Source organism: Microcoleus sp. A003_D6 (genome assembly GCF_036702825.1).
Taxonomy (GTDB): Bacteria; Cyanobacteriota; Cyanobacteriia; order Cyanobacteriales; family Microcoleaceae; genus Microcoleus.
The window spans coordinates 1-57,671 of the sequence record NZ_JAUBWA010000024.1 but is presented as its reverse complement, the minus strand read 5'-3'; the positions used below and the strand labels follow the sequence as shown (position 1 = coordinate 57,671).

Here is a 57,671-nt window from a genome sequence, read left to right as displayed (position 1 = left end):
ATCCAGGCTTCCACAAATAGCAATGACCGTGAGGAATAAAATAATTAGAAAACATCTCATGAACCATTTGCATCAAATCAACCCTAATTATTTGCTAGTATTTTTCAGAGGGGGGTTACAGTAGGATTAAAAAAACTGCTCCCACACAAAGAAGAATTAGGCTTTTGGACTTAATACTTGTGATGAGCAGATGCAGAGCTCTAAATAAACAATTTTAATTATATTAGCATCAATTGACTAAGCTTTAGCAGCGTCAACTGTCACATTTTTAATTGTGACTTCACGACCAATTGTGACATCTACATGACATTTTTACTGACGAATGCCAAAAGCTGAGCGCTGAGGCAGCTCCGTTTCAAGTAGAAGCGCCAGCGGCTTGAAATTGGGTCATAGCGCTCAGCGACCAGTAAGGTAGCGGAGTAACTACAAGATTTAACGGATTTGACCTGATTACCCCCTGAGAAATCTCTCTTCAGGATCGCATCGCCATCGAAGACGCGATCGCTCTCAGCTTTACAGTCTCTCAAAAGTGATAATATCAACGATACACTTAGAGGGAATTGGAAATTATGACGATAGATGAGGTACTACAGCTAACTCGTGCCCGATCGCAAAAAGATTTACATCCCGTACAAGAAATCATACTCCGCCAAGTTTGGGAAGGAAAGACTTATGCAAGTATCGCATCGGCCTCTCATTACGGAGAACATTACCTGAGAAACATCGCCTCCGGTTTGTGGCAATCCCTCTCTGAAATCTTACAGATACCTATTAACAAATCAAATTTTCGCTCCTCTCTAGAATCGCGTTTACTGACGGTAGAGGAACGAGAATTAATTCAAGAATTCCTCCGCAGCCAATGCCTAGCAACACCTTTAGAATTTCCCGGCTCTCCCGTACCCCTCGATTCGCCATTTTATATCAATCACCCGCTAATTGAAGAACTCGCGTATCGAGAAATTACCAAACCTGGAAGTGTTCTGCGGATTAAAGCTCCCAGGAAAATGGGTAAAAGTTCCCTCCTGCTAAGGATTTTAGATCGTGCTAACTCTCTTGGCTACCGAACTGTAAGTTTGGATTTTCAGCAAGCCGAGGAAGCTATTTTAGACAACCTCAATAAATTCTTGCGCTGGTTTTGTGCCAACATCAGCCGTAACCTAGATTTGCCACCCATGTTAGATGATTATTGGGATGAAGATATGGGTAGCAAAGTAAGCTGCACCATCTATTTGCAACAATATGTATTAGCAGAAATAAATAGCCCGCTTGTCTTAGCTTTAAATGAAGTCAATAGGATTTTCGAGTATCCAAAAATTGCCCGAGAATTTTTGCCGCTGTTGCGAAGCTGGCATGAAGAAGCAAAGCGGATTGAAACCCTAAAAAAACTGCGGTTAATCGTTCTTCACTCCACAGAAATTTATATTCCTTTAAAGCTCAATGAATCGCCTTTTAATGTCGGTTTGCCGCTGCAATTGCCCTATTTTACAGAAGAGCAGATACTTGCTTTAGCGCAGCGTCACGGACTGGACTGGACAGATAGCCCCGATGGCGATCGACTGATGGCAATGGTGGGGGGGCATCCTTATCTGGTGCGGCTCGCTCTTTACTACCTCTGTCAAAGCAGTGTAACGCTAGATATGCTACTACAAGAAGCTCCCACAATGGTGGGAATTTATAAAGATTACTTGCGGAGTTTTTGGGTGACATTGCAAGAGTATCCCGAACTCGCATTTGCACTTAAACAAGTGGTAAAATCTGAGCGTGGCGTGGAATTAGATCCGATAATAGCTTCTAAATTAGTTAGTATGGGGCTGATTCATATCGATAACAACCGCTGTACGCTAAGCTGCGAGTTGTACCGCCTGTATTTTGGTTCGCAAAACTTTATTTAGATTAGACCTCTTGCAAAAATCCTTTCATCAATTGATGGAACGGGCCGGAGAGCCCGTTCCACAAGAGTTATTTTTTCTTGTGGAACGGGCCGGAGAGCCCGTTCTAATTATTTTTGCAAGAGGTCTATTATTGCCCCACATGAAAAATATTTTCAGCAGTTAAATTTAAGTCAGGAAAGGCAAGCGATCGCACCACCTCATCACCTCTAAACTGATTAACTACATACTCACCGTCAACCAATTGGTTGACGGCAATAGTTGGTTGCTTGGGGTTGCCAATATATCTTCTGCCGCCTAACCCTAAATAATCGACAATCCAGTATTCAGGAATTGCCAGTTTTTCATATTCTGCTAACTTCACCAAGTAGTCATCTTGCCAATTCGTACTGACAACTTCGATGACTAAACGGATAGTTTCACCTCGGGTAATAGTCGAGCGCTTTTTCCACATCGGTTCCGTTTCGATTTGTTGCCAATCTAACACCATCACATCTGCAATGTAGCCTGACTTATCAGAATCAACAGCCTTAATAATTCCTTGGCGGGGAATGAAATAAGCTAAAGCCAAACGTTCAATCTGAACTCCCAGTTCAAGCGCGAGGAAACCCCCCACCTGTTCGTGAGTTCCAGTTGCTTGCATTTCGATAACGGCTCCATCATGTAGTTCAAAGCGACCATAGCCGTCTGGGTACCAGTCCAGAAACTCGTCTAGGGTCATTTGTTTAGACTGGGCTTGTTGTTCTTGAACGAGCATATTAATTATTTGTTTTAATTTAGTCTATCATAAATCACAGCTAATTTTCTGTCAATATCTTTCGCAAATAGGACTTACGCATAACGGTAAATTCTAATTAATCAACTAAACTTGATATAAGTATGGGCGACTCGTTCGGCAAGCTCTCCGGCTCATTTTCTCTCCTCCGATCGCGGCGTTTAAACTCATCAAAAAACTTAAAAAATTGCTCAAAACCAGTCTTTTCATCGTGACAGTAAAGCATAATCATCTTTGCCCAAGAACTAACCGTCATAATTCCGAGTTTCTTTTGCAACCAAGGCTGAAACTCCCCATAAAAATCATCTTCATCCTCACTCAGTTCAATCCCCCACTCATTGCGAGCGCATTCATATCCCACTAAAAACATGAACAAATTACTCACCGACGGCTGACCTAAATACATCCCCGGTTTACTTCTAATTTTTTCTAAAATTTTAAATAGTCCACTCATTTGTTGCTCCTGATTGAAAGAAATTAAACTCTCTTGTAACTATTTTAGCTCTTCTATGATAAATCCCCCACTCCGACAAGAAAAATCGTTGCAACAATATTGCCAATCTCTTGATAATTCTTTCTGGCGATAACTGACTCATATCTTCCCTGCACTCGAATTTAACTTGTGTATAAAAAAAGATCGCAAACTTTTATGATATCATCATGAATTACAACTGCACCTTTATATGTGAAAATTGAAACCATCAATGATTGGATGAATAACCATGATTGATATTAAATACCAAATTGGCGGTAGTCTTGCCAGTGATGCGCCTACATACGTGGTGCGGCAAGCAGATTCCGAACTCTATGAAGCTTTAAAAGCTGGGGAATTTTGTTACATCCTCAACTCCCGACAAATGGGCAAATCTTCTCTCTTAGTCCGTACCCTGCACCGATTGCAAGCAGAAGGTTTTCAATGTAGCACGATCGACATGACCCGCATCGGCAGCGAAAACATCACCCCTTTACAGTGGTATAAAGGAATGGTCGCCGATTTGTGGCGCGGGTTCAATCTTTTGGGGCAAGTTAATTTAAAAACCTGGTGGCGCGACGAAGAAGATGTCTCATTTCTACAAAGATTGAGTCATTTTATTGAAGATATCTTGCTGGTCAAATTTCCCGAACATCGCATCTTTATATTTATCGATGAAATCGATAGCATTCTCAGTTTAGATTTCGCTGTCGATGATTTTTTTGCCTTAATCAGGTTTTGCTACAATCAGCGAGCGATTAATCCAGAATATAATCGCATTAGTTTTGCAATCTTTGGAGTAGCTACGCCGAGCGATTTAATTGCTGACAAAAAAAGAACTCCTTTTAATATCGGTCGTGCTATAGATTTGCGGGGTTTTGAACGGCAGGAAGCCCAACTATTAGTTAAAGGATTAGAGGGTGCCGTAAGTAATCCTGATGCGGTTCTCAAACAAATATTAGTTTGGACTTCAGGACAGCCATTTCTCACCCATAAACTTTGCTATTTGGCGTACAGAGCTAGCCTTGAGACGGTGGGACAATTAGTAAATATTCCCCCTGGAACAGAGGGATTTTGGGTGGATAGTTTGGTGCGATCGCGCATCATCGATAAATGGGAATCCCTAGACGAACCGGAGCATTTAAAAACGATACGCGATCGCATTCTCCGTGACGAACAACGCGCCGGAAGATTGCTAGGCATTTATCAGCAAATCTTACAATCAGAACCCCCCCTAACCCCCCCTTATCAAGGGGGGGGACAATCAGAACCCCCCTTAACTCCCCCTTATCCAGGGGGGGGACAATCAGAACCCCCCTTATTAAGGCTAGGGGGGATCTGTGCCGACGACAGCCGCGAACAAATCGAACTGGTGCTATCTGGATTAGTCGAAAAAAAAGCAGGATTACTCAAAGTTAAAAACCGCATTTATGCAGAAGTCTTTAACCTCGAATGGGTAGAAAAACAATTAGGAAAACTACGTCCCTACTCCCAAACTTTTGAAACTTGGATTGCAGCCAAACAAACAGATTCTTCCCGACTGCTGCGAGGACAAGCTTTGAAAGAGGCTCAAGCTTGGGCGCTAGGCAAAAGTTTGAGCGATTTGGACTATCACTTTTTAGCTGCTTCTAGTGAATTAGACAAGCTGGAAATGCAGCAAGCACTGGAAGCAGAAAGAGTTAAAGAAGTCGAAGCGCGACTCGCAGAAGAACGCAAGCGCGTAGCTTATGAAAGAAAGACAGCACAGCGACAGCGGAAGTTTATTGCAGCGTTGAGTGGGTTGCTGATAGTGGCGATCGCATCCGCCATTTTCGCCCTCTGGCAATATTACCGCGCCGCCACCAGCGAAATTCAAGCCCTCACCTCCTTATCCTCCGGGCAATTCGCCTCCCAACAGCGATTAGACAGCCTCGTGACTGCCATCAAAGCCAGACGCAGGCTCGGCATTCTCGCTAATTCGGGCCCCCAGTTGCGATCGCAAGTTCAACAAGTGCTGCAACAAGCCATCTACGGAACGGCAGAATTCAATCGCTTGTCGGGGCATTCCAGCCCGGTTCTGGCAGTTGATGTCAGCCCAGACGGTCAACTGATCGCCACCGGAGGCGGCGACCAAACAGCCAAGATATGGCAACGGGATGGCACCTTGCTGCATACTCTCCAACACACGATCAGCAGCGTCTACGCCCTTCGTTTTAGTCCCGACAGCCAGCGCCTGGTAACATCCAGCGTGGACGGCAACATTTATCTGTGGAGTCGGGAAGGCAAACTGCTCAAAACCTTTCAGGGACACAAGGCTGCGATCTGGGCGATCGCCCTGAGTCCAGACGGTGAGCGCATCGCCTCCGCCAGCGAAGACAGCACCATTCGCCTGTGGAGTGCCGATGGCAAACCGCTCAAAACCCTTAGCGGACATCAAGGTGCAGTTTGGGGTATTGCCTTTAGCCCGGATGGAAACCTGCTCGCATCTAGCAGCACAGATAATACGATCGAGGTTTGGACTCTAGATGGCGAACTCGTGAGAACCCTGGAAGGTCATAGCGCCACCGTTTGGGACGTTAAGTTCGCTTTACTTGCAGACAATAGCGGTGTAAAACGTCCCGCCATTATCTCTGCCAGCGCTGACAACACTGTCAAAATCTGGACACCCGACGGAACGCTGCTACAAACTCTTAGCGGTCACAGTTCGGAAGTGTTTGAAGTCGCCGTCAGCACAGCAGGCGATGTCATTGCTTCCGCCAGCGCCGACGGAACCATCAATCTCTGGAAGCCGGACGGGACGCTGTTGAAAGTCCTCAAAGGGCATCAATCGGGAATTCGAGGCATTACCTTTATTCCCAATAGTCAAATGGTTGTCTCCGCCAGCGACGACAATACCGCCCGACTGTGGAACCCGACAAACCCCTTCTCGAAAGTTCTGCACGGACATGGCGGCACGATTTGGGATGTAGATTTCAGCCCAGACGGTCAGATGCTAGCTTCCGCCAGTTCCGATCGCAGTTTTAAACTGTGGGCGCGAGAGGGCACGTTGCTGAAGTCTTTTGCCGGAAATAAGACTGCCGTTCGATCGGTTGCTTTCCTCTCTGGTGCCAGCTTTGCCAATCCTGCTAATACACCCATCCTTGCTACCGCCAGTGAAGATAAAACGATTAAATTCTGGCAGTTCGACGGGACGTTGCTGAAAACTATAACAGGGCATGAAGCAGGAGTTTGGGATATCTCCCCAAGTCCAGATGGTCGGCTACTGGCTTCTGCTAGCAACGATAAAACCGTGAAACTGTGGAACAAGGACGGCATTTTGCTGAAAACTTTCACAGGGCATCGGGCTAGGGTTTACGATGTGGACTTTACCCCTGACGGACAGAGGCTGCTTTCAGCTAGTAGCGACAGCACTGCTCGGTTGTGGAGTCTTGACGGTAGGCTTTCCAAGACTCTAGAGGGTCATCGCAGCCCGATTTGGAAAGTTGCCATTAGTCCAGACGGTCGCACTTTGGCAACTGCCAGCAGGGATGACACGATTAAACTCTGGACGAGCGATGGCAGGTTGCTCAAAACCCTCAAGGGAAATACTAGAGGCATGATGGCGGTTGATTTCAGTCCAGACGGTCAAATACTGGTGGGGGGTGGCGCAACTGGCGCACTGAAACTTTGGAAGATAGACGGTACAGAAATAACGACGCTAACGGGACATGAAGGGAACGTTTGGGGGGTGGCGTTTAGTCCCGACGGTAAACAGATTGCTTCTGCTGGGGACGATCGCACTATTATTTTGTGGGATGTGGAGGGCATTCTCAAACTAGATGAACTGGGTTATGCGTGCGATCGCGTCCGAGATTACCTGCGAACCAATGCCGATGTGAAGGAGGAAGACAGACATTTGTGCGATCGAGCGGGCGATCGTTAAATTATCCGAAACCATGAACTATCAATTATGAAAGATTACTCTTACCAAATTGGCGGCAGTCTCACAACCGATGCGCCTACCTATGTCCAACGACAAGCAGATATCGAACTTTATCAAGCCTTAAAACGAGGCGAGTTTTGCTACGTTCTCAATTCCCGGCAAATGGGCAAATCTTCCCTTCTCGTTCGCACCCTGCACCGACTGCAAGCAGAAGGATTTCAATGCAGCACGATCGACATGACCCGCATCGGTAGCGAAAATATCACTCCCTTGCAGTGGTATAAAGGAATTGTTGGCGATTTGTGGCGCAGTTTCAACCTGTTAGGACAAGTTAATTTAAAAACTTGGTGGAAAGAACAAGAAGAAGTTTCTCTCCTGCAAAGATTGAGTCAATTTATTGAAGATATTTTATTGGCGAGATTTCCGGAAGAGCGAATTTTTATATTTGTCGATGAAATTGATAGTATTTTAAGCTTAGATTTCCCCGTCGATGACTTTTTTGCATTAATTCGTTATTGTTACAACCAACGATCCATTAATCCAGAATACAACCGGATTACATTCGCCATTTTTGGAGTAGCTACACCAAGCGATTTAATCGCCGATAAAAATCGGACACCTTTTAATATCGGACAATCGATCGATTTGTCAGGATTTAGCTTAGAAGAAGCGCAACCATTAGCGAAAGGGTTAGAAAATGTCATAGCGAATCCGCAAGCAGTTCTCAAAGAAATCTTAGCTTGGACGGCAGGGCAGCCATTCTTAACTCAAAAAATATGTGAATTAGTGGTAAGAATAGCGGGTGCATCCCACAGCAGGGATTTAAAAATCCCACCGGGAACCGAGGAATTTTTTGTGGAATCGGTGGTGAGAGAAAACATCATCAATAAATGGGAATCGCAAGATGAACCTGAGCATTTAAAGACAATCCGCGATCGCATCTTGCGAAACGAGCAACGCATGGGTAGATGGCTGGGAATTTACCAGAAAATTTGGCAAGGCGTGCCAGTGCCAACCGATGACAGTCGAGAACAAATAGAATTGCTACTCAGTGGCTTGGTAGAAAAAAAACAAGGTTTCCTGAAAGTAAAAAATCGAATTTATCAAAAAATTTTTGACAGCGAATGGATCGAAACCAAATTAGGATTACTACGTCCTTACTCGCAAAACTTAGATGCGTGGGGTGCGGCAAAACAACAAGATAAATCGCGCCTATTGCGGGGACAAGCATTGATTGATGCTCAAAATTGGGCGCGAGGTAAAAGTTTAAGCGACCTAGATTATCAGTTTTTATCCCAAAGTGAAGAATTAGACCGAATCGAAGTGCAACAAGCACTAGAAGCAGCACGAATAACAGAAGTTGAAGCGCGACTGTTCGAGCAGAAAAAAAATGCCAAACGACAAAAACACTTTATAGTAACACTGAGTATGGCATTAATCTTAGCTTTAGGATTGGGAGCGATCGCCTTTTCACAATATCATCAAGCCACTCAAAGCCAACGCAACGAAAAAATCGGTAAAATTCAAAGCATAACGCGGTATTCCGAAGCCCTCTTTGCCTTAGATAAGCGGTTAGATGCCTTCATAGAAGCCCTCAAAGCCAGAAAAGAATTACAACTATTAAACGGCACAGATAGCCCGACAAATAGCATGGTTGAATCGGCGCTACGTCGAGCAATTTATGGAGCAATTGAATATAACCGTTTTTCAAGCAATAGTGGTTGGATGAATGCCTTAGCCATTAGTCCTGATGATGAGATTGTCGCTGTGGGGACAAGCGACGGAGACGTGCAAATTTGGCATCAAGATGGCAGGTTAATTCGCACTTTCAAAGCACATATAGCACCCGTTCTAGGAATTGCGATCGATCCCGATCGTCAGCTTATCGTTTCTGGGAGTGGAGACTTAACAATTAAACTCTGGCAGCTTAACAATAGCACAGATAAAGCAGCACTACCTTTACACACTCTCACAGGACATAAAGCTCCAATTTACAGCGTCAAGTTTAGCCCCGATGGAGAATTAATTGTCTCAGCTTCCCAAGATAGTACGGTGAAACTTTGGCGGCGCAATGGCACATTATTCAAGACATTAACAGGGCATCTTGGCGTAGTCAGAAAAGCAGTTTTTAGCCCAGATGGAAAGTTAATTGCCTCCGCTTCTGAAGATAGCACCGTGAAAATCTGGCGGCGCGATGGCACCTTGCTGAAAACGCTTTCACCCAATCAATCTCCAGTCTTATCCATCGCCTTTAGTCCTGATGGTAATACCCTGGCTGCGGGCACTGGAGACGGTACTATTAAACTCTGGAACCGTGACGGCACTTTGTTAAGAACAATTGCCGCCCATGAGGCAGGAATTCAGGCATTAGCTTTTAGTCCCGATGGAGAGACTATCGCCTCTGGTTCTGATAACCAAATACTCAAACTCTGGAACATTGACGGCACCTTACTCACCGCCCTAAAAGCACATGACAGCGCAATTAGCGATCTTTCATTTAGTCGCAATGGCGAATATCTAGCCTCGACATCTTTTGATGACACAGCTAAACTTTGGAAATTAAGCAACTCCTTGCTGACAATTCTGCGGAGACATACTGCTGGCGTTTGGGGAGTAGCTTTAAGCAAAAATCAAGGATTAGTTGTTTCATCAAGTGGAAACGAGGTTTTCCTTTGGCACAGAAACGGTAAGTTACTGAGGCGATTTGAGGGGCGTAACTCTGCGTTTAGTGGTGTTGCTATCAGTCCCGATAACAAGATTATTGCTGTAGCTAGTGCAGACAAATCAGTTAAACTTTGGAGTGCTGATGGCACTTTATTGAAGACTCTCCCAGAACGAGTTGATATGAGGAGAGTTGTTTTTAGTCCTGACGGCAAAATCATTGCTTCTTCAAGTGGGGATAAGACTGTCAAACTTTGGCGGTTAGACGGAACCGAATTGACTACCCTCAGAGGACATAAAGCTGGGGTTTGGGGGGTAGCTTTTAGTCCTGACGGGGAGGTTATTGCTTCAACCAGTGGAGATAAGACTGTTAAGCTTTGGCGGCGGCTTGATGGTACGTTAATTAAGACCATTCAAGGTCACAGTAGTTTAGTTTTTGGTGTAGCTTTTAGCCCTGATGGTGAGGTGATTGTTTCGGCGAGTGATGACAAAACGGCTAAACTTTGGAGTCGTGATGGTAAGTTGCTACACACTCTCAAGGGACATACCTCTGGAATTTGGAGTGTTGCTTTTAGTCCTGACAATAAAACGATCGCTACAGGGGGTAGTGACGGTACGATTAAACTTTGGCAACGTGACGGCAATGAGATTACTACTTTAATTGGACATAACGGACGGGTGGGGTCTTTAGCTTTTAGTTCTGATGGCAAAACTCTTGCTTCTGCTTCAGAGGATAAAACAGTAATTCTCTGGAATTTAGAGCAGAGTGTAGAGTTAGATCGGGTACTAGCCTCTGGATGCGATCGCGTCCGAGATTATCTGCGAACAAATGCCGATGTGAAGGAGGAAGACAGACATTTGTGCGATCGAGCGGGCGATCGTTAAATAATCATCAACTATTAACTCAAAATGATGAACTCTTATCAATACCAAATCGGCGGTAGTCTCGCCAACAATGCGCCTACATACGTAGTGCGACAAGCAGATTCCGAACTCTATGAAGCCTTAAAAGCTGGCGAATTTTGTTACATCCTCAACTCGCGGCAAATGGGCAAATCTTCCCTCTTAGTTCGCACTTTGCACCGACTACAAGCCGAAGGATTTGAATGCAGTACCATCGATATGACTCGCATTGGTAGCGAAAATATCACTCCTTTACAGTGGTATAAAGGCACGATTGGGGAACTATGGCGCGGCTTCAATCTTTTAGGACAAGTTAACTTAAAAACCTGGTGGCGAGATGAAGAAGATGTCTCATTTTTGCAAAGATTAAGCCACTTTATTGAAGATGTTTTGTTAGTCAGATTTCCAGCCGATAGAATTATTATATTTATTGATGAAATTGACAGCATTCTCAGTTTAGATTTCCCCGTCGATGATTTTTTTGCCCTAATTAGATTTTGCTATAATCAACGAGCGATTAATCCAGAGTATAATCGGATTACCTTTGCAATTTTTGGAGTAGCCACACCCAGCGATTTAATTAATGATAAAAAACGGACACCGTTTAATATCGGTAGAGCCATAAATTTACGAGGATTTGAACTGGAAGAAGCCCAACCATTAGCGGCAGGATTAGCAAGTGTAGTCAGTAATTATCAACTTATTCTCAAACAGATATTAGCTTGGACTTCCGGGCAGCCATTTTTAACACAAAAGCTGTGCTATTTGGCATATCTAGCAACTCAATCTACCCCGAATAAATTGGTGACAATTCCAGCGGGAACCGAGGAGTTTTGGGTCGATCGTTTAGTGCGAGAAAAGATTATTGATAAGTGGGAATCTCAGGATGAGCCTGAGCATTTAAAGACCATAAAAGATCGGATTATTCGCAACGAACAACGTGCAGGCAGATTACTCGGTATCTATCAACAAATATTACAATCTACATCCTCCCTAACTCCCCACGATCCTGGGGGGAAATCAGATTGTCCGCCCCCCTTGGGGATACACTCAGAATCACCCTTTTCAATCGGGCTAGCAGGAATCTCAACCGATGACTCTCCCGAGCAAATCGAGCTATTATTATCGGGATTAGTTGTTAAAGAAAATGGTTGTTTGCAAGTAAGGAACTGGATTTATGCTGAAGTTTTCAACCTGGAATGGGTAGAGAAACAATTAGGAAAACTGCGCCCCTACTCCCAAACCTTCGATGCTTGGATTGTTTCACAACAAACAGATTCTTCCCGACTTTTGCGGGGACAAGCCTTAAAAGATGGTCAAATCTGGGCGCAGGAAAAAAGCTTGAGCAACCTAGACTATCAGTTTTTAGCTGCTAGTGCTGAACTAGACAGGCGAGAAGTTCAACAAGCTTTAGAAGCAGAACGCACTAAAGAAGTTGAAGCACGACTAACAGAGCAACATAAGCGATTAATTCAAGAAAAAAAATCAGCCCAACGACAGAGAACATTACTATTTGCCGTCAGTATTGCACTGCTGCTTGCCTGCGGTTTAGGAGTAACAAGTTATTTTCAGTATCGCCGAGCGGCTATTAGCGAACGCGAAGCTCGGATTAGCGAAATTCAAGCGCTGGTTTCTTCTTCTGACGGACTGTTTGCCTCTAATCGCCGATTGGATGCACTAATAGAAGCAATTAAAGCTCAAGGCCGATTGCAAAAGTTAGGCAATACAGACACAAATATTGAACATCAAGTTATCAATGTATTGCGGCAAGCAGTTTATGAAGGCGATGAATACAACCGTTTATCGGGGCATAAAGCGGCGGTGATGACTGTCGATATTAGTCCTGATAGTAAGTTAATTGCCTCTGGAAGTGTAGATAAAACTATCAAACTGTGGGGGAGGGATGGTACAGAAGTGGCAACGCTCAAAGGTCATCAGGCGATGGTTCGGTCAGTCAAATTTAGCCCTGACGGTCAGTTAATTGCTTCTGGAAGTGATGATGGTACTGTGAAATTATGGCGTAAGGACGGCACTTTGTTGAAAACTTTTCAGGGTCACAGTGCGGGCATTTGGGTAGTAGCATTTAGCCCCGACGGTCAAACTATTGCCTCTGCTAGTGTGGACACAACTGTAAAACTTTGGGACAAAGACGGCAGTTTGCTGAAAACTTTCCAAGGTCATACTGCTGGGGTATCCTCAGTAGCATTTAGTCCCGACGGTCAAACTATTGCCTCTGCCAGTGGAGACAAAACGGTAAAACTTTGGAGCAAAAACGGCATTTTGCTAAGAACTATTCAGGGTCATGCTGCTGTGGTATCCTCAGTGGCGTTTAGTCCTGACGGTCAAATTATTGCCTCTGCCAGTGGAGACAAAACGGTGAAACTTTGGAACAAAAACGGCATTTTGCTAAGAACTATTCAGGGTCATACTGCTGTAATATCCGCAATTGTGTTTAGTCATGACGGTCAAACTATTGCCTCAGCAAGTCGAGATAAAACGGTAAAACTTTGGAATATTGACGGCACAGAATTGACAACATTTAGAGGTCATAGTGCTGGGATTTGGGGGATAGCTTGGAGTGCCGACGGCAGCTTTATAGCTTCGGCGGGTGCAGAAAACAGCGTCAGACTGTGGCAAAGTCAAAATCCATTGCGAACGATCGTTACTGCACATAAAGCCGGGATTTGGGCTTTAGATGTCAGTGCTGATAGTTCTAAAATTGCAACAGGTAGCGAGGATGGCGCGACTAAGCTTTGGAGTCGGCAAGGCAAATTGCTGGCGACTTTGAGGGAACAAGACGCGGCGATTTATGCAGTTGCCCTGAGTCGCGACGATCGCTTAATCGCTTTTGCCAAAAACGATAATATTGTCAACGTCTGGGATCTCAAAGGCGCTTCTATCGCAACTTTCGTCGGTCATAGCGCTAGAGTGACTGGATTAGCTTTCAGTCCTGACGGTCAAACGATCGCTTCGGCAAGTCAAGATAACACGGTTAAGCTTTGGCGGCCGGGCGACACTTTTACGGGCGAAACATCCGCCGCAAAATCTCTAGGTAACACCAATGGATACTCCCCCCCGAAGATCCTAATAGGACATCATGCTCCTATTTGGCAGGTAGTATTTAGCCCCGACGGTCAACTAATTGCCTCAGCAGGGGGAGATGGTACTGTAAAGTTGTGGAAGCTTGATGGTACCTTAGCGAGAACTTTCCGAGGTCATACTGCTGCGGTATGGAGAGTGGCCTTTAGTCCTGACGGCAAGATGGTTGCTTCTGGCAGTGGCGATAATACGATTAAGCTTTGGACAATTGAGGGCAAGTTACTGAGAACTCTTGAAGGTCATCATGCTGCGGTGTGGGGAGTGGCATTTAGCCCGGATGGTCAAATGATTGCTTCTGGCAGTGTGGACAATACAGTAAAGTTTTGGAAGCTTGACGGCACCCAATTAACGACTCTCAGAGGTCACAGTGCGGCGATTAGGGGAGTGGCGTATAGTTCTGATGGGACGTTTGTCGCTTCCGTCAGCGAGGATAACACGCTGATTTTGTGGAATGTGCAGCGAATTCTGAGTCTGGATTTATTGGGTTATGGTTGCGATCGCGTGCGGGATTATTTGCGGGTGAATGCGGAGGTGGAGAAGGGCGATCGCCTGTTGTGCGATTAAAAAGATCCCCGACTTCTGGGGCGAAGTCGAAGATCCCTAGTTAATCCAACGATTTTATACCATTTCCCAAAAGTTGTGCGATCGGTTTCAACCGCAGAACGATCGAGGGTATAGCCAAACCGGATTTAATTATCAAAAACTACAGAGTAATGAAATCGCTAGCAGTGAGAATACCGGGGGTAATATTGTTAAGCTTCGCCAACAATTGATTGGTATCCGTCACAGTAATCAAAGTTTGATTGTTGCTAGAAGTAATAGTGAGTTGATTGAAACCCAAATCAGAATTCAAGCCAATTAAATCCTCGCCCTTGCGGAAATCATTAATGATGTCGCTACCCAAACTTTGATTTAGGAAAAACACATCATTTCCCGAACCGCCTGTCAAAGTATCGTCCCCAACATCGCCGGAAAGGAAATCGTCCCCAGCACCGCCGCTGAGAATATCATTACCCTTGCCGCCGTAAAGCGTATCGTTACCGATGTCGCCGCAGAGCACATCGTTTTCATTGCCGCCCAACAGCAAGTCGTTGCCCTCACTGCCATCGAGACTGTCGTTGTCTTTGCCGGCGTAAAGCGTGTCATTTCCAGCTTTACCAAAAATTAGGTCTGCACCTTCATTGCCAAACACAGTATCGTTGCCGTTTCCAGCATTAATTGTGTCATTTCCTAGGTTGCCTAAAATGTAGTCGTCGTCATCTTCACCGAACAAGAGATCGTCATCTTTGCCTCCGAAAATGGTGTCGTTGCCCAGGCCGCCGGCAACAGTATCGCTGCCGAAATCTCCCCTCAAAAAGTCGTCGTCATCTCCGCCAACAACAGTGTCATTATCTTTGCCAGCGTAGATGGTATCGGTGCCAGAGTCACCTTGAATGAAATCGGTGCCTTCATTGCCGTAGATTAAGTCGCTATCGGCACCGCCATCAATGTTGTCACTGCCGCCCATACCGTAGAGAGTGTCATTCCGATCGAACCCATTAATTAACTCATTTTGGCTGCACCCCATGATGAAATCAGTACCGTTACCGCCGTTGATAGTTTGCTCTACAGAGTTGGGAGTAATGGTGGCAAAGTTGAATTCCGGAGCAGTGACTTCATCGAATAGGCAATCATCTGCGCCCGGTGTAGGAGTTGGAGTCGGCGCGGGTGTCGGAGTCGGTGCAGGTGTTGGAGTTGGAGTTGGAGTTGGCGCGGGAGTCGGTGTGGGTGCAGGTGTAGGAGTTGGAGTGGGCGCAGGCGCGGGAGTCGGTGTGGGTGCAGGTGTGGGTGTCGGTGTGGGTGTCGGTGTCGGCGTGGGTGTCGGCGTGACAGTACCGTTAAATTCGTAAGCGCCGATATCAACGATCGAACTTCCGTTACCATCACCATCAGCCGGGCGTGTCGCACCGCGCTGATCCGCAGCCGGCGCCCCCGCACCAGTACCGGTATCAATTGCCGGACTTCCTACTAGCAACGGCAAAACGAAAGCACCGTTGATATTTTCCAAAGGGCCGAGTTTCGGATCTGCGATCGTAATACTTGCCGTCGCATTATTGTCATTAGGATCGCCCGTCGTCAGTTTAGCAGGAAATTGCAGATTATTTCCCCCGTCAATTAGTGCCCTTCCAGTTTGGTATTTAACTTTAAAAGGATTGCCAGCCGTATTGCTATCAAAAATCGAATTCTTGACAGTAATTGGCTGATTCCCAAAAGTCGCAATACCGCCAGAATACTCTCCAGCAGTGTTCTTGGCTAAAGTCGAATTGACGATGTTAGTGGAAAAGGAATCTCTGTTGCCGACAACTATTCCCCCGCCCTGTTTAGCAGCAGTATTGCCGGAAAACGTACTGTTTACAATGCTGACATTTCCATCTTCTCCCAACCACAAACCGCCGCCGTTATCATCGGCTGTATTGTTAGCAAAAGTCGTATTTGTCACTGTCAAATCGACATTTCCGTGGCGGACTCCACCTCCCGAACCTCCACTTCCTGATGAATTTTTTACAGCTTTATTGTTAATAAAAGTGCTGTTTTCCAAAGCCACTTTATCTTGGAAATAACCAAATAAAAAGGCTCCTCCTCCTTCTCCTGTCCCGATATTGCCATCAAAAACGCTGTTGCGGATGACAATATTTCCGGCAACAGGGCCGGGCGTTGCATTGGCGCCGGAAGCATTAGCACCATCGACGTAAACTGCTCCACCAGGGCCTTTGTCTGTGCGGTTGCCGGTGAATTTAGAGTTTTCGATCGTCATGCTGCCCAACAGGTTATTAACAGCTCCGCCGTAGCTGCCTTTGTTGTTGGTAAATTCGCTATCTCTGATAGTCAGAGAACCGCCGCTTTTAGTTGCGATCGCGCCGCCACCGCGTTCGGTATTGTTAGCCAAAGAACCGTCATTGCCGCTAAACTTGCTGTTAATTACAGTTGTCGTGCTGCGGAAACCCGTGTAAATGCCGCCACCAAAACCGGCAACATTATTGTTGACTTCGCAATTTTCTAAAGTTAAAGTGCTGTTACCTCCCGTTTGAATGCCACCGCCGCTGCTAGTCGCCTCATTATTCGGATCGGTTCCAGAAACTTTGCCGTTGGCAACAATCAGGTTTTTTAGAGTAACATTGGTTGAACCTTCTGTGGAGATTACCCGCGAAGTGTTGTTGCCACTAATGGTTAAATTGCTAGCACCAGTTGCATCAATTGTCAAGTTTTTGTTGATGACAAGTTGACCGGAAGTGAGAGTAATTGTTTGGCTGGCAAGACTGGAGGCAAATTGAATGGTATCGCCGGCTGCTGCGGAGGCGATCGCACTTCTCAAGGAACCAGCCCCGCTATCATTACTGTTGGTAACGGTAATAGTTGCTAAAGTCCCTCGGTAATCTGCCATTACCTGTGGATTCAGAGCTAAGGGCGCTTCAATATCCCCTTTGGCAAACTCCAAATTCCAGTTACCACCGCGGCCAGTGCGATCGGTAGATGCAGCAATATCAGCCCCGGTTAACTCGCCCAGGCGATCGACAAAATCACTACCCGAACCCGCAGCAACATCGCAACCGTAAAGCACGATATCAGCTTTTTCGCTCAGTGCATTTCGCCAACCTTGCAACTGACTTTCATATTGTGGCAAATTATCCGAATTCAACGTCGCAGAACCAAGCTGCAAGCTGCCAGAATTGCCGTGAGAAAAAATGTGAACTTGGTCTAAACTTCCGCCCGCCGCAGCGATTGTTTGCAGTTTGGCCGTAATTTGCTCGACTCCGTTGCCATTTTTATCTAAAATGATTGTCTCTGCACCGGGAAGCACGCCGCTGGCAAGACTTTGATAGTCATCTAAGTCTGAGTCAATGAATACAATTGATTTAGGACGAGAATTGCGGATAACCGATTGCGAATCTATACTGGCAAAATTTGAACTCATTTCGCATACCCTATGAAAATGTTTGCTGTTTGCTGTAGATTCACCTTGAAAGCAGAAGGTGAGAGATGCTGAAGGCAGCACGCAGAATGAAGAACTCACCGATAAATCTGGGGATTTCAATTAAGGAGAAAAGTTGGTTGTCCTCCATGATTGAAATCCGGTAATTGTATCCGTATGCAAGTTTTGGTCTGTTGCGGCTGCGAGTTTTATAGCAATTAACCGCAGAGGATGTAATGCAAACACTCCTGGACGCAGAACCTCTATATTGCAGGTTTGCAATGTGCACCTCACCGATATAAGTAGGGAATCAAACCATTCATTTTTTTACCCTTAGTTTGGATAAATTCAGAAAAGATATCTGCGGTTGCGAATTCCTTAGAATTGCTTTAACTCGTACCTTATACCACAATACGCTTGGGTCAAGGAAAATTGTAGCAAAAATGTTGGGCGGAGTGAAACGGAGGGTTTGTTCCAATGGCCCAACCTACGCACGACCAGGTTTTTTAGCACTAACTGAACCGTATTGTTTTATACAATAAAATTCGCATTAAATGCTTGGTTAATTTAACCTGTTTACCCGATCGCAAAAAGTTCCTAAAAATCAGAAATTGAGTTTTTGAGAAAGCTTGCTTTATTCGGGCCGTGCGCGTTGTGAATCCTACGCGATGTTCCCCCAGTAGTAAGGTGCGCAACCCGCACCCTACCAGAGGCAGTTAGATTGTTACCTGAGTGAAATCGCTAGCGGTGAGAGTACCGGGCGCAACATCGTTAAGATTCGCTAACAATTGATTAGTACCAGTGACGCTAATCAAAGTTTGATTGTTGCTAGAAGTGATGCTGAGTTGATTGAAACTCAAACCTGCATTCAACCCAATTAAATCCTCACCCTTGCGGAAATCAGTAATCGTATCGCTGCCCAGATTTCGGGTTAGGAAAAACACGTCATTACCAGAACCGCCAGTCAAAGTATCGTCCCCAACATCGCCGCTGAGGAAATCGGAACCAGCACCGCCGGTGAGGATATCATTACTCTTACCGCCGTAAAGCGTATCGTTATCGGTGTCGCCGAACAGCGCATCGTTTTCATTGCCGCCGAACAGCAAGTCGTTGCCCTCACCGCCATCGAGACTGTCGTTTTCTTTGCCGCCGTAAAGCGTGTCATTTCCCAACAACCCAAAAATCTGGTCTGCACCTTCATTGCCAAACGCAATATCGCTGCCGTTCCCCGCATTAATTGTGTCATTTCCTAGGTTGCCGAAAATGTAGTCGTCCCCATCTTCGCCGAACAAAATATCGTCATCTTTGCCGCCGAAAATGGTATCGCTGCCAAGGCCGCCGGCAACAGTATCGCTGCCGAAATCTCCCCTCAAAAAGTCGTCGCCATCTCCGCCAACAATAGTGTCATTATCTTTGCCACCGTAGATGGTATCGCTGCCAGCACCGCCTTGGGCAAAATCGGTGCCTTCATTGCCGAAAATGGTATCGTTCCCAGTACCGCCGTCAATGTTGTCGTTGCCGCCCAAGCCGTAGAGGCTGTCATTTCCCCCAAGTCCGTTGATGGCTTCGTTAATGCGGCCGCCCATGATTAAATCGTCTGTATCACCACCGTTGAGGGTTTGGTCAACGGGGTTGGGAGTGACGGCTGCAAGGTTAAATTCGGGGGCGCTGATAGGTGCAGGCGTCGGCGTTGGCGCCGGTGTGGGTGTGGGAGTAGGAGTCTCAGTCGGAGTAGGAGTTGGCGCCGGTGTGGGTGTGGGAGTAGGAGTCTCAGTCGGTGTGGGTGTTGGCGCTGGTGTGGGAGTAGGAGTAGGAGTCTCAGTCGGAGTAGGAGTTGGCGCCGGTGTGGGAGTTGGCGCCGGTGTGGGTGTGGGAGTAGGAGTTGGCGCCGGTGTGGGTGTGGGAATAGGAGTTGGCGCTGGAGTAGGAGTTGGCGCCGGTGTGGGTGTGGGAGTCTCAGTCGGTGTGGGTGTTGGAGTTGGCGCCGGTGTGGGTGTGGGTGTGGGAGTCTCAGTCGGTGTGGGTGTCGGAGTCTCAGTCGGAGTAGGAGTTGGTGTGGGTGCCGGAGTTGGAGTCGGTGTCGGGAGGACAGTACCTCCGAATTCAAAAGAACCGCTGTCGGCGATCGCACCTGGAATGCTATCACCATCTTGAGGGCGAGTCACGCCGCGCTGATCCGTAGCGGGTGCGCCGGTGGCAATCCCTGTATCAATTGCCGGACTTCCTGTCAGCAGGGGCCTGACTAAAGCGCCGTTGATGTTTTCCAAAGGGCCGAGTAAGGGGTCTGCGATCGTCACACTTGCCGTCGCATTGACATCGCTTCCGTCATTGGGGTTTTTGGGCGGCCACTGAAAATTCCCTCCTAGATCGCTATATTGCGCGGTGACGTGTTGCTGAATTCCCCAAGGGTTTCCTCCGTTAGCCGCTGTATTGTTGGAAAAAATCGTGTTTTTGAGGCTGACATTATTGGCATCGGCGAAGATACCTCCACCAACCCAGCCGGCAGAATTATCGGCGATCGTCGTGTTGACAATAGTCGTGGGTGCACCAAGACTCATTGCACCGCCGAGTTTGTTGAAATCACCAGCAGCAAACGCCGTGGAGTTGCCAGAAAATGTACTGTTGGTAATCGTAGCAGGGGCATTGCGTGTCCACAGGCCGCCACCTTGATTGCCGGCTTTGTTGCCCGCAAAGGTGGTGTTGGTAATGGTCAATCCCTGGTTGGTGCTGTCGCTCAAAATCGTTACCGCACCACCGTTTCCATCATTTCCACCGTTGGGTAGCGGCAGAATTTCGTTATTTTGGAAGGTGGTGTTTTCCAAAATTACGTTGTCTTGGCTGCCGGTGAACAGATAAGCTGCGCCTCCTTCACCTCGACCTTTATTGTCTTGAAATACGCTATTGGTAATCTTAATTGTCCCGGAAGGCTCGTCAGTAGAACTGGCTCTGTCTGTGTAAATTGCTCCGCCAAAACCCCTTAAAAATGGATTATCTTGGTCTGTTGCGTAAGAGGCTGCGGTGGTGTCGTTGCCGATGAATCGCGAGTTGTCAATCGTTAGCTTGCCGTTTAAGCTGTTAATTGCTCCGCCGTTAATTCCTAAGTTGTTGGTGAAGTCGCTGTTGGTGACAGTAAAAGCTTTGGAGCTCAAAAAGCCGATCGCACCTGCACCGCGTTCATCGTTAGCGGCGGTGGCGACGTTGCCGTTGAATTTACTGTTGGTAACAGTCAGGGTATTGTTGAAATTGCCGAAAATTGCGCCACCGCCTTTATCGGCAACGTTGTTGTTGAACTGAACATTGTCTACTGTGAGGCTTACTTCGTCGGTTGTGCCGATCGCGCCACCTGTATCGGTGGTTTTGCCGTTGGTAACAGTGAGATTTTTGATAGCAAAACTCGTAGCAGTCGCAACGTTTGCATTGACAAAAAAGGCGCGGGATGCGTTGTTGCCGCTGATCGTTAAACCGGCTGCGTCGGCACCGTCAACGGTGATGTTTTTGCCAACGGCAATATCGAGTTGACCGCTGGTGAGCGTGATGGTTTGGTTGGCCAAACCGGGTGCGAAGGTAATTGTATCGCCGGCAACAGCAGATGCGATCGCAGCTCTTAAAGAACCGGGCCCGCTATCGCTATTGTTGGCTACGACGATCGTAGCTAAATCACCTCGGTAATTTGCCATCGCCTCCGGGCCCAAGGCTAAGTCCGATTCAATTTGACCCTTAGCAAATTCTAAATTCCAGTCGCCGTCTCGGCCGGTGATGTTGGTAGATGCGGCAACGTCAGCCCCCGTTAATTGACTGAATTTATCAACGAAATTAGCGCCTGTACCGGCTGCTACATCGCAGCCGTACAGCATGATGTCTGCTTGTGGAGCTAGTGAAGTTTGCCACTTTTCCAACTGGCTTTTGTATTGCTCTATGTTATCTGAACCCAGAGCGGCATTGCCCAGTTGCAGGCTGCCAGAACTGCCGTGAGAAATGATGTGAACCGAGTCGATCGCCCCGTTGGTAGAGGCGTATTTTTCAATTTCAGAGGTGATCTGTTCGATGCCGTTTTTGGTGCGATCGAGTATTACTACCTGCTGGCCCGGCAGCACTCCCGCTGCAATTGACTCGTAATCTTCCACGCCGGAATCAATGAAGACTAATGAACGCGGGGGCAGTTTTTCCAAAGAAGATTCTGAGTTGAGTTGAGCGAACGTAGAACTCATATTTTAGACTCCATTAATGGCATTACTGGTAGATACAGCCCCGGAGTAATCTCATCAGCTTTATTTGATTACATCTTAACACCTAATTTGGCGCGTGTGTCATTTTAATAAATATTTTTTTTATCCCGATCGACCTGCTGGCGCTTGTAGTGGCTGGGATTTTTTGCCGCAAGCGCTGGAGAATAGATAAAAAAAATTAGCGGGAACATTCAAATAAATTCCGCTTCTACCAGCCGATTTTTTTGCGGCTTTATGTGGCTAAATCTAGCATTATTTCAGCCGTTATAAAATGAGTCTAGGGTAATTAATCTGTTACGCATTTAAACCACTAACTAGGCCTGTAGGGTGCGTCAGCTAGAACGCTTACTATACATGGGAAACGCTTCTTTACTGACGCACCCTACTATCCTCCTTTAAATGCCGAACAGCTTAACCCCTCTTAATTATATGTAAAGCACTTATGTATAACCTCTATATGTAGGCTACGCAGGGCGCACTTTACCCATTTAAAACCGAGTTATATACATTTTGAATAATTAGATAGACAGCGAACATATTTCGTGTTCCAAAAGGGTGTAAATTGGTAGATGGCCCCCTGGAGTCAGACCGTCATTCGATTTTAGATTTTAGATTTTAGATTTTAGATTTTAGATTGACCTCACGGATAAATTCGGGGGCTTGAGGATTTTAGATTTTAGATTTTGGATTGATTCCACGGATAAATCACGTTGCCGGTACCATCAAGAAATTTTTGGTCATAAACTGACAGCCACTTTGTTTGTTTCGCTTATTCCTATTCAACCCACCTATCAGTTTCGCCTATTTCTGGGGCACTGCCATCCGCGATCGCACGGAATTTATATTCTGTATGTTTTCCCCCACAGCCCCAACTGCCCGTAATTACCGATCGATCCTGTATCCTGTAGGGTGACAGTAAAAAAAATTCAACTTTAGGCCCGTGCTTCAAACCCCCAATACTCATCAGTCATTCCCATCTAAAATCTAAAATCTAAAATCTAAAATCTAGAATGGTATGACAGTTGGTCGATCTGCCCGCAACTGCGCGACTCAAGATTCTGTAGCAGATGGCGGTTTCTTCCCTGCATTGCGGATATTAATAATCTTGCTGAGCGCCTCGAACCAAAAACTAGCTCCCATAGAAATAGCTACGCCGCTCAATATCCAACCAAACAATTTTGACATCAAAGCCGGCAAAAATAAATTCCCCTGCGTGTCTAGTTTTAACCTGTTCGGTTCGCTCCATCCCAAAGGCAGAGCTACATTATCCAAAGCTCGATCGACCTGATTTTGAACTTTTGTCAGACTTGTTACATTATCTAACTTCGTGCTAGCATTTTTTTCCACCAACTGCTTAGCGTACAAATTAACAGTCGATCGCAGCATCGAATCCTTCGACAACCGATTAATAATATTAATGCTATCAGCATTAGCAGCGACAGCGATCGCAGTTCCGAGCAAAATCGCCACCCCTCTGGCATTCCGCTTGTAAACGCCAGAAGCACGCTCCATCGATTGGTCAAACCAAATTTCAATTTCTTTCTGAAACCGCTGCAACTGCACTTGAGTATCTCCGCCGCCGCCTTCAGCGCGCTGCGCTAAAATATAAAGGCTGCGTTTCAAAGATTCTGGCATACCGTCCAAGGTTTCTTGAATTTGTTTGTAAATCGGACTGTCCTCTTTGTCCTCCATAATTTCTGCTACCGTACCCTGAGTTTTCCTAACTTTCCTAACGGTATTTAACAGATTGCTCAAACTCGGTTGCAGTTGCGATCGCAGCGCCTCCCGCTCAAATTCGCTATCAAAACTCGCCTTAACAAATGCCATTTGCCTCTGAAATTCTCTCCCTCCCAGCTCGGTTTCTGGTAGATAAACCTGAGAATCATTAATATAAAATCCTAGCTTCTCAGACATCCGATCCAAGCTGTTGTTCAAACTACCCAAATCGTTTTTATAATCTTCAACAACGCGATTAAATTCCGCCGTCAGCCAGCCAAATTCTTGCTCGATAATCGGTTTAGTAGACTCCGGCAGATTCAGACCCTCTCCAATGATTTGAATTTGTGCCAACTGTAAATCTTTAAATCTTTCCAATCGCGTTTTAGAGAGCGAGCGCATCAAAATAGAAATCTTTAAAGTATCTAAAAGGCTAGCAGAAAAACTCTCTGCGGGAATATAAGAAGGCCCACTTGATTTATTGCCGAAAACATTCTTAATGCCAGTAAGTCGGCGGCAAAAATCCCCCAAGCGGTGGGTCACAGAGCGGAATCCCTCTGAGAAAATCCCTTTCGCTGCCTGATTCAAATCTTTGATAATCGGATTGGTGTAAATCTCATTGGCTAAATATTCCACCCGCTCAAATTGCACCGAATCTTTTGCGCCTTCGCTGCCGCCAGAAATCAGCACTTCGATCGACTTTTTTAAATGTTCTGCCCGCCACTGCAAAACAGTAGCAATCAGTTCCTGAATTTCCGAAGCTAGCAAGCTTAACGTCAGGTAGATAAACACTAAGCCAATGATAATATCTATAATTACAGGCAAGTTCATGGTATTTTCCTGGTCGCAAATAACTGCTGTCTAAGTTTACCTTTAGTTTGGGACGCTAAAAACTCTATTAATTTATGTCAGAAATCTTTCCATTCCCGGGCCGCAAACCGAAAACTCGTTTGAATGACAGCTTTACAGACAAACTGTGGATGCTGGCTTTTCTGTTCGCTGCGGTGCTGATTTTCGGGCTGAATCTCGGCGGCGCGGCGTTGCGGGATTGGGATGAAGGCATTGCCGCGGAGGTAAGCCGCGAAATTTGGCGCGGCAACTTAAATTGGCTGTATCCGACGATCGGCTCAATGCCTTATTTGAACAAGCCGCCGCTGGTACACTGGCTGATGGGGCTGTGTTTTGCCGCCGGCGGGGTCAGCGAATTGACGGCGAGGTTGGTACCGGCGATGTTGACGGCCGCTTCAGTGCCGCTTCTTTACGCCATTGGCAGGGAGTTGTTTCCCAGACGGTCGATCGCCATTTTTTCGACTTTGGTTTACCTGACGCTGTTACCGGTGGTGCGGCACGGACGTTTGGCGATGTTGGATGGGGCGGTTTTGTGTTTTTTGCTCGCCTCCGTGTGGTGTTTGCTGCGATCGCGCCGCGACTTGCGCTACGCTTTGGGGGCGGGGATTGGGTTCGGACTCATTTGCCTGACTAAGGGCCTCATGTTGGGGCTGCTGCTGGGCGCGATCGGCTGTATTTTCCTGGTTTGGGATACCCCGCGACTCCTCACTTCTGGGTATCTTTGGGGCGGATTGGCGATCGGAACTTTCCCGGTAGCTGCTTGGTATTTTGCCCAGTGGCTGCACTACGGTCAAGATTTCATCAACGCTAATTTAGTTAACCAATCTTTCCGGCGCATTTTGGAACCTGTGGGCGATCACAAAGGCCCGCCCTGGTATTATCTTTTAGAAATTTTAGAATCAGCTTGGCCGTGGCAGTTATTTTATCTGCAAGGGCTGTATTTTAGTTGGGAAAATCGCAATTTTCCCGGGCCCAAATTAGTATTGGTTTGGACTGGAGTATATCTGCTGGCTATTTCTGTGATGAATACTAAATTGCCTTGGTATGTTTTGCCAGTTTATCCAGCTTTTGCTCTAGCGGTTGGCAGTTATCTCGCTGAAGTTTGGGAGCAAATGTCGCTGCCGCCAGAGCCGGTAAAAGATGAAGCCGAAGAACATTTTGATGCTATTTCTTTTTTGCCTCATCCCGCGATTTTGGCAGTGCTGGCTCTAGTTGCTGTCGTCGGCTGCGCGTATTTCAGTGGCTGGGTACGGATCGGGGGACAAGTTGCGCCTCCCCAGCGAGATTTGCAGTTAATTCTGATGTTTGTAGCTTTGACAATGACAGTGGCGGCAGTGTTGCTGCACCGCAAAGATCGGCAGTTTCTATTAGTTTTAATTTGGGGAACTTACGTCACGCTGTTAGTATTTGTCGCTTCCGATCACTGGGTTTGGGAACTGGCAGAGGATTATCCGGTTAAGCCGATCGCCGAAATTGTCCGCCAAGGAACCCCAGTCGGTCAGGAAGTCTTCACATCTCACCGCTTGCCGCGTCCGTCGCTGAATTTTTACAGCCAGAGGCAAGTTATTGTCGCCGACGGGCCGACGCTCAAACAGAAATGGCAATCTCTCCCTCAACCTTATTTTCTGTTGGAAAAACCGGTTCTCAAACATCTAGCTTTGGATAACGCTGAGGTTGTCAAAACTGTTGATGATTGGGTTTTGGTCACTCGAAAATAAGCGATCGCGTGTGTCCAAATTATCGTAGATACTGTCTGGTGCGTCGCTATCAACAATCTACTTGCCTGCGCTGGAAAATTTCGCAGCGACGCAGCTTGCAAGATGAATCTAGTCCGCTAGTTGCCTCGATAGGGACACAACAATGTTGTGTCCTGTGTTGGCCAATGGAGAATTGCTATATGTTTGCGGTATCAATCGAAATTCCGTGCAATACAGAACCTCAGTAGGGACACAAAACACAACAATGTTGTGTCCTGTGTTGTCGGCAATTGAGAATTGCTAGATACAGCACTTTCTTTAGTAAGTGAAGTACAGAGAAACCGGGTTTCTTGAACAAAACCGATTTCTGGCGAAAAATCCAGAAGAAACCCGGTTTCTGGGGTGTACTTCATAAACCTGGAATCCGCTGTATTTGTGCAATACAGCACCTCGATAGGGACACAATAATGTTGTGTCCTGTGTTGTCGGCCATTGAGAATTGCTATATTTATCCTATTGACACTCTCAGGTCTAAAGACGCTGAGATTCTTGATTCATAGAAGCGATTTGCTGATACAGGATTTCTCCAACATCAGTAGAGATCGCTTCTCCACAAGCGTTACCTAGATTTAGTCTAGAGGTTTCGGTCTGCCCGACCGTACCCAATCCTCGACTTAAGATATTTCTAGCTGCATTGAAATCCCTATCAAGACTACAACCACACTGACAAACGTGAGTTCTTGTCGATAGCGTTTTCCTGACAATTGCACCGCAGTTAGAGCATTCTTGGCTAGTGTATTGCGGATTTACCGCAACCGTTACTTTCTCAAATACTTTGGCAAAGTATTCAATCCAGACACGAAACTGATACCAAGATGCGTCGTTAATCGACTTAGCTAGACAGTGATTCTTCACCATGTTCTTAATCCTCAAATCTTCGTAGGCTATCAAGTCGTTAGACTGAACTACGCACCGTGCTAATTTCACAGCATGGTCTTTACGTTGTCTACTTATTTTGAGGTGGCGCTTGCTGAGAATCTGTCTAGATTTGCCTCTGTTTCTTGAACCCTTAACACGCTTTGACAAGCATTTCTGGGCTTTCTTAAGCCTGCGCTCTCCTTTTCTGAGGAAACGCGGGTTTTCAACAGAAATGCCATTCGAGTCTGTGTAGAACTCTTTTAGTCCCACATCTAATCCAATGGCATTTTGGTTTTTTTTTACAACTTCACAACGGTCAACATCAATACAAAACTGAACATAATAGCCACCTGCACGTTTGACCAATCTCACCCGTTTGATTTGGTTGAATTGATAAAAGTGTAAATTTCTTGTTCCTTTTAACTTCAGTTTCCCAATTCCGTTTTTGTCTGAAAAAGTGATTGATTTTCGATTATCTGCAAGTTTCCATCCAGTTGTTTTGTACTCAACAGAGCGGTTATTTTTCTGAAACTGTGGGAACCCTTTTTTCCTGACAACCTTCTTTTTGCAGTTGCTTGTGCTGAGCGAAGTCGAAGTATCGTAAAAGCGTGAAATAGCAATCCATGCTCGTTCTGCACTAGCTTGACGAGCTTGGCTATTTAGTTTATTGCAGAACGGAAATTCTTTCGCTAAAACTGCACAATATTTACTCAGCTCGTTTTTGCCGATTTTTACATTGTCCATCCACAAACGAATGCTTTTGTTTCGGATGAATTGTACAGTCCGTAACGCTTCATCAACAGCATTAAATTGTTGTGAATTTCCGTATGCTTTAAACTCAAAAACTAACATGATTGCGACCTAATCACGATTTACTTATTTTACATCTTGGGATTTGAGTTGTCAATTGTTTTACGCTTGATTGATAAACTCTTAATAAGAAAGACACGGGGACTAAAGTCCCGCGTGCCACTTTCATCTCAGGACTAAAGTCTCTGAGCTTTCCGCTTTCCGTTCGTTTTTTTGTAACTGGTTAACGTTTGGGTTTCTTCACATCAATAATTTTCGGTTTCACCGCCGGAGTGCGCGGATAAAACTTAAACTTATTGAGCGCAGCACTTGCCGATTTGGCCACACCGCTATCTGTATCTCGCAAAGCTTTTTGCAACAGCGGAATCACTTTTTCTGACTTAATCATTGCTAGTGCTTCCACAGCAGCTTCGCGCACCTCCGGGTGAAAATCTCGAGCTAATTTTCCCAAGGTTTCTATTGCTCGCTGACCTTCGGCTCTCAGAGCATTAGCAGCAGCCATTTTACCTAAAGCAGACGCTGCAAACTTGCGGGTTTCTGTGTCCTGACTTTGAACGCATCCCATCAACTGCGCCAGCGAATAGCTTGGTCTGGCAATTGGAAGCTGTTGTGCTGCTTCGGGTTGATGTAAATCAATTGATTGTGGTTGCGAATAATCTGTGTAATTTAACTCTTGTTCAATTTCTGTTTGATTTAACTCCCTTGACTGTTCCTGCCAAACTTCTTGTGGTTGTAAATCTTCTCCAAATTCTGTGGGATTTAACTGACTGAACTGCTGCTCCGGCACTTCTTGTTGTTGTACATTACTCTCGTATTGCTCTTGCAAAGACCTGATAGTAGCTTGCATTTGAGCTTCGTGAGCTTTCAACTGCTCGTTAGCCGCTTGCAACTGACTCTCGTATTGCTGTTGCAAAGCCTCCACAGTTAACTGCATCTCAACCTCGCGGTTCTCATATTGCTCGGCAGTTTGCCTCAATCGAATTTCGTGATCGTTTTGCAGGCTTTGCAAATGTTGCTCGATCTGAGATTGATAATTTTGATGCAATTCGTCAGCAACTCTGAGTAAATGATGTTCGTGTTCTGCTTGCAAAGATTGGATACTTTGCTGTAGCTTAGCATTGTTAGCGGCTTCTAATTCCTCGCTGATTTGTCGCAGCTCGTGCTGGTGTGCGCCAGCAACTTGTTGGAGCTGAATGTCGCGTTCTGCCTGAACTTGTTTGAGCTGATTTTCGTATTGAGCTGCAACTTGTTTGAGCTGATTTTCGTATTGGGTAGTAACTTGTCTGAGTAAATTTTCGTGTTCGACAGTAGCTTTTCTAAGCTGATTTTCCCGTTCTTCTTGCTGAGATTCGACAGCTTGTTGCACCCGAGACATCTGAGCTAATTCTATTTCCTCAGTAATTCTGTGAGTTTGCTGCAAGTATTCTTGCTTTTGCTTGTTTAACCGCTTTTCCAACAACCAGTAAGCAACTGCTATCCCTGCCAAAAAACCTACGATCGCTCCTATAATACCCACTACTGAGATCCTCCCGACAAAATGGTTGTGCTGGACTTTTTACATTTAACCATACAGCCTCCTGTAACCGCCCAATAACAGCAGCCAGGCTGTCACTCCCAGCCAGTGAACCGCCACCGCAGGCCAGATAGAACCGCTTTGCAGGTACGCGATGGAGCACGCACCTCCCAAAATTGCCGCCAGCAGCAAAAATACTGGATTCATAAAGGTCGATCGACCAACCGGATAAAAAGTTAGCGCGTTCAGCGGGTGGTAAATTATAAAAAGAGCCAAACTCGCGCATCCCCAAAACCACAGCATTAACTCAGAAGCATTCTCGGAGGGGTGCGGCAGCATCAATACGCGGAACAATAATTCCTCGGTGATACCGGGACTTAACAAACAGCCCATCAGCACTGCTACAATTGTACGCCCAGAAGTTTGCAGGTCTACTTTCAGAAATCCCGACCAAAAACCGACGGGAAGGGCGATCGAAGTGTAAACTAACGCAAGCATTGCTGCAACCAGCCAATCAGTGAAATCGGGAATAGTTGAAAAAGCGTAAGTGATGCGGCGCCCCAGCAATCCCAGCAGCACGATCGCACTAAAATTTAACATAATCAAACCGATCGTTAAAGTTTTTCAAGAGATATTACCAGAGCGGAATCGGCGGTTGAAACCGCTGTCGAGAGTCAAACGAAGTCCACTCCGAGCAGACTAAAGAATAAAGGGGATAAAAAGCCCGGATTTGGTATTATCAATTAGCAATGACTAGCAACTCGAGCTAATTTAGCGAACAACTGAGCAACTTTGGTCAAATCTTTATCTCCCGGCGCTATTTCTACGCCGCTAGAAAGGTCAACACCGCTGAAGTTATTGCCGATCGCGCTATCAATTGCATTTAAAACATTATCCGCTGTTAAACCGCCCGCCAGCAGCCAAGGACACTGCGGTCTAAACTCTGCTAACATCATCCAGTCGATCGTTTTACCAGTACCGCCCAATTGCTCTGGATGGTAAGCATCCAGGAGCAAAGTATCGACACGAACAGCATAAACAGCAGCGGCTGCTAAAGTTTCACGATTCTTAACTCTCAGGGCTTTGATAATTTCAATTCCCGGCAAAAACTCGCGCAGCCGATCGCAATATTCCGCTGTTTCATCTCCGTGCAACTGCACCCCGCTTAAATTTGACTCTGCCGCTACTTGACAGATATTTTCTATTGTGGTGTTCGCAAAAACGCCGATGCGATCGACATTTTCCGGCAACTGCTCGACAATCAGGCGAATTGTTTCTGGGCTGACATAGCGCGGGGAAGCCGGCACGCAGATAAACCCCAAAGCTTGGGCTCCCAAGCTGGCGATCGCAATTCCTTGGTCTAATTTAGTGATTCCGCAAATTTTAACCCGCACTCTTCCTCCTCGGTTCCGAATTTGTATCAAAATATCAACGAATTGTTAACTATTAAAACAAATCTTAGTTTAATGCAAACCGCTTTTTATAATTTTGGAAATCAATTTAGCTGTGAAATCAGGAGATAAAAACGTGATCGACTCATCTTTGCTCTTAGCCGTACAATCTACCGCTCCCTCAACGCCGGAGTGGTCGCCACTGGTAGGACTGACAATGATTTTATGCAACTTGCTGGCGATCGCGATCGGCTACTACGGCATAAACAAGCAAAACCGAGGCAAGGGCCCAGCTTTACCCGTTGCAGTGCCTGGAATGTTCAAAGGCTTCGGCATACCAGAATTGCTGGCAACAACCAGCTTCGGCCACTTGCTAGGGGCTGGAGTAATCTTGGGCTTAGGAAACGCCGGAGTTCTTTAAAAATCAGGGCAAGGGGAAAGGCAAGGGGATAATCCACAGTGTATTGTTTTCTAACAAACACCCATATTTGCTCACAAATGCGCTAAAGTAAGTGGATGGCATACGTACCACTGAGAAAAGCAGTCGAATTTCTAGGCTTGCACGCAAATACCCTAAGAAAATATGCAGACGAAGGGAAGATCAAAAGCATCAAAAACGAAGCAGGGCAAAGACTCTACGATGTCGAGTCCTACCAGCGCGGTGCAATTGGAACTACCCTTGTTTGTTACTGCCGAGTCAGTTCAACCAAACAGCGAGACGACCTTGCCAGACAAGTTGAATTCATGCGACAGCAGTACCCAGACGCCGAAATCATCCAAGATATCGGCTCAGGAATCAACTTCAAAAGGAAAGGACTGCAATCCTTATTGGTCAGATTTATGCGCGGCGAACAGCTCACGGTTGTTATTGCCTGTCGCGACAGATTGTGCAGATTCGGATTTGAATTATTCGAGTTCATGGCACAGCAAAACGGTGGACAAATCGTGGTTCTCTCAAACCCTGTTTACTGCCCAGAAACCGAAATCACAACGGATCTTCTTGCCATCCTTCACGTCTTCAGTTCCAGAATGCACGGACTCAGGAGTTACAGCAAGAAAATCAAGGAAGATCCGGCTATTCCCAAACCCTGAACAAAAAGCCCTAATTAAGCAGTGGTTTGGCGTAAGTCGTTTTGTTTACAACACGACTATCAAATACCTGTAAGAACCGGGTACAAAAGCAAATTGGTTGACAATTAAAACTGGAATACTCAACAGCTTGCCGGAATGGGCAAAGACTGTGCCTTTCCAGATTAAATCAATTGCCATTAAAGATGCTTGTTCGGCTGTAAAATCAGCCAAACAGGGATTCGGTAAAGATGGTAAAATTCGCAAGTGCAAATTTAGAAGCAGAAAAGACACCAAACAGTCTATTTACGTGCGGAAGTCGGCAATAAAAGACTGCGGTGTCTATCATTCAATTCTAGGTAAATGCAAGCTTAAAGAAAGCTTGCCGGAAACATTTAGCGATGGCAGGTTGACGCTTACTTATGGCGAATACTACCTAATTGTTTCCGAATTCGTGCAGCAAGCCAAGACCGATAACCAAGGTCGGCTGGTTGCCTTAGATCCCGGTGTCCGCACGTTCATGACATTTTTCTCTGAAGATTCTTACGGCTGGTTGGGAAATGATTCTAATTTGTACCTTCAGAAATTATGCTTCCGATTAGACAAGTTGGTATCAAAGATTTCCAGTGCTTCTAGCCAGCAGAAAAGAAGATTAGACCTCTTGCAAAAGTCCTTTTAATCAAATTTTGGAACGGGCAAGATCCCCATTCCACAAGAAAAAAACTTTTTGTGGGATGGGCATCTTGCCCGTCCCAGCTATTTTTGCAAGAGGTCTATTCAAGAAAACCGCTAGTAGACTTCGTTGTAAAATCAAGAATCTGGTCAAAGAGCTTCACCACAAAGTAGCTAAGTTTTTAGTTGAGAATTTTGATGTAATTCTGCTACCCACATTCGAGACTTCTAGGATGGTATCTAAGTCGCGCCGCAAGTTAAGAAACAAAACAGTGAGACAGATGCTGACTTTAAGTCATTACGAGTTTAAAACTTTTCTGAAGTGGAAAGCTTGGGAAAACTCGAAGCTGGTGATTGACTGCAACGAAGCTTATACTTCTAAAACTGTGTCGCGGACGGGCGAAATTGTTAAAAATCTAGGTGGCGCTAGGACTATTAAGTCTCAAGTCACTGGGTTGAAGATGGATCGGGATCTAAATGGTGCTCGCGGGATTTTATTGCGGGCAGTGGTTGATACGCCTTTGTTAAGGGATTCCCTTAATTTATATGTTTGTTAGCATTCGTTAGCAAAAAAGTATCGGAAGAAAAGATATAATAGAAACTCTTTCTTCCTCTCATGCGGCAGGAAACTTTCATGCAGACAGGTTGGCGAATCGGAACTTTATTTGGCATCCCCCTAGTTATAGATTACTCGTGGTTTATAATTTTAGCCCTAGCAACCCGCCAATACGCCAGCAGTTACCGCTTGTGGGGACCTGCGCTCTCGTGGAGTGCCGGGTTGGCCATAGCTCTGCTGCTGTTTGCTTCCGTGCTCTTGCACGAACTCGGACACAGCTTGGCGGCAATGTCGCAAGGCATTAAAGTTAATTCTATTACCCTATTCTTATTTGGTGGAATTGCATCGATCGACTCGGAATCAAAAACTCCCGGTCAAGCTTTTCAAGTAGCCATTGCCGGCCCTCTCGTCAGCTTTGCGCTATTTATAATCCTCGGTTTGGGTTCTCAAGTTCTCCCTCAGACAAGTTTGATTGCAATTGTGGCAGAAAGGGTAGCAGAAATTAATTTAGTTTTGGGATTATTTAACTTAATTCCCGGCCTGCCTTTGGATGGAGGACAAGTTTTAAAAGCAGCAATTTGGAAAATCACCGGCTCTCGATTTGCAGGCGTTCGCTGGGCGGCAAAAACAGGACAAGTTTTAGGTGGGCTGGCCGTTGCTTTCGGTCTGAGTTTATGCTTGTTAGCGCGCGAGTACAGCGGCTTGTGGATTGCGCTGATCGGCGGGTTTGGGATTCGCAATGCGCTAGCCTACAGCCGCTTTGCTTCGTTGCAAGAAGCCCTGCTCAAAATTAAAGCCGGCGATGCGATGAGCCGCGAGTTTCGAGTTGTAGATGCAGATTTGAGCCTGCGAGAATTTGCCGATCGATATTTGTTAGAAGTCAATCCGTTTCCATTTTACATTGCTGCGACCAACGGGCGAGATTTGGGCTTAGTGTCGATCGACGATATCCGCTGCACAGAACGCAGTCAGTGGCCAATTCAGACTTTGCACAACATTTTGAAACCCCTGGGAAAAACTCCCACAGTCTCAGAAAAAGCATCCATCGCAGAAGTGATTAACAGCATGGAAGCCCGTCAACTCCCCCGAATCATCGTCCTCTCGCCGATTGGTTCAGTAGCGGGGACGATCGATCGGGGCGACGTGGTTAAAGTTTTGGCAAAATACCTCAAACCGCAGATTTCAATCGCCGACATCAAGCGCAGCAAAGAAGAAAACAGCTATCCTCAAGGATTGCAATTAAGTGCGATCGCCAAAACTGCACAGGAAAATTAAAAATTTGGCAAGTTAAGATAGGGTGCATTTTTTCAAGGAAAGTTGAAAAAATAATTATCAATATGCCTAAATTTTTGCATCAATTTCATCATCATGTGAAGGGTAGAAGCTGGAGTTGGCAAAACTTAACTCATTCCTTCGCCTTCGCTGACTTGAAACCTCTTGCCATTACCTGCATTGCCGTGACGGGAACTCTATTAGGAGTGAGACATTTAGGCTGGTTGCAGCCACTGGAATTAAATGCTTTCGACCTCATGGTGCAGTTGCGTCCTGATGCGGGTCCTGACCCTAGGTTGCTGGTAGTAACAATCACCGAACAGGACATTAATACTATTGAAAAATGGCCACTTTCCGATCGCACTTTAGCAAAAGCGATCGCCGAAATAGCGCGTCTAGAACCCACAGCTATTGGCATAGATATGATTCGCAATACTCCCTACGAACCGGGCAATGCAGAATTGACGGCTCAATTCAAAAACCCCAAAGTAATCCCCATTACCTTGATCGGTAACTCTAAGCAAGATCCAGCGCCCCCACCTCCTAACATACCAGAGAAGCGGGTAGGATTTAACGATTTAGTCGTCGATCCAGACGGTATAGTGCGTCGCAATTTGATGTTTGCCAAGAATGGTAAAACGACACTGACTTCATTTTCAATGCGACTAGCTTTTGCCTATTTGGATAGCCAAAAAATAGATTCTCAACTAACAGAAAAACAAGAAATTAAGGCAAACAAAACAGTATTTTTCAAGTTGCGATCGGACTCAGGAGGTTATCAAACAATTAATGCCCAAGGCTATCAAGTCTTACTCAATTACCGCTCTGCTGAAAATATAGCAAAGACAGTGACACTAACTCAAGTTTTGGAACGAAAAGTCGATCCTAAATGGGTGAAGGGTAAAATAGTCTTAATCGGCGTTACAGCCCTAACTGTTAAAGATTTCTTTTCCAGCCCTTACAGCGCTACTGCAAGCGGAAACCGCCCGATGCCTGGGGTATTCATTCACGCAACAGCAACTAGCCAAATTCTCAGCGCAGTTTTAGACGGCAAAGGGCTATTTTGGTATTGGGACGAATGGCAAGAAATTCTCTGGATCGCTGTTTGGAGTGCCGTGGGCGGCTGTTTAGCTTGGCGGCTAGAAAATGCCCTAACTTTCATTGTCAGCGCGATCTCCGCTTTCGGCTCATTATTGGGATTCACCTTTTTCCTATTCACTCAACAGGGCTGGATACCTTTAATTCCCCCTGCTCTGGCACTTTTAATCACCCCAGGAGTCGTAGTAACCTATAAATACGAGCAGTCGAGGCAACAGCAACAGATTGTGATGAAATTATTAGGACAACAAACTTCACCCGCGATCGCAAATGCCCTGTGGAAAGAGCGCGTCCATCTACTTGAATCAGGGTTATTGCCGGGCCAAAAAGTTACTGCTACCATCATCCTCACCGACTTGCAAGGTTTTAGTACAATCTCCGAAAAACTACCACCAGAAGTGGTAATGAATTGGTTAAATGAGTATTTATCAGCAATGGCCCAAGAAGTCCAAGCACATCAAGGCGTGATTAATAAATTTACCGGAGATGGAATGCTCGCAGTATTTGGCGTACCCATTCCCCGCACCACTCCAGAAGAAATTGCAGAAGATGCTCGCCTCGCCGTATCTTGCGCTCTAGCCATCAGTTCCCGCTTGCCACAAATGAATCAAAATTGGAGCGATCGGGGTTTACCGGCCGCAAAAATGCGAGTAGGCATCTTTACAGGGCCTGTTATGGTGGGTAGTTTGGGAGGCACAACCCGTTTAGAATATGGAGTGATCGGCGACAGCGTAAATATTGCCTCTCGGCTCGAAAGCTGCGAAAAGGATCGGCAAGAGGACACTTGCCGGATATTGATTGCAGAAGAAACCTTACTGCATCTGGCAGACAAATTTGAGGTAGAATCTTGGGGAGCTTTGCCTCTAAAAGGCAGGGAACAAAAAGTTAATGTCTACCGGATTTTGGGAAGGAACAAGAAATAAAAAAAGAGAATCTATCCCTAAAAATTCATGGAGTTAGTATGCAAACATTTACTAAGTTTATCCTCAATCTGACATTTGTTGGCTCAATAGTATTGATAGCAATACTTAATGCTTCCCAATTAGCAGTTGTGGGACAGCCGACTCCAAACAACGTAGATGGCAAGCCACCCACTCAATCGGGAGGGCCGCGCTTCGTTCAGCCCCGTGAAGATATTGACGAGCGCCCCCCCACTCAACCGGGACGCCCTGTGCGCGGTGGCTGCGCGAGCATTAGTCAGCTAAGTCTCACAGCCTTAGTGCCTAAAAATAAGATCGGACGGACTGTTTCCGACTATCCAACATTGTTTTTCTACTTACCTCAAACAGAGGCAGAATTAGCCGAATTTATCCTAGAAGATCAAAGCGGCAACCAGATTTATAAACAGGATCTCAAAATTAGCAATTTATCAGGGGTGATCGGCGTTAGTATCCCCGCTAACAAAAATGTGCCGCCCTTGGAAGTAGGCAAAAGTTACCGTTGGAATTTTACAGTGATTTGCGACTCTCAAGACCGATCGGCAGATCTGATCGAAAGCGGTACTGTACGGCGAGTTGAACTGAGTGCAGATATCCGCAGTCAATTAGATGCGGCAGATCCGCGCCAGAAAACGGTTATTTATGCTGAAAATGGGATTTGGCAAGATGCTCTGAGCACTCTAGTTGCTGCTCGTCGCGCTAATCCTAATGATGCAGAATTAGTTGCTGATTGGAAAATCTTGCTGGATTCTGTGCAATGGGGCGAAATTGCGGCAGAGCCGATCGTTCCAATTGAGGCGCAGCCCTAGTTTATTAGACCTCTTGCAAAAATAGCTGGGACGGGCAAGATGCCCATCCCACAAAAAGTTTTTTCTGTTGTGGGATGGGCATCTTGCCCGTCCGAAAATTTGCTTAAAAGGACTTTTGCAAGAAGTCTATTGCATAGTTCTGGACGCATGGGGCCGAGAAACCGGGTTTTTTTACGAAAATACTTCGTTAGAGTCCGCAGCCAAGGCAAAAAACCCGGTTTCTTTGGTCGGAGTGCGTCCAGGAGTCTATGGCTTCCCATTCCTCATCCGAAAGCGGCTGCACCTCCAAATCAATCCCAAAACAGCGAGAAGCCGCCGCACTCAAAACATCAATTACAGTTGCGATCGAATCATCTCCCCCTTCAGATAGAGGTAATTGCACAGGAATTAATTCCTCCCCAAACACTTGAGAAAACAAACTAAGATCCGGCTGCAAACGCATCGAACCGTGCTGCAAAATAGCATCACCCCGTCGCAATTGCGCGCTACCAATTAACTTGCAGCCATCAAGTGTAACTAAATCCGCACCCGTCGCAGTACCAAAACAATTCGGATTGTGAATGTAACCCCTTCCAGCTTCCCCGTAGTGCAAATCCAAACCCATAGCCCTCCAACCCTCAATCAAAAACTCGCAAATAGTCTGATAAGCTTTCATACGGCTGCTTCCAAATCCCGACGCCACAACTGCATAAGTTAAATCCCCTTGGTGGAGCACGGCGCGCCCGCCGCTGGGCCTCCTCACCAACTCCACAGACGTTCCCCGCCAAGACAAATGCTGCCAAAACTCCGGCCACCGGCGTTGGTGGTAGCCCAAGGAAATCGCCGCCGGTTGCCAAGTGTAAAATCGCAGAGTTGGCGGATGTTTGCCCGCTAGATGCTGTTCCAGCAACCATTGGTCGATCGCCATCTGGACGCTACCAGACGCTTGTAGCAGCGGAATTAAACGCCAAACAGAATTAGCCATGAGTCCCCTGTCCTCAGTTTCTAGTCAATAATTCGCAGAATGTTTTAAAATTAGTAACAGTCTTTTGAGCCTGTTTTCTAAGTTTGTGTAAATTTTACAGAGCCAAGGCTGTAGAAATAAATAGAAAAAATAATCGCAGAACCATGAGCAACAGTGTAATTGTCATTAACGACGAAAAATTTGAAACAGAAGTGCTGAAAGCAGAGCAACCAGTGCTTGCCTATTTTTGGGCTGCTTGGTGCGGGCCTTGCAAACTGATCGCGCCTTCGGTAGACTGGGTGGCGGCCAACTACAGCGATCGCCTGAAAGTGGTTAAAATGGAAATTGACCCCAATCCTAACACTGTCAAGCAGTATAAAGTAGAAGGAGTCCCAGCTCTCAGGCTGTTTAAAAATGCCGAAGTAGTGCTTTCTCACGAAGGAGCTATTACTAAACAAACTTTGATCGGTTTGCTCGACGGTCACTTATAAATTTGGGAAATGATTCGGGAGCTGGAAACTCCCAACTCACAACTATAGCAATCGGAAAATTTTTTTTAACATCTCTCTTTTCTCCTCAACATTCCTCTCTTTCTCTGTGTCCTCTGCGCTCTCTGCGGTTAAAAAAACTTTCACCAATCAAAGAAAACTTTTGCTTTAACAATCATACAAAAAAATGATTAACATCCCCAAAAACTGACAAAAAATATGGAATTTGCCAAACGTTTACAACCATTGCGCTCGAATGTATTTGCCGATATGGATCGGGCGAAATCTCTGGCTAGAGCCGCGGGGCAAAATGTGATTGACTTGTCTCTGGGTTCTTCGGATTTGCCTGCGGCGGCTCACATTACAGATGCGATCGCGAATTCTCTGTCCGACTCCAGCACCCACGGCTATTTGCTGTTTAACGGGACAAAATCTTTTCGGGAAGCAGCAGCTATTTGGTACGAACAAAAATTTGGGATTTCAGTCAATCCAGAAACAGAAGTGCTGCCGTTAATTGGTTCCCAAGAAGGCACGGCGCATTTGCCTTTAGCTGTACTCAACCCCGGAGATTTTGCTTTGTTGCTCGATCCGGGTTATCCCTCTCACGCGGGCGGTGTTTATTTGGCTGGCGGTCAAATTTATCCGATGCCGCTGTTAGCGGAAAATCAGTTTTTGCCTGTATTTGAAGATATTCCGACACCAGTGCTGGCTCAGTCGAAGATGATGGTTTTGAGCTATCCTCACAATCCTACAACTGCGATCGCCCCTGTTGCTTTTTTTGAAAAAGCCGTGGCTTTTTGTCGGGAACACCGGCTAGTTTTGGTGCACGATTTCCCTTATGTGGATTTGGTTTTTGACGATCGCAATTCTGCAATTGAGGCGACTGGGAGCGAGGAAAACCGCAAATTGATGGCGCCGTCAATTTTTCAAGCCGATCGAGATAAGAGTGTGGCGATCGAGTTTTTTACACTATCCAAATCGTACAATATGGGAGGTTTTCGAGTTGGATACGCGATCGGCAATCCCCAAATCATTGAAGCACTGCGACAGGTAAAAGCCGCCGTAGATTTCAATCAATACCAAGGAATTTTGAATGGAGCGATCTCCGCTTTAATCGGCCCTCAAGACACGGTTAAAACCAGCGTAGAAACCTTCAGAAAACGGCGGGATGCCTTTGTAAACGCGCTACACGGCATTGGCTGGCAAGTGCCTGTACCCCCCGCCACCATGTACGTCTGGGCGAAACTGCCTGCACCTTGGGCCCAAGATTCCGTAAAATTTTGCACTCAGCTAGTACAGAGTACAGGAATTGCAGCTTCCCCCGGTGCCGGTTTCGGGAAATCAGGAGAAGGCTACGTGCGATTTGCCTTAGTCGAGTCGCCAGAAATTTTGGCAGAAGCTGTTAGGAGAATTGCTGAGTTTCAAAGTAGAGCGATGTAATACCATTTCTCTAAAATCGTGCAACACTCTTCTCCCCACAATAAAACCACCCTGCCTAGCCCCCCTTGCTAAGGGGGGTGGATTAATTGTCATCCTAGAAATAGGTGCGTAGTTGGGCTTTAGCCCTCTTGAGACGTATATAGAAAGAGGGCTAAAGCCCAACTACGTACCTTTATTAATATAACAGTTGCGTCCCAGACGCGAGCTTTGAGTGGTGCTTTCTGTCGTTTCAGATTTCTTCTCCCCACAATAAAACCACCCCCCCTAGCCCCCCCTTGCTAAGGGGGGGAACAAGAATACTGTTGCATTCTTTTTTAAAATTGGTATAATTTGTGTCAACTTAACCCGAAACACCGTTCTAATACTTAAGTACACCGGAATCGAGCTTTGAGGCAGGGGTTAAAAGCCCTGCCGGACTGGGGTTTTGACGTTTTTGTTGACATAAAGAAGGGTACGGCGCCTAAGTCCTTACCCGCAGCTCAAGATTGGTGCAATTGCTAAAATATTTTGATTTCTACCTAAAGGAATAGATATTTGCACGGAGTATTCTGTCACAATTCATGTTGAGAAATGTTAACGGGAGGCATCTTCAGAATTGCCAGTTCCGCTCACCCACTCTAAAAATCCTTGAAATGAATTCTGTCGGGGCAGCGATTGTTCCGTAACGGCGATCGCACACCCCAAAAATACCAAACTGCCCAAAATTGCAATCAGCGGAAAATGTTTACCCAGCCCAAAGTCGCGCTGAAGGCGAGCTAGCGGCCTGCTTTCGCGCCTGAGCATCTTTCCCACCGTCAGTTGTTTGAGACTAAAGGGATCGCGCACAAAATGACCGCTCCAGCTAATTACCATATGAGAATGGCAGTGAGGACAAGTGAATAGTCCGCTGACCATTCCGACTGGGCCTACGACGCTGGAACGGTTGCAGATCGGGCAAGTGACAGAATGAGTGTTATAGGTAGGAGCGTTCATAACTGTTTTTCTTGAGTAAAAAAACCAACAACTAATTGGGAGCCTGTGTTAACGCCTAAGGCATAGACCTTTATAGGCACTTTTCCTTAATTCCTAGTTTACCGCTCGGATCGGGTCGATCGGAGCTCACTGCCTTGGAAAACCTTCAAACTGCCAATCCCGCAACCAGTGCAAGTCGGGAACACAGGTGAGATTGTATTGCAGCGGGGTAAGGGTTATCCTGTTGTCGCGAATAGCTTGTACGTCTGTAGGAATATCGTGCACCACCGCCGGATCGGGGGTTTCTTCTACATCTTCTAACAATTCGCCAGCCAGCCAATAATAAGTTTTGCCGCGCGGATCGGTGCGTTTTTGAAATATGTCGAAATAGCGGCGAATGCCTTGACGGGCGATCGTAATTCCGGTAATTTCTGCTTGTGTGACTGCTGGTATGTTGACATTCAAGAGCATCGGTTTCGGCATTGGCTGTTTGGCGAACTGTGCCAGCAAGGTAACAGCGAAATCCACCGCCGGCCCAAATTCCTGCGAACTATAGCTCGCGAGGCTGAAAGCAATGCTGGGAATGCCTTCCATAATTCCTTCCATTGCTGCCGAAACCGTACCCGAACAGATGATGTCCGTGCCTAAATTGGGCCCGTGGTTGACGCCGGAAAGCACAAAATCCGGCGGTTTGTCAAGTAAAGCCCACAAAGCGAGTTTCACGCAGTCAGCGGGAGTGCCCGAACAAGCCCAAGCTTTGACTGCTGGGTCAAAAATAGATTCGACAATTTCGGCGCGGATGGGCTGGTGCAGGGTGAGGCCGTGGCCGGTAGCGGAGCGCTCTCTGTCGGGACAAACTACGCTCACGTCGTGGCCGGCGGCGGCGAGTGCGTTGGCGAGGCTGCGGATGCCTTGTGCAAAGATGCCGTCGTCGTTGCTAATTAGAAGTTTCATGAAAAGTTTTGTAGGCCTGATCGTAATATTAAACTAAATTCAAGTCGGGCGATCGCTCTAACATCAAATTACCTATTACGAATTATCCGTAACTACCGAAAATCTAAAATCTAAAATCAACAAGACTGTCGAGCCAAAATTGCGCTAAACTCAGCTTGGCTCAAAACAGCCATCAATTCCATAATCTAAAATCTAAAATCTAAAATCAAAATGACTGTCCAGCTAAGCGACATTGAAACTCAACTAGAAATTCTCGGCAAAGAGTCCAAAAGTGCGATCGCAACTGCCAATACCATCGAACAACTCGAACAGTTGCGCGTCGGCTACCTCGGCAAAAAAGGTCAACTCTCTCAAATTTTAGGCATGATGGGCAAACTGTCGCCAGACCAGCGGCCCAAAGTAGGGGCGATCGCCAACACCGTCAAAGAAGCCCTACAAACCGACTTAGAAGACAAGCGCACCGCCCTCCAAACCGCCCAAATCCAAGCCAAATTAGCCTCAGAAACCATCGATGTCACCATGCCGGGGATTTTTCGACCCCAAGGCCGCGTCCACCCCTTAAACAGCGTCATAGACCGCGCTTTGGATATCTTTGTCGGCCTCGGCTACACCGTCGCCAACGGCCCGGAAATGGAAACAGATTATTACAACTTCGAGGCGCTCAACACCCCGCCAGACCACCCGGCGCGGGATATGCAAGATACATTTTACCTGCCAGGAGGCGACTTGCTGCGGACTCAAACATCATCAGTGCAAATTCGCTACATGGAACAGCACAAACCGCCGATTCGGATTGTCTCTCCCGGCCGCGTTTACCGCCGCGATACTGTCGATGCTACTCACGCGGCAGTCTTCCACCAAATAGAACTTTTGGCAATAGATGAAGGGCTGACATTTACTGACTTGAAAGGCACAATTAAAGAGTTTTTGCGGCAAATGTTCGGGCAAGATTTGCCGATTCGTTTCCGCACGAGTTACTTTCCATTTACAGAACCTTCTGCCGAAGTTGATTTGCAGTGGAACGGCAAATGGCTGGAAGTTTTGGGATGCGGTACGGTCGATCCTAACGTTCTTCAAGGAGTTGGTTTAGACCCGGAAAAATATACTGGTTTTGCTGCTGGTTTTGGGGTCGAGCGCTTCGCAATGGTACTGCATGAAATCGATGACATCCGTCGGGTTTATGCCAGCGATTTGCGCTTTTTGCGGCAATTTTAACAAGAAAGAATTCAGGAGTCAGGAGTCATATCAAATCCGGTGGCATCGGAATGATAAGCGATCGAGCGCTACTTATAGCGAGCGTCCCCCTAGCACTGCAACTCGAAAAATTATGTATGGTTCCGATGAAGCGCGGAAACGATATCATTCGGGATCGCATGAATTCTAACTCCTGAATTCTTCTTCATTAGACCTCTTGCAAAAATCCTTTTAATCAAATTCTGGAACGGGCAAGATGCCCATTCCACAAGAAAAAAAATTTTGTGGGATGGGCCGGAGAGCCCGTCCTAGTTATTTTTGCAAGAGGTCTATTAATCTGAATCGAATCACTGAATTAACGAAATATTCCTAAGTTAGGATTTAGAGTTTGGATACGCCAAATCACCCACCTTGCTGGTTCCCAGTCCCAAACCCACCAGGGCTTCCACAAGTTTGACTGCCGCACTGACCCCATCAATGACGGGAATTCCCAATTCCTGACTTAACTGAGTTGGTAAATCAGCCATGCCACCACAACCCAGTACGATCGCCCCACAACGGTCTTCTTCCAGTGCCAAGCGGCACTCTTGTAAAATTGCCGTTTTTGCGTGGGGGGTTTCTAAACTTAATACGGGTAAGTCGATCGCCCGCACCTTACGACAAAACCTGGTCATTCCATAGTTATTCACCAAATGTTGAGCAATCACCCGCGTCCTCTCTAAGGTGGTGACAATAGAAAACCCAGTGGAGATAAAACTGGCAGCGTGCATAGCCGCCTCCGCAATTCCCAACACCGGGCCTTTTGCCAACTCCCGTGCTGCCAGTAGCCCCGGGTCTCCAAAGCAAGCAATCACGTACCCATCAATTCCTGCCGCCTCCCCTTTAGAAATTTCTTCTAGCACCCCTACTACACTCATGGCTTCGTCATAGTGTCCTTCGATCGCAGTCGGGCCTGACACCGGATTGCAGGCAACAATTTCTGTTCCCGGGCTGGCAACAGCAACGGCAGCCGCACCAATCTTTTGAGTCATGCTGACATTTGTATTTGGGTTGATGACCTTGATTCTCATAGTTACTAAGTTGATACATAGAATTCTGAATGACCGCGGGCGGCTCGATCGAGTTGCCACTCCAGATGATTGTACGATCGTCCCGGCTCTCCGTTTGTTGCCAAGTTCACGGGCGACTGTAACAAAAAATAAAATTTTATAACAATTACTTGACTTAAGTGCAGGCTTGAAATTGTTTAAAGTCGGATTCTGGAATACAAATCGATTTTTTTGCTATATTAGACCTATTGCAAAAATAACTAGGACGGGCTCTCCAGCCCATCCCACAAAATTTTTTTTCTTGTGGAATGGGCCGGAGAGCCCGTTCCCGAATTTGATTAAAAGGATTTTTGCAAGAGGTCTATTGACCTGCAATTAAAATAATGGTTTTAGTTACAGGTGATGAAGGTCTGACATTTACTGACTTGAAAGGCACAATAAAAGAGTTTTTGTGGCAAACATTCGGGCAAGATTTGCCGATTCGTTTCCGCACAAGTTAGTTTCCGTTTACAGAACCTTCTGCTGAAGTTGATTTGCAGTGGAACGGCAAATGGCTGGAAGTTTTAGGCTGCGGAACAGTCGAGCCTAACGTTCTTAAAGGAGTTGGTTTAGATCCAGAAAAATATACTGGGTTTGTGGCCGGTTTTGGTGTCGAGCGGTTCGCAATGGTACTTTATGAAATTGACGACATTCGCCGGGTTTATGCTAGCGATTTGCGCTTTTTGCGGCAATTTTAAAGAATGGCTTGGGGTCGGTAACAAGATCGATCCGTATCGAGGTGTTGGTCAATGTACATCAATCTTCCAGTTTCAAGTAAGTAAGTACAAATAAACCTCGCTTGGGAAGAGGGCGGGTTTTGCAACGATCGACTCGCTCTTACTGCAAATCGTTGAAAAACCCGCCCTTACAAGCCCATGCAAGATATTATTGTTTTTTTGCGCTGACCTACTTATTTATTTTCTACTTGCCAAAAGCGCCCTTGATGCTGTCAACAGCGCGCTCTACAGCATTCTTGGTATTATCTACTGCTTCCTGAGTCCGAGCTGAATCTTCCTCTGCTCTTTTCTCAATGGTGGCCGCATCTTTCTTGGCTTTGCGCTCTACGAAACTACCATCATCAGATGCTCGATCGACTTTAGCAGCATTTGTCTTGGCAGTTTCCTTAACCTTCTCTTCTGTATCTCGGATGAAATTCTTGGCTCGTCCAGCATCTTTGCTGGCTTTTTCTTGAACCGCATCGCCCGCATCTGCTGCTGCGATGTTTACAGAAGGAGAAGCCATTGCTGCGGTGTTCGAGAAAAACGCACCCTGCCAAACGAAGGCCATCGCTGACACGCAAAGCACAGTTGCAGCCATCCAGCGGCCGACAGTCGAAAGCCGTTTCGTAAAAGAATTCAGTTTCATACAATACACAATCAGATATGACATTCTATTTCTACTCTATCGGAGCGCTCGGCGGAACCGTTCTCTAGAGAGAGGTTATCCGCCGGCGAACGGTTACAAAAATTCCCTCTTTTGATAGATTGAAGCAATGAACCTCAGTCAACTTTAGATTTTAGAATTGAATGCACAGCCGCGCTCTGGGAGGTTTAGCTAAGATAAGTCGATTTTTAGATTTTAGATTTAAAATTTTAGATTGACTCCACAGATGAATTTCGAGACTCTCCCAATGTCATTTGTTCGCCGCAGTAATTTTAAGTAAGGTTCGATCGACTGTTACGCATTTAAACTGTTAACTTTTAACTTGGCCTGCTCTCTCCTTTCCCCTCTCCCGCTCCCCCACTCTGCCATAACCAGCAATTTCTAGGCATAGCAGCTTATTTTGTCCTCGCTTAACTCTCAGCAAACATTAAATTATATAAAGAAAAGTTGACTTACAGGTATAAAAATGTTACATAAAGATTTTTTGTGGAAGACAAATCGATTTTTTTGCTATATTGACCTGCAATTAAGATAATGATTGTGGTTAAGTGAGGAGTTGAACGGAAATGAAAAACTTGAGTTACTGGAACAAACCCGCTGCATTGCTGGGCGCGATCGCGATCGCAGCCGGAAGTATTGCCCGTGCGAATGCGATCGGTATTGCCGCCCCATCAACATCCACTGTCAGTCAGGATGCTGAAAATATTTCCTTTGAAGATAGCGCCACCTTTCAAATAGCCCAAGCTGGCAACTTTTGCCGCAAAGTCACTCCCAAAGAAGGTTTGACCGTTCGCCAGAACCCAGACCCCAAATCCCCTAGAGTTGGCGGGGTAGCACTTAACACTCAGGTAACGCTGTCCCCAAGCGCTACTTCTGTTAAAGCCTCCGACGGCCGCCTCTGGATTCAAATTAGCGCTCCCGTCAAAGGGTATGTGGCTAGCGGATATCCCAACGACGAAAGTAATTTAGGTTCGTGCACAATTAGTCAAACTCCTTCCCCAAGTCCCGCGCCAGCACCAGCACCAGCACCGACACCCCGTCCAAGTCCAGCACCGGCACCGGCACCGGCACCCACACCAGCACCGGCACCGGCACCCACACCAGCACCGGCACCGGCACCCACACCAGCACCGGCACCCACACCGGCACCCACACCAGCACCGGCACCAGCACCAGCACCAGCACCGGCACCAGCACCAGCACCGGCACCGGCACCCACACCAGCACCGGCACCCACACCGGCACCGGGCCCCGTCAGTCTGTGCCGCCAAGTAGAACCTCGCGTAGCACCAAGGGGTCTAGCTATCCGCACCGAGCCTTCCAAGACTTCTGCGGTTAAAGGTGGCGTAGCGGCTAACGGTCAAGTAACGCTTGTGCCGAATTTCCAGTTAGTCAAAGATAAGAATGGAGAAGACCGCAATTGGGTTGAGATTTCAGGCCCTGTGCCCGGATTCATCTCAGCGGGAAATTTAATCATGTGCAAGTAAACTTCTGAGTTCGATCGCTCTTTTTGACTAAAAGAGCGATCGACACCGGCAATAGTTTTAAGATTGTCGCGCAGCCAGGGAACAATGCGGAACAGAAACTGCTTCTTGGACTTACGCATGAATAACTTATTTCTATCGGGAAGAAGCAGCGGTAGCGGATCTTTCTCAGCTTCTGTTTTTCATCATCGGTTGCGTCAAGTCCTAGCTTCTTTCCTGGCAACGAAGGCGGGGTGAATCAATTTAAGCAAAAAGCCGATCGACCTTTCTACCTACAGAGGCCGCTTGCCCAATTTTGGTGTCCGCGATTTGGTTGACACTTCGATTGTCGGCCAATCCAGACAATTTCCCACTTATTTTGCCTGAGTCTGAGTTCGATGCGGTGCCGCATTCCGGCAACAGAATCGTCAGCTAAACCGATGACGGTTTGGACAATTACGGCTGTTTCTCGCGTGGGATATTCAACCGAAATTCCATCGCTTTTTCTGCCTTCAGATTCTCGATCGAGAATAAAGAGTTTGGCTGCGATATCTTTGGGGTTGGAGAGGGTAATTTTGCGATCGGTAAGGAACTGTTTAGGGTTAATTGCTTCGTAGTTCGATCGGGCAGCGGGTTGCCCCATTGCTGCGATGGGAATTTGGATACAGGCGAAAAGTGCGAGGAAAAAGAGCGATCGCTTGACAGTTGATTTGTTCATTAGGCTTCAGCTTGTGCCAAAAATTTTTGTCTTCGAGATGCGAAAGCCGCCAAATCTGCCTCGGTGAATTGAGTTTGCTGCCATGAGGGACGCGACATTAGTCGATCGCACCAAGCTTTAATTTTAGGATAGCCGTCTAGGGACACACCAACCCAAGATAGCAAGGGCACGATGGTGCCGGCAACGCACTCGGCAAACGTGACACTGTTGCTAGCGAAAAAAGGGCGATCGTCCAGCAAGCCTTCAAAGAATGTCAGCACAGTATTGACTTTTTCCTTAGCCTTTGCGATTTCCTGCGCTTGGGGAGTTCCCCATCCCATTTTTTCACTGCTTAGGGGATTAACTCCTGGTATAAGTTCGTTAACCGTGACCATTTCTACCATCCTCACAACTGCCAAATCTTTCGGTTCTTTTGGCAGCATTGCCGGTTCGGGATACTTCGTTTCTAGATAGTCAAGAATTGCTAGAGACTCGACGACAGTAAAGTCATCATCGACCAAAACAGGGATGCGGTGAAAAGGATTTATTGCCACAAACTCAGGCTGCAAGTTATCGCCGTCCAAGTGAATTTCTACTAATTCAAAGTCGAGGTTTTTTTCTAAGAGGGCGATCCACACGCGGCGGGAGTTGGGGGAAATGGGAGTATGGTAAAGTTTCATGGCTTTTGCGTTGGTTGTTGAGAGAGTAAGCTGTTGAGGATTGAGTTGTCGAGTGCGCTTCTGAAAATATTTAGACTGTAGTCAATTTTACACGCCAATATAGTGAGCGCACTTCTCCAACAATAGGACATCCTTACCTGTATCGCGATCGAGCCTAGATAGCAATTGATTTAAAAATCAAGAAAAATCAGATTTCCAGATATGAACCGCACGCTGTGCTAGATGCCTCTGACGGACTGCAATCGCGTCGGGCGTCCAATCTTCTGCCATGATGTTCTTTGTTAAAGCATAAACACTTTGCTGATATTTTTCTACTTTAATCCTATAGTTCTTTTGTCCAATATCGCGATTAAAAGAAGGTTCCAAAAGAGTTAAATTACCAAGACGGTAAACCATGTCCTCTATCTGGATTTCAGTAAAATTTTGTCGCCAGTCATCAGTCGGTACTTCAGGTAAAATGTGTTCTATTGAAAAACTATCTTCATTAACCTCTATGCCAGAGGCATCTGCCTCTAAGTTGCAAAAAATGTAACGAACTAATTTACGCTTTTGATTTTTTGTAGATATAGAAAGCAAAGAAAAGTCCTGCTGAAATTTTTCATCCTTAACATAGCCCGGACGCAGTGCATCAAAAACCTGCCGGGTACCCGTTATTTTTCCGCTGGTAATGTCGAGCGCAGCGTTATTGTAAAGAAATTCTAATTCATTGGGATTCAAGCTGCTAACGATACTGTAACGAAAGGAAATAGCAACTACAAGCTTTAGCAAGCGGGTAAAATCTTCAGGCGAGAACTTCTGATAAGCAGCAAACAGGGTTGGATATACCTGCTTGACCCGAAATAAGTTGAGCGCGCGAATATATGGTTGATTCTGTGGAGTATCGCGCCAGAATTCATCATTGGGACTACCAAGAGCTACAAATAAGCTGCTGAAATTCTCAAGTTTGTCAAGCAAGTCAAAAGCTTGTTGACCATCTTTGACAGATTCTCGAACTAATTTAAATAAGCGCTCGCGTCGCACTCGGGAATGATTTAGACTGAGATAGTAGCGCAAAAATGCGGGAAAATCCTCCATCTGAACCATATTAATAATGCGCTTCCACTGTCGCTGCGCCGCTTTTAAATCGTCTGGGCCTTGAAACAGTGAGAAAAGGTAATTCTTCAACAAATCGGTGGAAGTTAGCTCTAACCCCCTAGCATTCAGTGTCTCGAAAACAGTGTAAGCATTCAATTCATCTTCGACGCTAATTTGGATAAAAAGTAGCCGTTGAGCAACAGTATCCCCAAGAAAAGCAGTTAGCTTTTCTCCATCCTGAAATATGTCAGGCAGTTTTTCTAATTCTTTGGAAAAGTAATCAAAAGCTTGCCATAACAGTTGATTAGATTTCGACAGCGCTCGGATATTTAAGGGTTTTCTAAGATTGATCAGATTACTTTGATAAAAATCATCATTATTTTCATTTAAAAATAATTTGCTAGAGTAACGGAGAGAACGCGGATCTCGATCACCCAGATAAGTACGCTTGAGAATTTCTTGCCGATCTCGGTTGGCTTCAGGCTGAACATTTTGCTCTACCAACCGTCGGATTTTTTCAATAACAGCAACGGCAATAATGCTGAGAGTGGCTAATCGCTGTTGACCGTCGATGACTGTAAATTCTTTATCAGCAGTAGCGGAGCTTTGCAGAACGATCGCTCCCATATAATGGCTGACACTGAGGTTGTTGTGCAGCATCAAAATATCTTGCCAGAGGTCTTCCCAGTTCTCCTCCGTCCAGGAATAATCGCGTTGGAATGGCGGTACTCGATAGATTTTGCCATTGCTGATTAAGTCCCCAAAGCTAGTAGTCCGAGTATCTAAGAGGTTAGTACGAGCCATAGTACGAAATAATACAAGAAAAGCACTTTCCAATATAACAGGGCGGACATTATTGCCCGCCCATCAAACTAGCGATTAGTAATCAAACATCGACTTAATAATCGAAGTCGCCGCCGCCCATGCCGCCGCCAGCGCCAGCAGCAGCGCCATCCTTCGGTTCGGGCTTGTCAACGACGATGCACTCGGTTGTCAGCACCATACCAGCAATAGATGCAGCATTTTGCAGAGCAGAACGAGTCACCTTCGCAGGGTCAACGATACCAGCTTCAAACATATCGACAAACTCATTTGTCGCTGCGTTGAAACCGACGTTGAACGGCTTTTCTTTGACGCGCTCAGCAATCACAGCGCCGTTCAAACCAGCATTTTCAGCAATCCGCTTCAGAGGAGCAGCCAAAGCCCGTGCCACAATCAATGCACCGGTCAATTCTTCGCCCTTCAGGTTGCCATTAGCCCACTCTTCCAATTCAGGAGTTAGGTGAGCCAAAGTTGTACCGCCACCAGGAACAATTCCTTCTTCGACAGCAGCTTTGGTTGCGTTGATCGCATCTTCCAAACGCAGTTTGCGATCCTTCATTTCGGTTTCAGTCGCAGCGCCAACTTTGATTACTGCAACGCCACCAGCCAATTTGGCTAAACGTTCTTGCAGCTTCTCTTTGTCGTAGGAAGACTCGGTTTCGTCCATTTGACGGCGAATTTGTTCGCAGCGGGACTTGACGGCGGCTTCGTTACCTTCGGCAACAATTGTGGTGCTGTCTTTGGTGATGGTGATGCGGCGGGCTTTGCCGATCATGTCGAGCTTGGTATTTTCCAGTTTCAAACCGGCGTCTTCGGTGATTAGTTGACCGCCGGTCAATACGGCGATATCTTCTAACATGGCTTTGCGCCGATCGCCAAAACCGGGTGCTTTAACAGCAGTCACGTTCAACACACCGCGCAGTTTGTTGACAACGAGGGTAGCTAGAGCTTCTTTCTCAATGTCTTCTGCAATGATCAACAGCGGGCGGCCGGAACGGGCTACTTGTTCGAGCACGGGTACTAAATCCTGTACCAGAGCGATTTTCTTGTCTGTCAGCAAGATGAAGGGTTCTTCTAGAATCGCTTCCATCCGCTCAGTGTCGGTGACAAAGTAGGGAGAAATGTAGCCTTTGTCGAAGCGCATCCCTTCGGTGATTTCCAATTCGGTGGTCATAGACTTCCCTTCTTCCAGGGAAATTACGCCTTCCTTGCCCACCTTGTCCATTGCGTTGGCAATCATTTGGCCGACTTCATCGTCGTTACCAGCAGAGATGGAGCCGACTTGAGCGATGGCTTTGGAATCTTCTACTTGTTTGGCGTGTTCGGCAATTTTTTCGACCAAAAACGTGGTTGCTTTGTCAACACCGCGTTTGAGGGCGATCGCATTTGCACCAGCAGCTACGTTCCGCAGGCCTTCTTTGACCATTGCGTGAGCCAAAACGGTAGCAGTTGTGGTGCCGTCGCCTGCTGCGTCGTTGGTTCGGGAGGCGGCTTGACGAATTAGAGCAACGCCTGTATTTTCTACGTGGTCTTCTAGTTCGATTTCTTTGGCGATGGTAACGCCGTCATTGACGATTTGAGGAGCTCCGAATTTCTTTTCGAGAACCACGTTACGGCCTTTGGGGCCGAGGGTTACGGCCACTGCTTCGGCGAGAATGTCCATACCGCGTTCGAGGGCGCGACGTGCATTTTCGTTGTAGATTATACGCTTAGCCATAGTTTTTGGGGATGAGAGGGTTTTAGATTTTGGATTTGGGATGATGGATCTTAGTCATTTGTCCTGTGTCATTAGTTGTTTGGCGGCGTTCGCTTTAAACTAATGACTGATGACTAATGACTGATGACTAATGATTAATTAGTTAACGATCGCCAGAATGTCTTTTTCGGCTAGCAAGACGTATTCGTCAGTGCCGAGTTTGATGTCGGTGCCGGCGTATTTCGAGTAGAGAACTTTGTCGCCGACTTTGACTTCCATTTCAATGCGAGTGCCGTCGTCGTTGCGCTTGCCGGGGCCCACGGCCGCCACTTCGCCTACTTGGGGCTTTTCCTTAGCTGTGTCGGGTAAAAGGATGCCGCCGGCGGTTTTTTCTTCGCTAGCGCTTACTTTCACGAACACGCGCTCGCCTAGCGGTTTAACGGTAGAAACACTCAGTGATACTGCTGCCATAAATAAATCTCCAAATTACAGATCGTCGTCAGTGGGCCGTCCGGGGTCGCTATAAAAGCAACAGCCGACTGCTTGCTACTGACATATTAGCACTCTCGACTCCTGAGTGCTAATTTAGCTTTAGTCAGGGGCGATCGCAACTTACCTGTCTGTACGGGTTCCCGAACCGAGAATGAGTGGGGGAAGGGGAGAGGGGGAGAGAGGGGGAGAGTGGGGGAAGGGGAGAGGGGGAGAGGGGGAGAGTGGGGGAAGGGGAGAGGGGGAGAGGGGGAGAGGGGGAGAGGGGGAGAGAAGGAGAGGGAGAGTGGGGGAAGGGGAGAGGGGGAGAGTGGGGGCTGTGGTGAGGACTTTCGATCGCTAACCAATTACGTTGTTTGATTAATGAATACAATGACAGAAAATCACGATGAATCGGGCAGCCAAGGCTTGAGCGCTTGCGTCCAAAGCCTGGGAATCGCTCAAATCGACCGGCATATTTTTATCTGTGCCGACCAAACCGTACCCAAGTGCTGCGATCGGGAAACGAGTCTGGTGGCTTGGAATTACTTAAAAAAACGCTTGCAAGAATTGGGGTTGGACAAGCCAAGTGCCGATCGACCAACCTGCGTTTTTCGCACGAAAGCTAATTGCCTGCGAGTGTGCGCGTCTGGCCCGATTATGGTAGTCTATCCAGACGGAGTGTGGTATCGCGACGTTACTCCACCCGTCATTGAGAGAATTATTCAGGAACATCTCCTAAACTCAAAGGTCGTTGAAGAATACGCTTTCTTGACTCATCCTTTGCCGCAGCCAGCTCAGGGGGAACCAGGCCTTTAACTGTAGCGCTGTGAAAAAGCACAGCGCGATCGGCAAGATGTTAAGTTTAATGTTGTGAAGTTGAGAGCGCTCGCGCACCTGTATCGCGATCGAACAACTGTATTTTCCTGCCTGTCTCTGGTAGTCCGGCTTCTTGGGTTTTTTAGGAAGTGCGTCGAAGAAGTTCGATGCCGGAGACGGGCGACATTTTGCCCAAAAGTTGCGTGCTTCGCGGACATCAGGCAGTTTGCTAAACTACACTAGAAATAGTTAAATACGTAAGTAGGGAGTCTTTAAATCTTTCTACATCAAAATTAACCAATTAAAATCGGGGCATCCACCTGTAATTGAACATCTCCAGATTAAATAGCTCACTTGGGCTATCAGGGTTTCTCCCATAAATCAAGGCCCGACAACATCATCCATGATAATTTAGTCGGGATATAATTTTTGTTAACTTAAGCCCGATTGTCATTAAGGAGGGCGATCGTCCATGACAGATTTTGGCTTTGTTCCTAGTGGCAAGACATTCACAAACAAGGTCTGATAACTGGTTGGGAAGCGGTAATACCCGCCCCGCTTTCCCCTCACCGCAACAGCTTCACTAGCTCGCCGTCCACCGGCCCCGCCTGGCCCGGGAAAGCGGGGGACGCCCAGAACAAATAATAGTGAAAGCAAGGAATTGTGCGGGATACTCTAGCGGGAACAAACATGAAGGACAACAATTCAGGAGAGCAAAAACGGCTGATGCTGGTTGACGACGACCCGAACTTGATCTTGCTAGTCAAGGATTACTTGGAGTTTCGGGGTTACAACGTCATTACAGCAGAAAACGGCAGAGATGCTCTAGAAAAACTAGAAGAAGAAGTCCCAGATTTGATCATCTGCGATGTGATGATGCCGGAAATGGACGGGTACACTTTAGTCAAACACATCAGAGAAGACCCGCGCACGAGCTGGATTCCTGTTCTTTTCTTGTCCGCTAAAGGTCAAAGTTCAGACCGAGTAAAAGGCTTGAGCACGGGGGCTGACGTTTATATAGTCAAGCCTTTTGAACCTGAAGAACTGGTAGCCCAAGTAGAATCTTCTCTGAAAGCTGCATCCCGCTTGATTCGCCACTCAAATCCAGGTCTTGAGAACGGCCCAAAAATTAAGGCGCGCCGCAATGTCGAATTGACTCCCACTGAGTTAAAGGTAGTACAGTTGCTAGCCCAGGGTATGGCAAACCGCCAGATCGCAGACGTGATGAATGTCAGCCAGCGTACTATAGAGAGTCACGTCAGCAATATGCTGGGAAAAACTGGCCTGCACAACCGGACAGAGTTAGCTCGCTGGGCCCTTGAAAGCAAAAAGGCTTGAGCTGACGCAATCTGCGCTATGAAATCAGGGGAGCAAAAGGTACTGCAATGCGCTTCGGTATACCTGCTTGGCGGTAGGGCGGTTGGCGCGGTAGTTTTGAAGTCTCATTAACCTTGACACCGCAGCCGGTATTGAGTTACTGGGCGTCTGGTTCGATCGGTCTGGTCGATCGAATGCAAGCAGGGTTAAAAGAACCCTCTGGCGGTAGAGCCGAAAATATGAAATACTGGGGAGATGGAGTTTTCTGAAGTCTAATCTATTGCCTCAGTTAGCTCCATGTTGCTAAAATGTGATATTTAGATTAACTTCTTTCTACAATTATTAGGTCTAAGTTTCTATGACAAACTTAATGAACCGCCTTTCTATTTTTGTGGACGGGAACAATATGTTCTACGCTCAACAAAAGAACGGCTGGTTTTTTGATCCTCGCAGGGTGCTCGAATATTTCAAAACTTCGCAGCCGAATGTCATCTTGATCAATGCTTTCTGGTATACGGGTCTCAAAGACCCCCAAGATCAAAGGGGATTTCGAGATGCTTTGATCAGTCTGGGTTACACGGTTCGCACTAAGATTCTTAAGGAATATTACGATGATGCTTCGGGCAGATATTCTCAAAAGGCTAATTTAGACATAGAAATTGTGGTTGATATGTTTAATACGGTGGATCAGTACGACCAAGTTGTGCTGTTTAGCGGGGATGGGGATTTTGAGCGGGCGATCGAGCTGCTGCGCTCGAAAAATACTCATATTACTGTGGTATCCACCGAAGGAATGATTGCGAGAGAATTGCGAAATGCTACAGATAGGTATATAGACCTAAATGAAATTAGGGAACATATCGAGAAGATGGATTATTAGTCAGTTGACAGTTGACAGTTGACAGTTGACAGTTGACAGTTGACAGTTGACAGTTGACAGGGAAGCAGTCCGATTTCATTAATCATTAGTTATTAGTCATTAGTCATTAGTCAGCAGTCAGTAGTCAGGCGTTATGGGTTGTTAATTATTAATTATTCGTTATGGGCGCGAAACACAAGACTGGTGACTGGGGGCTAAGTGCCCAGAAAAACGGACAAGTAAAAATTAGGAGAACACTTTTTTAGAGCTATGAAAACTCAACCAAGTCAAGACAGGATTATTATTTTCGATACGACTTTGCGGGATGGAGAACAATCTCCGGGCGCATCTTTGAATGTGGATGAAAAGCTGACTATTGCCCGCCAGTTAGCGAGATTGGGCGTAGATGTCATCGAAGCGGGTTTCCCTTTCACCAGCACGGGAGATTTCGAGGCTGTCCAAAAAATAGCTCGGACGGTTGGCACGGAAAATGGGCCGACAATTTGCGGTTTGGCAAGGGCGAGAAAGCCGGATATTAAAACAGCAGCCGAAGCTCTGAAACCGGCGGTAAATTCGCGAATTCATACGTTTCTGGCTACCTCTGACATTCACTTGGAGTACAAGCTGAAAAAGACGCGGGCTGAGATTCTGGAAATTGTGCCGGAAATGGTGGCGTACGCTAAGTCTTTTGTGGATGATGTGGAGTTTTCTCCCGAAGATGCTTGCCGATCGGAACCGGAGTTTTTGTATCGGGTTCTGGAACGGGCGATCGACGCTGGGGCCACAACTGTTAATATTCCCGATACCGTGGGCTACACGACTCCGAGCGAGTTTGGGGCTTTGATTCGCGGAATTAAGGAAAATGTGCCGAATATCGATCGCGCTATTATTTCGGTTCACGGTCACAATGACTTAGGATTGGCTGTTGCTAACTTTTTGGAAGCCGTAAAAAATGGCGCCAGACAGTTAGAATGCACGATTAACGGCATTGGCGAACGGGCGGGAAATGCGGCTCTGGAAGAGTTGGTAATGGCGCTTTACGTGCGGCGCCAATATTATAATCCGTTCTTGGGCCGGCCTGCGGATTCTGAGGAACCGCTGACGAATATTGACTCGCGCCAAATCTACAAAACATCGCGCTTGGTTTCGACTTTGACGGGGATGTTGGTGCAGCCAAATAAGGCGATTGTCGGCGCAAATGCTTTCGCTCACGAGTCGGGAATTCACCAAGACGGGGTGCTGAAAAATAAGCTGACTTACGAGATTATGGACGCTGAGTCGATCGGCTTAACCGAAAATCAAATCGTCTTGGGCAAATTATCGGGGCGGCACGCTTTTCATACTCGCTTGAAAGAGTTGGGTTTTGAAATGGCAGACGATGAGCTAAATAAGGCTTTTGTCAAGTTTAAAGATTTGGCAGACAAGAAAAAAGAGATTACGGATTGGGATTTGGAGGCGATCGCCAATAACGAAGCCCACCAAGCTCCAGAACTTTTCCGGTTAGAATTGGTGCAGGTTTCCTGCGGCGACAAATCCCGGCCGACAGCAACCGTAACGGTGCGGAATCCGGCTGGGGAAGAATTGACCGATGCTGCGATCGGCACTGGGCCTGTGGATGCGATTTACAGGGCAATTAACCGAGTTGTCAATGTCCCGAACGAGTTGATCGAGTTTTCTGTACAATCGGTAACAGCGGGAATTGATGCGATCGGCGAAGTGACAATTCGCTTGCGCCACGAAGGCAAAGTATTTTCCGGTCACTCGGCAAATACCGACATTATCGTAGCCTCCGCAGAAGCTTACATCAGCGCTTTAAATCGCCTTTACGTGGCATTGCAGCAGAGTGTTGAAAAATCGCCCGAAAAGTCAACTCCGATCGGAAATGAAGTTGTTGCAGAAGCACAGCGCTGATAAATTTCTTGTCAGTCATCTTTCTGGAAACAAACCGCAGACGAACCATATCAAAGCAGATAAATCTAAATTAATCGGCATTAATCCTGGTTCATCTGCGGTTAAAAATTACAGGACTTACGCAAAAAGAACTTTGACGCACTACTTATAGCGCAATACGGTTCAGTTAAAACTATTTATTCCTCGGAGATCCCCCTAAATCCCCCTTAAGAAGGGGGACTTTGAGTAAGTTCTTGTCCCCC

43 protein-coding genes and 1 pseudogene (1 of these 44 running past the window's edge) are annotated in these 57,671 nt (G+C 46.5%); 23 read left to right on the top strand and 21 right to left on the bottom strand.

Annotation, left to right across the window (positions count from 1 at the left end):
- Positions 1–73 carry the 5' end (the start) of a sensor histidine kinase gene (locus QUB70_RS09620; RefSeq protein WP_332979907.1) on the bottom strand. 1,475 nt of this gene lie to the left of the window's left edge, so the window shows 73 of its 1,548 coding nt (coding positions 1–73); the start codon lies at positions 71–73; its stop codon lies beyond the left edge, outside the window.
- A gap of 496 nt (positions 74–569) precedes the next feature.
- Between QUB70_RS09620 and QUB70_RS09615 the strand changes: the two genes are divergently transcribed.
- Entirely contained in the window at positions 570–1,892 is a 1,323-nt protein-coding gene (locus QUB70_RS09615; RefSeq protein WP_332979905.1) for an AAA-like domain-containing protein, read from the top strand.
- 127 nt (positions 1,893–2,019) lie between these two features.
- Here the strand turns inward: QUB70_RS09615 and QUB70_RS09610 are convergent, their stop codons facing one another.
- Together QUB70_RS09610 and QUB70_RS09605 are read right to left on the bottom strand one after the other, a co-directional pair.
- Entirely contained in the window at positions 2,020–2,646 is a 627-nt protein-coding gene (locus QUB70_RS09610; RefSeq protein WP_332979904.1) for a Uma2 family endonuclease, read from the bottom strand.
- A 97-nt stretch (positions 2,647–2,743) separates the two neighbouring features.
- Complete coding sequence (locus QUB70_RS09605; protein ID WP_332979902.1) at positions 2,744–3,118, bottom strand: hypothetical protein; 375 nt, start codon at positions 3,116–3,118, stop codon at positions 2,744–2,746.
- A 268-nt stretch (positions 3,119–3,386) separates the two neighbouring features.
- Here QUB70_RS09605 and QUB70_RS09600 point away from each other — a divergent pair, with 268 nt between their 5' ends.
- Genes QUB70_RS09600 through QUB70_RS09590 form a run of 3 tightly spaced genes read left to right on the top strand, consistent with a single transcriptional unit; the run spans position 3,387 to position 14,264 of the window.
- Positions 3,387–7,037: an AAA-like domain-containing protein gene (locus tag QUB70_RS09600; protein WP_332979901.1), complete on the top strand. Its 3,651-nt coding sequence runs from the start codon at positions 3,387–3,389 to the stop codon at positions 7,035–7,037.
- A 27-nt stretch (positions 7,038–7,064) separates the two neighbouring features.
- On the top strand, positions 7,065–10,583 hold the full coding sequence (locus QUB70_RS09595; protein WP_332979899.1) for an AAA-like domain-containing protein: 3,519 nt from the start codon (positions 7,065–7,067) through the stop codon (positions 10,581–10,583).
- A 24-nt stretch (positions 10,584–10,607) separates the two neighbouring features.
- Entirely contained in the window at positions 10,608–14,264 is a 3,657-nt protein-coding gene (locus QUB70_RS09590; RefSeq protein WP_442927749.1) for an AAA-like domain-containing protein, read from the top strand.
- A 139-nt stretch (positions 14,265–14,403) separates the two neighbouring features.
- Here QUB70_RS09590 and QUB70_RS09585 read toward each other — a convergent pair whose 3' ends face one another.
- The 4 genes from QUB70_RS09585 to QUB70_RS09570 form a co-directional block, all read right to left on the bottom strand.
- The gene (locus QUB70_RS09585; protein ID WP_332979897.1) at positions 14,404–17,652 is read right to left on the bottom strand and encodes a DUF4347 domain-containing protein; all 3,249 of its coding nucleotides are present in this window, start codon (positions 17,650–17,652) and stop codon (positions 14,404–14,406) included.
- A gap of 713 nt (positions 17,653–18,365) precedes the next feature.
- Positions 18,366–21,857, bottom strand: coding sequence for a DUF4347 domain-containing protein (locus QUB70_RS09580; RefSeq protein ID WP_332979896.1), 3,492 nt, complete (start codon positions 21,855–21,857; stop codon positions 18,366–18,368).
- 793 nt (positions 21,858–22,650) lie between these two features.
- The gene (locus tag QUB70_RS09575) at positions 22,651–22,839 is read right to left on the bottom strand and encodes a hypothetical protein (protein WP_332979894.1); all 189 of its coding nucleotides are present in this window, start codon (positions 22,837–22,839) and stop codon (positions 22,651–22,653) included.
- 86 nt (positions 22,840–22,925) lie between these two features.
- Positions 22,926–24,422, bottom strand: a complete 1,497-nt coding sequence (locus QUB70_RS09570) for a hypothetical protein (protein WP_332979893.1) — start codon at positions 24,420–24,422, stop codon at positions 22,926–22,928.
- Positions 24,423–24,496: 74 nt separating this feature from the next.
- Between QUB70_RS09570 and QUB70_RS09565 the strand changes: the two genes are divergently transcribed.
- A complete protein-coding gene (locus tag QUB70_RS09565) occupies positions 24,497–26,158 on the top strand; it encodes an ArnT family glycosyltransferase (protein WP_332979891.1) in 1,662 nt (553 codons plus the stop codon).
- 510 nt (positions 26,159–26,668) lie between these two features.
- Here QUB70_RS09565 and QUB70_RS09560 read toward each other — a convergent pair.
- The 4 genes from QUB70_RS09560 to QUB70_RS09545 form a co-directional block, all read right to left on the bottom strand.
- Entirely contained in the window at positions 26,669–27,907 is a 1,239-nt protein-coding gene (locus QUB70_RS09560) for an RNA-guided endonuclease InsQ/TnpB family protein (RefSeq protein WP_332979889.1), read from the bottom strand.
- A gap of 181 nt (positions 27,908–28,088) precedes the next feature.
- Positions 28,089–29,381, bottom strand: a complete 1,293-nt coding sequence (locus QUB70_RS09555; RefSeq protein ID WP_332979888.1) for a HEAT repeat domain-containing protein — start codon at positions 29,379–29,381, stop codon at positions 28,089–28,091.
- A gap of 45 nt (positions 29,382–29,426) precedes the next feature.
- Positions 29,427–29,978 (bottom strand): CPBP family glutamic-type intramembrane protease, encoded by a 552-nt coding sequence (locus QUB70_RS09550; protein WP_332979887.1) that lies wholly within the window; start codon positions 29,976–29,978, stop codon positions 29,427–29,429.
- A 143-nt stretch (positions 29,979–30,121) separates the two neighbouring features.
- Positions 30,122–30,772, bottom strand: coding sequence for a phosphoribosylanthranilate isomerase (locus QUB70_RS09545; RefSeq protein ID WP_332979885.1), 651 nt, complete (start codon positions 30,770–30,772; stop codon positions 30,122–30,124).
- 133 nt (positions 30,773–30,905) lie between these two features.
- On the opposite strand from QUB70_RS09545, the gene psaK reads away from it, so the two are divergent.
- From psaK to QUB70_RS09510, 8 genes are all read left to right on the top strand, one after another.
- A complete protein-coding gene (gene psaK / locus QUB70_RS09540; protein ID WP_332979884.1) occupies positions 30,906–31,190 on the top strand; it encodes a photosystem I reaction center subunit PsaK in 285 nt (94 codons plus the stop codon).
- Positions 31,191–31,285: 95 nt separating this feature from the next.
- Positions 31,286–31,861 carry an IS607 family transposase gene (locus QUB70_RS09535; RefSeq protein WP_332979883.1) on the top strand — a complete coding sequence of 192 codons (576 nt, stop codon included), beginning with the start codon at positions 31,286–31,288 and terminating at the stop codon, positions 31,859–31,861.
- Positions 31,839–31,934 carry a helix-turn-helix domain-containing protein gene (locus QUB70_RS32665; protein WP_442927750.1) on the top strand — a complete coding sequence of 32 codons (96 nt, stop codon included), beginning with the start codon at positions 31,839–31,841 and terminating at the stop codon, positions 31,932–31,934. Before QUB70_RS09535 ends, QUB70_RS32665 begins: the two co-directional genes overlap by 23 nt.
- Before the next feature lie 24 nt (positions 31,935–31,958).
- The gene (locus tag QUB70_RS09530; RefSeq protein WP_332979881.1) at positions 31,959–32,516 is read left to right on the top strand and encodes a hypothetical protein; all 558 of its coding nucleotides are present in this window, start codon (positions 31,959–31,961) and stop codon (positions 32,514–32,516) included.
- A 226-nt stretch (positions 32,517–32,742) separates the two neighbouring features.
- Positions 32,743–33,066: a zinc ribbon domain-containing protein gene (locus tag QUB70_RS09525; RefSeq protein ID WP_442927748.1), complete on the top strand. Its 324-nt coding sequence runs from the start codon at positions 32,743–32,745 to the stop codon at positions 33,064–33,066.
- A gap of 77 nt (positions 33,067–33,143) precedes the next feature.
- The gene (locus QUB70_RS09520) at positions 33,144–34,340 is read left to right on the top strand and encodes a site-2 protease family protein (RefSeq protein ID WP_332979880.1); all 1,197 of its coding nucleotides are present in this window, start codon (positions 33,144–33,146) and stop codon (positions 34,338–34,340) included.
- Positions 34,341–34,402: 62 nt separating this feature from the next.
- Positions 34,403–36,358 carry a CHASE2 domain-containing protein gene (locus QUB70_RS09515; RefSeq protein ID WP_332979879.1) on the top strand — a complete coding sequence of 652 codons (1,956 nt, stop codon included), beginning with the start codon at positions 34,403–34,405 and terminating at the stop codon, positions 36,356–36,358.
- A 38-nt stretch (positions 36,359–36,396) separates the two neighbouring features.
- A complete protein-coding gene (locus QUB70_RS09510) occupies positions 36,397–37,182 on the top strand; it encodes a DUF928 domain-containing protein (RefSeq protein WP_332979878.1) in 786 nt (261 codons plus the stop codon).
- 187 nt (positions 37,183–37,369) lie between these two features.
- Here the strand turns inward: QUB70_RS09510 and QUB70_RS09505 are convergent, their stop codons facing one another.
- Entirely contained in the window at positions 37,370–38,146 is a 777-nt protein-coding gene (locus tag QUB70_RS09505) for a lipoate--protein ligase family protein (RefSeq protein ID WP_332979876.1), read from the bottom strand.
- Between the two features lie 143 nt (positions 38,147–38,289).
- Between QUB70_RS09505 and QUB70_RS09500 the strand changes: the two genes are divergently transcribed.
- Both QUB70_RS09500 and QUB70_RS09495 read left to right on the top strand, forming a co-directional pair.
- On the top strand, positions 38,290–38,616 hold the full coding sequence (locus QUB70_RS09500; protein ID WP_332979875.1) for a thioredoxin family protein: 327 nt from the start codon (positions 38,290–38,292) through the stop codon (positions 38,614–38,616).
- Between the two features lie 216 nt (positions 38,617–38,832).
- Positions 38,833–40,053, top strand: a complete 1,221-nt coding sequence (locus tag QUB70_RS09495; protein WP_332979873.1) for an LL-diaminopimelate aminotransferase — start codon at positions 38,833–38,835, stop codon at positions 40,051–40,053.
- Between the two features lie 573 nt (positions 40,054–40,626).
- Here the strand turns inward: QUB70_RS09495 and QUB70_RS09490 are convergent.
- Positions 40,627–41,025, bottom strand: a complete 399-nt coding sequence (locus QUB70_RS09490) for a hypothetical protein (protein ID WP_332979872.1) — start codon at positions 41,023–41,025, stop codon at positions 40,627–40,629.
- A gap of 126 nt (positions 41,026–41,151) precedes the next feature.
- Complete coding sequence (gene surE / locus QUB70_RS09485) at positions 41,152–41,958, bottom strand: 5'/3'-nucleotidase SurE (protein WP_332979871.1); 807 nt, start codon at positions 41,956–41,958, stop codon at positions 41,152–41,154.
- Positions 41,959–42,168: 210 nt separating this feature from the next.
- On the opposite strand from surE, the gene pheS reads away from it, so the two are divergent.
- Positions 42,169–43,173 (top strand): phenylalanine--tRNA ligase subunit alpha, encoded by a 1,005-nt coding sequence (gene pheS / locus QUB70_RS09480; RefSeq protein WP_332979870.1) that lies wholly within the window; start codon positions 42,169–42,171, stop codon positions 43,171–43,173.
- Positions 43,174–43,526: 353 nt separating this feature from the next.
- Here the strand turns inward: pheS and QUB70_RS09475 are convergent, their stop codons facing one another.
- On the bottom strand, positions 43,527–44,222 hold the full coding sequence (locus QUB70_RS09475) for an aspartate/glutamate racemase family protein (protein ID WP_442927747.1): 696 nt from the start codon (positions 44,220–44,222) through the stop codon (positions 43,527–43,529).
- Positions 44,223–44,602: 380 nt separating this feature from the next.
- On the opposite strand from QUB70_RS09475, the pseudogene QUB70_RS09470 reads away from it, so the two are divergent.
- Positions 44,603–44,938 (top strand): annotated as a pseudogene (locus tag QUB70_RS09470) (tRNA ligase subunit PheS family protein); the annotation flags it as partial.
- Positions 44,939–45,161: 223 nt separating this feature from the next.
- On the opposite strand, the gene QUB70_RS09465 reads toward QUB70_RS09470, so the two are convergent.
- On the bottom strand, positions 45,162–45,605 hold the full coding sequence (locus QUB70_RS09465; RefSeq protein ID WP_332979866.1) for a hypothetical protein: 444 nt from the start codon (positions 45,603–45,605) through the stop codon (positions 45,162–45,164).
- Positions 45,606–46,189: 584 nt separating this feature from the next.
- Between QUB70_RS09465 and QUB70_RS09460 the strand changes: the two genes are divergently transcribed.
- On the top strand, positions 46,190–47,110 hold the full coding sequence (locus QUB70_RS09460; protein ID WP_332979864.1) for an SH3 domain-containing protein: 921 nt from the start codon (positions 46,190–46,192) through the stop codon (positions 47,108–47,110).
- Positions 47,111–47,375: 265 nt separating this feature from the next.
- On the opposite strand, the gene QUB70_RS09455 is transcribed toward QUB70_RS09460, so the two are convergent.
- From QUB70_RS09455 to groES, 5 genes are all read right to left on the bottom strand, one after another.
- Entirely contained in the window at positions 47,376–47,804 is a 429-nt protein-coding gene (locus tag QUB70_RS09455; RefSeq protein ID WP_332979863.1) for a hypothetical protein, read from the bottom strand.
- Positions 47,804–48,463, bottom strand: coding sequence for a glutathione S-transferase family protein (locus QUB70_RS09450; protein WP_332979862.1), 660 nt, complete (start codon positions 48,461–48,463; stop codon positions 47,804–47,806). Before QUB70_RS09450 ends, QUB70_RS09455 begins: the two co-directional genes overlap by 1 nt.
- A gap of 177 nt (positions 48,464–48,640) precedes the next feature.
- Complete coding sequence (locus QUB70_RS09445) at positions 48,641–50,341, bottom strand: DUF262 domain-containing protein (RefSeq protein WP_332979860.1); 1,701 nt, start codon at positions 50,339–50,341, stop codon at positions 48,641–48,643.
- A 94-nt stretch (positions 50,342–50,435) separates the two neighbouring features.
- On the bottom strand, positions 50,436–52,076 hold the full coding sequence (groL, locus tag QUB70_RS09440) for a chaperonin GroEL (protein ID WP_332979858.1): 1,641 nt from the start codon (positions 52,074–52,076) through the stop codon (positions 50,436–50,438).
- 138 nt (positions 52,077–52,214) lie between these two features.
- Positions 52,215–52,526, bottom strand: coding sequence for a co-chaperone GroES (gene groES, locus QUB70_RS09435; protein WP_332945088.1), 312 nt, complete (start codon positions 52,524–52,526; stop codon positions 52,215–52,217).
- Between the two features lie 390 nt (positions 52,527–52,916).
- Between groES and QUB70_RS09430 the strand changes: the two genes are divergently transcribed.
- From QUB70_RS09430 to QUB70_RS09410, 5 genes are all read left to right on the top strand, one after another.
- The gene (locus tag QUB70_RS09430; RefSeq protein ID WP_332979857.1) at positions 52,917–53,342 is read left to right on the top strand and encodes a (2Fe-2S) ferredoxin domain-containing protein; all 426 of its coding nucleotides are present in this window, start codon (positions 52,917–52,919) and stop codon (positions 53,340–53,342) included.
- Positions 53,343–54,032: 690 nt separating this feature from the next.
- Complete coding sequence (locus tag QUB70_RS09425) at positions 54,033–54,680, top strand: response regulator transcription factor (RefSeq protein WP_332979855.1); 648 nt, start codon at positions 54,033–54,035, stop codon at positions 54,678–54,680.
- A 113-nt stretch (positions 54,681–54,793) separates the two neighbouring features.
- Positions 54,794–54,928, top strand: coding sequence for a hypothetical protein (locus tag QUB70_RS09420; protein WP_332979853.1), 135 nt, complete (start codon positions 54,794–54,796; stop codon positions 54,926–54,928).
- A gap of 89 nt (positions 54,929–55,017) precedes the next feature.
- Positions 55,018–55,539 (top strand): LabA-like NYN domain-containing protein, encoded by a 522-nt coding sequence (locus QUB70_RS09415; protein WP_006633075.1) that lies wholly within the window; start codon positions 55,018–55,020, stop codon positions 55,537–55,539.
- Positions 55,540–55,788: 249 nt separating this feature from the next.
- Positions 55,789–57,429, top strand: a complete 1,641-nt coding sequence (locus tag QUB70_RS09410) for a 2-isopropylmalate synthase (RefSeq protein ID WP_332979851.1) — start codon at positions 55,789–55,791, stop codon at positions 57,427–57,429.
- Positions 57,430–57,671 lie beyond the last annotated feature (242 nt).

Bases quoted from the DNA above. Each gene is read 5' to 3' on its own strand.
- QUB70_RS09590 (WP_442927749.1), top strand. From the start codon at position 10,608: ATGATGAACTCTTATCAATACCAAATCGGCGGTAGTCTCGCCAACAAT.
- QUB70_RS09615 (WP_332979905.1), top strand. From the start codon at position 570: ATGACGATAGATGAGGTACTACAGCTAACTCGTGCCCGATCGCAAAAA.
- groES (WP_332945088.1), bottom strand. From the start codon at position 52,526: ATGGCAGCAGTATCACTGAGTGTTTCTACCGTTAAACCGCTAGGCGAG.
- QUB70_RS09575 (WP_332979894.1), bottom strand. From the start codon at position 22,839: ATGAGTATTGGGGGTTTGAAGCACGGGCCTAAAGTTGAATTTTTTTTA.
- QUB70_RS09450 (WP_332979862.1), bottom strand. From the start codon at position 48,463: ATGAAACTTTACCATACTCCCATTTCCCCCAACTCCCGCCGCGTGTGG.
- QUB70_RS09500 (WP_332979875.1), top strand. From the start codon at position 38,290: ATGAGCAACAGTGTAATTGTCATTAACGACGAAAAATTTGAAACAGAA.
- groL (WP_332979858.1), bottom strand. From the start codon at position 52,076: ATGGCTAAGCGTATAATCTACAACGAAAATGCACGTCGCGCCCTCGAA.
- QUB70_RS09475 (WP_442927747.1), bottom strand. From the start codon at position 44,222: ATGAGAATCAAGGTCATCAACCCAAATACAAATGTCAGCATGACTCAA.
- QUB70_RS09410 (WP_332979851.1), top strand. From the start codon at position 55,789: ATGAAAACTCAACCAAGTCAAGACAGGATTATTATTTTCGATACGACT.
- QUB70_RS09565 (WP_332979891.1), top strand. From the start codon at position 24,497: ATGTCAGAAATCTTTCCATTCCCGGGCCGCAAACCGAAAACTCGTTTG.
- QUB70_RS09580 (WP_332979896.1), bottom strand. From the start codon at position 21,857: ATGAGTTCTACGTTCGCTCAACTCAACTCAGAATCTTCTTTGGAAAAA.
- QUB70_RS09560 (WP_332979889.1), bottom strand. From the start codon at position 27,907: ATGTTAGTTTTTGAGTTTAAAGCATACGGAAATTCACAACAATTTAAT.
- QUB70_RS09425 (WP_332979855.1), top strand. From the start codon at position 54,033: ATGAAGGACAACAATTCAGGAGAGCAAAAACGGCTGATGCTGGTTGAC.
- QUB70_RS09430 (WP_332979857.1), top strand. From the start codon at position 52,917: ATGACAGAAAATCACGATGAATCGGGCAGCCAAGGCTTGAGCGCTTGC.
- QUB70_RS09525 (WP_442927748.1), top strand. From the start codon at position 32,743: ATGGTATCTAAGTCGCGCCGCAAGTTAAGAAACAAAACAGTGAGACAG.
- QUB70_RS09510 (WP_332979878.1), top strand. From the start codon at position 36,397: ATGCAAACATTTACTAAGTTTATCCTCAATCTGACATTTGTTGGCTCA.
- QUB70_RS09570 (WP_332979893.1), bottom strand. From the start codon at position 24,422: ATGAACTTGCCTGTAATTATAGATATTATCATTGGCTTAGTGTTTATC.
- QUB70_RS09535 (WP_332979883.1), top strand. From the start codon at position 31,286: ATGGCATACGTACCACTGAGAAAAGCAGTCGAATTTCTAGGCTTGCAC.
- QUB70_RS09600 (WP_332979901.1), top strand. From the start codon at position 3,387: ATGATTGATATTAAATACCAAATTGGCGGTAGTCTTGCCAGTGATGCG.
- surE (WP_332979871.1), bottom strand. From the start codon at position 41,958: ATGAAACTTCTAATTAGCAACGACGACGGCATCTTTGCACAAGGCATC.
- QUB70_RS09505 (WP_332979876.1), bottom strand. From the start codon at position 38,146: ATGGCTAATTCTGTTTGGCGTTTAATTCCGCTGCTACAAGCGTCTGGT.
- QUB70_RS09585 (WP_332979897.1), bottom strand. From the start codon at position 17,652: ATGAGTTCAAATTTTGCCAGTATAGATTCGCAATCGGTTATCCGCAAT.
- QUB70_RS09550 (WP_332979887.1), bottom strand. From the start codon at position 29,978: ATGTTAAATTTTAGTGCGATCGTGCTGCTGGGATTGCTGGGGCGCCGC.
- QUB70_RS09465 (WP_332979866.1), bottom strand. From the start codon at position 45,605: ATGAAACTGAATTCTTTTACGAAACGGCTTTCGACTGTCGGCCGCTGG.
- QUB70_RS09595 (WP_332979899.1), top strand. From the start codon at position 7,065: ATGAAAGATTACTCTTACCAAATTGGCGGCAGTCTCACAACCGATGCG.
- pheS (WP_332979870.1), top strand. From the start codon at position 42,169: ATGACTGTCCAGCTAAGCGACATTGAAACTCAACTAGAAATTCTCGGC.
- QUB70_RS09495 (WP_332979873.1), top strand. From the start codon at position 38,833: ATGGAATTTGCCAAACGTTTACAACCATTGCGCTCGAATGTATTTGCC.
- QUB70_RS09515 (WP_332979879.1), top strand. From the start codon at position 34,403: ATGCCTAAATTTTTGCATCAATTTCATCATCATGTGAAGGGTAGAAGC.
- QUB70_RS09520 (WP_332979880.1), top strand. From the start codon at position 33,144: ATGCAGACAGGTTGGCGAATCGGAACTTTATTTGGCATCCCCCTAGTT.
- QUB70_RS09460 (WP_332979864.1), top strand. From the start codon at position 46,190: ATGAAAAACTTGAGTTACTGGAACAAACCCGCTGCATTGCTGGGCGCG.
- QUB70_RS09610 (WP_332979904.1), bottom strand. From the start codon at position 2,646: ATGCTCGTTCAAGAACAACAAGCCCAGTCTAAACAAATGACCCTAGAC.
- QUB70_RS09445 (WP_332979860.1), bottom strand. From the start codon at position 50,341: ATGGCTCGTACTAACCTCTTAGATACTCGGACTACTAGCTTTGGGGAC.
- QUB70_RS09490 (WP_332979872.1), bottom strand. From the start codon at position 41,025: ATGAACGCTCCTACCTATAACACTCATTCTGTCACTTGCCCGATCTGC.
- QUB70_RS09455 (WP_332979863.1), bottom strand. From the start codon at position 47,804: ATGAACAAATCAACTGTCAAGCGATCGCTCTTTTTCCTCGCACTTTTC.
- QUB70_RS09605 (WP_332979902.1), bottom strand. From the start codon at position 3,118: ATGAGTGGACTATTTAAAATTTTAGAAAAAATTAGAAGTAAACCGGGG.
- QUB70_RS09415 (WP_006633075.1), top strand. From the start codon at position 55,018: ATGACAAACTTAATGAACCGCCTTTCTATTTTTGTGGACGGGAACAAT.